Below are 57671 nucleotides of genomic sequence, written 5' to 3' on the forward strand. Positions count from 1 at the left end.
GTTGAGGATGTTGTGGTGCGACAACGTCGCACCCTTGGGAAAACCCGTCGTCCCCGACGTGTACTGGATGTTGATCGCATCATCCGCCGACAGCGTCGCCTGCACGTCCCGCAACCGCTGCGGATCCGCCGACCCCCCTTGCTCCAACAACCGGTCCCACGTCGGGTCGTCGAACAGCACGACCTGCTCCAGCCCAACGCACCGCGGCCGCACCTGCTCGATCATGGTCACGTAGTCGGAGGTCTTGAACGCCTTCGCCGACACCAGCATCCGCACGCCGGCCTGGTTGAGCACGTACTCCAACTCGTGCGCCCGGTACGCCGGGTTGATGTTGACCAGGACCGCCCCGATCCGCGCCGTCGCGTACTGCACCACGGTCCACTCAGCACGGTTCGGCGCCCAGATCCCCACCCGGTCGCCCTGGACGATCCCGGCCTCCAACAGGCCGAGCGCTGCGGTGTCCACTTCGGCGAGGAACTCGCGGTAGGTCCAGCGGCGGCCGGTGGTGACCTCCACGAGCGCGTCTCGGTCCGGGTGCTGCTCGGCCGCGCGCTGCAGGTTCTCCCCGATCGTGTCGCCCAGCAGCGGCACGTCAGAGGTACCGGACGTGTAAGAGATCTCGACCGCAGGCACGGAGTCCTCCCGACAAGTGGCGTGTGCTTCGTGACCGCACACAGTAGGGACCTGCGGGCGCCCCTCGTCACCCCCGGATTGGGGTAGAACTCGTCCGGGTCACGGCAGCAGCCATGCCGACCGCGCCCGCACGACCGCTTCGTGCCGGGTGTGCGCACCGAGCCTGCGCATGGCGGCGCGCAGGTAGGCCTTGACGGTTTCCGGTGCGAGGGAGAGCCTTTCAGCCACCTCGGCGTTGGTGCAACCGAGCGCGACCTGGGCGAGCACGTCGATCTCGCGGCGCGACAACCGGACCTGCGGCGGCGGTTCGGTCTCCCCCGCTCGCAAGTCGGCGAGCCGTTGGGCGACGTCGTACATCCGGGACTGCAGCGCGGAGTCCTCCACCGTACCCGCGATCGCGCACAGCTCGGAGTGCACCGACCTCAGCTCTTCCAAGTTGGCGACGTCGGCGACCTCCGGCCGGCGGGTGGCCGCGATGGTCTCCGCCATCGCCATCCGCCTGTCGACCTCGTCCCGCACGGCCAGTTCGTTCGCGAGCCGCCGTCCGGCCGTGAACAGCGCATCCCGCGCGCGGTCGCCGACCGCCACGCGCTGGCGGATCGCGCCGTAGAGCACGGCCCGGCACGTGCCGCGCACGCGAACCGGAACGGCGAGCACCGCCGACAGCCGCTCCGCCTTCACCGGGCCGTCGTAGTCGTGGGTGATGTGCCGCGCGGCGCCGTAGTCCGCCACCCCGACCGGCCTGCCGACGGCCAGCACCTGTCCGCCGAGTCCTTTGCCCTCGTGCACTTCCAGGTTGTGGATGCGGGTGGTCTGCGTGCCGAAGCACTCGGTGAGCCGGACGCTGCCGCTGTCGACCTCCCCGCCGAAGGCGACCGGGAAGTCCAGGTCCGTGGACACCGAGCGCAGTTCGGCGCGCAGCGCGTCGCGGTCGTCCGGGCGCAGGCGGCTTCCGCCACCTGCCCGGCCGTCGGGTCTCCGCTTCGCGGCTCCGTCGCCGCCTCCGCTGCCGGCCATAGTGTCCGTCCTCCATTGGCTGATCGACGCGCTCCGGTCCACGTCGAAGACACCAGCCACGCGCACGTGGCATCGAGTTGCAGCACTATACCCGCCATTCGGCCGCTGAACCGATCCTCCGCGTGCGCGACATTCCCGATCACCCCTGTTCGGGGGCGGCTGTTCGGGTGATTCTCGATCACCCTTCGTGATCGCTGCGCGGAGGGCGTCCCGATGACCACCGGAGATCCGGTTCGTCCTCCTCCGCGCGGTTCACCCCGGCCCGGACACCCCATCTCGGGGGTATTGGAAGCGGAATGCGGTCCTGCAACATGTCTCGCCAACCGATCCACACCGGCGAGACCCCTCCCGAACTGACCCGCCGTCGAAAGGTTGAGCCCATGCGCTCTCGTCGCACGGAAAACCCGCCGGAGACCGGCGCCACCGCGCCCACCAGACGCCGATTCCTCGGTTACCTGCTGGCAGCACCCACCCTGGTCGCCGCCGCCGAACTCGGCGGTGGGTCCCTGCTCGGCCCGGAGGCGGCCGCTGCCGGTGAAACCGGGGCGGGCATCCCTCCGACGCCGCAGGTCGCCGACCACGTCGACCTCACCGACGGCCTCGTCTACGCCGCGCGGCCCACGGCGAACCTCATCGCCATCGAGCTCCACGAGGACGGTTCGGCCTCGTTCGCGCTCAACCGCACGGAGGTCGGCCAGGGCTTGACCACGGCGATCGCCATGCTCATCGCCGAGGAGCTCGACCTGCCGCTGGAGAAGGTGCACGTGACCCTCGCCGACGCCCGCCCGGAGCTGGTGTTCAACCAGCTCACCGGCGGTTCGGCCTCGATCAGCGCGCTGTACTGGCCGGTGCGCACCGCGGCGGCGATCGCCAAGGGCCGGCTGCTGGAGGCCGCCGGTCACGTGCTCGGTGAGCAGGTCGACCTGCTCACCGCCAAGGCGGGCACCATCACCTCGGCCGCGGGCAACGCCATCCCGTACGGCGACCTCGTGCACAAGGCCGCCACCGACACGACCACGAAGGTCGAGGTGGACCTCAAGCCGGAGTCCGAGTTCACGGTCGTGGGCAAGCCGACCCGGCGCATCGACGCGCTCGAGGCCGTGACCGGCCGCAAGAAGTTCACCACCGACCTGGACGTGCCCGACGCCAAGCCGACGATGGTCTGCCGGCCACCGACGATCAACGGCACCGTGCGCGGGGTCAACAACCTCGACCAGGTGCGCACCATGCCCGGCATCACCGACGTCGTGCCGATCAGCAGCGGTGTCGCGGTGCGCGGGGAGACCTTCGGCCAGTGCATCGACGCGGTCAACGCGCTCGACGTCTCGTGGGGCCCGGGCCCGGTGGACGACGAGTCGGACGCGACGGTCGAGGAGAAGCTCAAGGCCGCCACGCCGCCGCCGGTGATCCCGCCGACCCCGGCGACGAAGACGCTGGAACGGCAGTACACCTTCGCCTTCGTCAACGGCAGCGCGCTCGGCGTCAACTCGGCGATCGCCGACGTCCGGTCGGACCGGGCCGAGATCTGGTCCACCGTCAAGGTCCCGATCGTCGCCCAGGCCGCCATCGCCTCCGAACTGGGCCTGCCGCAATCGCAGGTCACCATCCACGTCGTCCCCGGTGGCGGGTCGTTCGGCCGGTGCCTGTTCCACGACGCCGCGTCCGAGGCCGCCGAGATCTCCAAGAAGCTCGGCAAGCCGGTCAAGCTGATGTGGCACCGCGCCGACGACTGCCGGCAAGGCCGCGTGCACCCGATGTCGGTCGGCACGATCCGCGCGTCGTTCCACGACGACGTGGTCAGCATCGAGCAGCACCACGCGAGCGTGCGCACCGACTTCAGCCACGGCTTCGGCGAGGCGCTGTCCTCGACGGCGACGCGGCTGCCGCTGGCCGGGTACTCGGTCTCCGAGGTCATCTTCACGCTCACCACGCCGTCGCTGTACAACTTCGGCGTCACCAAGACGCTGCTGACCGAGACGCACCAGTCCCCCTCGAACAACCAGAAGCGCGGCGGGTTCAACACCGGCAGCACGCGCAACGTGTACTCACCGGACGTGGCGACCGCGCGGGAGTTGTTCGTCGACGAGCTCGCCGAGACGATGGGCATGGACCCGTACAACTTCCGGCGCAAGTACGTCAAGAACGAGCAGCTGCTCAAGGTGCTGGACAAGGCCGCGGAAGTGGGAGGCTGGGGCCAGCCCACGCCGGACGGGATCGGGCACGGCATCGCGCTGCACCACGAGTACAAGAACACGATGGCCTGCTTCGTCGAGATCGACTGCCGGCCGGAGACGGTCAACCGCCCGGTCCGCGACGGGGTCACGGGTCCGCGGGTGACGCGGGGTGTGCTGGTGGCGATCCCCGGGCACGTCGTGGTCAACCCGCTCGGGCTCGAGGCGATGATGCAGGGCGGGTTCATCGACGGCTTCGCCCAGGCCCTCACCGCCAGCGTGCACCTCGACCAGGGCAAGATCGCCGAAGCCAGCTGGGACAACTTCTTCTACTGCCGCCAGTGGAACCTGCCGTTCGAGTTCACGCCGGTGATCCTGCCGGCCGAGGAGAGCGAAATGCCCTCCGGTGGTGGGGAGATGGGCGTCGCGCCCGCCTTCGCGGCCACGGCCTGCGCCTACCGCGCGGCGACCGGCAGGACCCCGACGCGCTTCCCCATCAACCACGACGACCCGCTCGCCTTCGAGCCGTACCCGCACGTCCCGCCGCTGCCGCCGTCGCCGACCAACGGCCTGGACTACGCCTACTAGGACCCGGCCGCGCAAGCGGCACAGCCGCTGTCCCCGGTGCGGAGAGCCGACGCGGCTCCCACGGCGCCGCTGCCCGCACCGCTCAGCACAGCAACGACGGAACAGTTCTTCAGAGGAGCGAGGATGCCTGAGCACACCTTCAAGCTCAACGGCGAGCAGATCACCGTGGACGTCGAGGACGACGTCCGGCTGCTGTGGGTCATCCGCGACCTGCTCGGCGTGACCGGCCCGAAGTACGGCTGCGGGATCAACGTCTGCAAGGCCTGCACCTGCCACATCAACGGCAAGGCGTTCAACCCGTGCTCCGTGCAGGTCAAGGACGTCGGAGAGACCGACGAGATCACCACCATCGAAGGTCTGGCGGGCACCGTCGGCGAGGAGCTGCACCCGATGCAGGAGGCCTGGCTCGACAACGACGTCGTCCAGTGCGGCTACTGCCAGCCAGGTCAGATCATGGCCGCGGTCGCCAAGGTCAAGCAGGCGCAGGCCAAGGGGCGCGAGATCACCGACGCCGACATCGAGGAGATCCGCAACATCTGCCGCTGCGGCACCTACTTCCGGATCCGCGAAGCCATCAAGGACGGCGCCACCCGGATGTGACCGAGCAGCACACGCTCGCGCGAGGAGGCGGTCCAGGGCCGGCTGACCGTCCCCTCGCGCGAGGGCGTTCCTGCAAGCAGGAGCGGTGTTCCTCGCGCGGGACGTCCTCCGTCGGGGGGAGGGCGTCCCGCCCGGCACGTCGTGCGCGACGCGAAGCGTGGCGGGCGGTGCTGCGTCAGTCCTGTTCGGACACCGGTTCCAGGCGCACGATCACGCCCTTGGACGTCGGCGTACCGCTGACGTCGGCGACGCTGTCCAGCGGGACCAGCACGTTGGTCTCCGGGTAGTAGGCGGCCGCCGAACCCCGCGCCGCGGGGTAGGACACGACCCGGAAACCCGGGGCGCGGCGCTCCACTCCGTCGTGCCAGACGCTGACGATGTCCACCAGCGCGCGGTCGGTGAGCCCGAGCGCGTCGACGTCGTCGGGGTTGACCAGCACCACACGGCGGGCGTTGTGGATGCCGCGGTAGCGGTCGTCCATCGCGTACGGGATGGTGTTCCACTGGTCGTGGGACCGCAACGACTGCAGCACGAGGTAGCCCTCGGGCGCTTCCAACCACTCGAACTCGTTGGCGCTGAACAACGCCTTGCCGCTCGGAGTGCGGAACTCGCCGCTGTTGACGGGGTTGGGCAGCCGGAACCCGGCGGGATCGGCCACACGCTGGATGAAGTCCTCGAAGTCCGGAACCACGCGCGAGATCCGGTCGCGGATCGAGTCGTAGTCCGCCTCGAACTCCTCCCACGGGATGTCGGGCTCGTTCCCCAGCACCCGGCGAGCCAGGCGGGAGAGGATCGCGACCTCGCTGAGCAACGACTCCGAGGCCGGTTCGAGGCGGCCGTAGGAGGCGTGCACCATGCTCATCGAGTCCTCGACGGTGACGAACTGCTCCACACCGCCCTGCACGTCCCGGTCGCTGCGCCCCAGGGTGGGGAGGATCAGCGCGGTTTCACCGCAGACGGTGTGCGACCGGTTGAGCTTGGTCGAGATGTGCGCGGTCATCCGGCACTGCCGCATCGCCTTCTCGGTGACCTCGCTGTCCGGGGTCGCGCGCACGAAGTTGCCCGCCACGCCGAGGAAGAACCGCGCACGACCGTCCAGCATGGCGCGGATCGAGTCCACCGAGTCCCAGCCGTGCTCGCTCGGCGGCGTGAAACCGAACTCGCGCTCCAGCGCGTCCAAGAAGGACTGCGGCACCCGTTCCCAGATCCCCATCGTGCGGTCGCCCTGCACGTTGCTGTGCCCGCGCACCGGGCACACGCCGGCACCCGGCTTGCCGATGTTGCCGCGCAACATCAGGAAGTTGATGACCTCGCGGATGGTGGCGACCCCGTGCTTGTGCTGGGTCAGCCCCATCGCCCAGCAGGCGATGACGCTGCCGCTGGACAGAACCCGGTCGCGGACCTGCTCGACCTCGGCGCGCGTCAGCCCGGTCGCGGCCTGCACCTGGTCCCAGGACAACTCGCGGGCCTGCCGGGCGAACTCCTCGAACCCGGTCGTGCGGGTGCGGATGAACTCGTGGTCGAGGACGGTGCCGGGGGCGGCGTCCTCAGCTTCGAGCAGCAGCAGGTTCAGCGCCTTGAACAGCGCGAGGTCACCGCCAGGACGGATCTGCAGGAACTGGTCGGCGATCTCGGTCCCGCGACCGAGGACGCCGCGCAGCTTCTGCGGGTTCTTGAACCGCATTAACCCGGCCTCGGGCAGCGGGTTGACGGCCACCACCTGGCCGCCGTTGCGCTTCGTCCGCTCCAGCGCGGTGAGCATCCGCGGGTGGTTGGTGCCCGGGTTCTGGCCGATGACGAAGACCAGGTCGGACTGGTGCAGGTCGTCGAGGCTGACGCTGCCCTTGCCGGTGCCCAGCGTCTGCTGCATGGCCGATCCGCTGGACTCGTGGCACATGTTGCTGCAGTCGGGCAGGTTGTTGGTGCCGAAAGCGCGCGCGAACAGCTGCAGCAGGAACGCGGCCTCGTTGCTGAGCCGGCCGGAGGTGTAGAACAGCGCCTCGTTCGGCGAGTCGAGTTCCCGCAGGTGCTCGGCGAGCAGGTCGAAGGCATCGTCCCAGCTGATCGGCTCGTAGAAGTCGGAGTCGGGGCGCTTGACCACGGGTTCGGTCAGGCGGCCCTGCTGGTTGAGCCAGTGGTCGGACTTCTGGTCCAGTTCGGACACCGAGTACCGCTCGAAGAACTCCCGCGTGATGCGCTTCGAGGTCGCCTCGTCGTTGACGTGCTTGGCGCCGTTCTCGCAGTACTCGTTCATCGGCCGGTGCTCCGGTTCCGCGTCCGGCCACGCGCAACCCGGGCAGTCGATGCCCTTGTCCTGGTTGAGGTTGAGCAGCGTCAGCGCTGTCCGCCGCGGCGAGGTCTGGCCGAGCGAGTAGCTCAACGCGTGCGCGACGGCGGGCGCCCCGGTGGCCCACGTCTTCGGCGGAGTGACCTCCAGGTCGTCGCTCGGGTCCTGCATCCCACTCATGTTGTGGCCGTTCACCTGTCCTCGCTCCACGCGCCGACGCGCCGCCCGGTCCTGGCTGCGCCAGCCTTGGCCGCACACGGAGCGAAGTCAAAGAACTCGCGCCTATGGGTTGATAAACGCCGTTTTCCACGGCGCACCACCGTCCTCTTCGGAGCCCGCAGCAGCAGCTCACGCCCTCCCGGGCGAGGACCAGCACCACCTCGGACCGGAACCACCTGTGCCGAGGATCACGCGGACTCGTTCACCCCGGTGGCGTCGATCAAGGGCGCCGGGATCGGGATCGCGTCGACGGCAGGCTCGTGACCTCGAACCGCACCGAGTCCCGGACAAGGCGGGAATCGGCCGAGCCCGGCGGCGAAGGGGTTCACCGACGCGCGAGACGTCGGTGTCGAGCCGAGGCGTCGCCCCACGTGGCGCCGCGTGGTGCCGCGTGGCGCCGAGGGTGGGCGTCCTCCTCGGACGTGGCTCGCTCGGCCCGTGCCTGCAGCTCGGCACTCCCGGTCCGTGGTCGCCCAGTCCGACCCACCACCGGCGGTCACCTGAAGGCCCCTCCTCCAATTGCGCACTTCGCGCAGATCTGATTGCGCGCAATGCGCACTTTCTGTAGCTTGTCCCCACGTAGAGGTGCGCGAAACGCGCAGATCGAGAGGTTGACGCCGTGAACAGTCCCTCCACCACCCCCGTGATCGCCGTGACGATGGGCGACGGCGCCGGAGTCGGCCCGGAAGTCATCGTCGGGGCGCTCCTCGACGAAGCCACCACCCGCCGCTGCCGCCCCGTGGTCATCGGCGACGCGGCTCGACTGCGGAAGGCCGCCGACGTGCTCGACGTGCACGCCGACGTGGTGGCCGTCGACTCCGTCGACGACGCGGTCACCGCCGAGGGGCGGATCAACGTGATCGACCTCGGACTGCTGCCCGCCGACCTGCCGTGGGGGACGGTGTCCCCGGTCGCCGGTGATGCCGCCTACCAGTACGTCCGGGTGGCCAGCGAGCTGGCGACCTCCGGCGCTGCCCAGGCCATCTGCACCGCGCCGCTGAACAAGGAGGCGCTGCACGCCGCGGGGCACGTCTTCCCCGGTCACACCGAACTGCTCGCGCACCTCACCGGCACCGAGGAGGTGTCGATGATGCTGGCCGCGCCGACGATGAAGGTCATCCACGTGACCACCCACATCGGGCTGGTCGACGCCGTCGCCAAGATCGAGCCCGGCCTCGTCGAGCGCACCGTGCGCCGGGGTGACCGGACGCTGCGCGACTCCGGGGTGCAGTCCCCGCGCATCGGCGTCTGCGGCATCAACCCGCACGCCGGGGAGAACGGTCTGTTCGGCCACGGCGAGGAGGACGAGAAGATCGTCCCGGCCCTGGAGGTCCTGCGCGCCGACGGCATCGACGCCCAGGGGCCACTGCCCGCCGACACCGCGTTCTTCCTGGCCACGCGCGGCGAGTACGACCTGATCGTCGCGATGTACCACGACCAGGGCCACGGTCCGGTGAAGGTCCTCGGCATCGAGACGGGCGTCAACATCACCGTCGGCCTGCCCGTCATCCGCACCTCGGTCGACCACGGCACGGCCTTCGACATCGCCGGCACCGGCAAGGCCAGCGCCGACAGCATGGTCGAAGCCCTCCGCCAAGCCGCCCACCTCTGCGGCTGACACGGCCTCGGAGGTTGGTGACCCCTCCGGGACCGGGTCTCGTGCGCGAGGAGTGTGCCGGCGGCGAACGGCTCGCCCCGGCACCGCGCAGCGGTCAACCTCGGACGATCGGCCTCAGGACCTGGTCTGGACAAGGGCGTGCGAGCCCTGGGTGCGCCAGGCCTCGCCACCCTCGTCCAGCGACGATACGGTGTCGGCGGACAGGCCCACGACGGCTTCGGACTTGAGCACCCGCAGCGCGGCCAGCGGACTCGGGAAGTGCGACACGGCGTCGGCGAACGGCCTGGTCGGCTCCCAGTGGCGGTCGCCGACGAGTCGCCGGTAGTTGAGGTCACCCTTGAAGATCGTGACCGCTGCGGAGGAGAACTCGGCGCGCAGGTCGTCCGGCATGTCGCTGAACTCCCTCGGCGCGCAGAAGAAGGGGTGCGCGCGCACGGCGATCCGGCCGTCGCGCAAGGCGTCCTGGACGCGGTGCCCGATCGCGCTCGCTTCCCCGGCCGACCCGACGAGCTGGTGCAGGACCTCGATCACGTCGTTCGGAATGGCGTCGGAGACGTAGTACGGGTTCGGCTTGACGTGCAGGACCACCGCCTCGGCACGACCGGTGGTGAGGAGCCGGTCGATGAGCACCAGGTCGGCGGACAACTCACCCGCGGCGTTGTCGGCGACGAGGTGGACCTGCCCGGCCTGGCCGAACAGCGACCAGAACTCCTCGGCCGAGCCGCTGACCAGGCCTGACGTGGTGCCGCTGGCATCGGTGGACAGCTGGAACGCCAGGTCGGCCTGGTTGCCCCACACCGCGGCCTGCACGACGGCGGTGTCCCGGTCGGCGTCGGCGAGCTGCGGAAGCGAATCCAGGGCAGCCAGCGTCTCGGCAGTGCCGTCGCTGCCCAGCTCGGCCCGCTTCATCGGCGCGAAGGGGTCGACGCCCCGCCACGGTCCCGGGGCGAAGTACCCGGTCGCGCCCAGCAACTTCCGGAAGAAGTAGCTCTCCGCCCACAGGAACGACATCTCCGCCCACGGCCGCCCGAGCTGTCCCTCGGTCCACGCCGCCCACACGTCGTGGTCCGGGGCGTCGTCGTCCAGCGGCTCGACGACTCCGCGCGTCGACTCCTCCAGCAGTGCCGTGAGCGCCTCGCGCACGTCGGGTCCGAACGGGTGCGCCGCGCACAGCCGCTCGATCATCACCGGGTGGCGTTCGTGGAAGACCCTCCACCCGAACGACCCCGGTTCCCCGATCCCGATGAACGGCGCGTCCACGATCCCCTCCTCCAGCTCAGACCAGGTGCGACCGGACCGATTCGATCACGCCACCCCACCCGTCGCACCGCCGGGAGGCCCGGCTCCCCACCGTCCACAACTCCGCACGCACGGCCAGCACCGCCACGACGCCCACCACGCCTCCTGGTCCACGGCTGCGGACCCGCCGTGGCACGGGGTCCGGGGAACCGCGGCGATCCGCCACCAGCACCCGCCTCAGCCCGCTCTTCCTCGCCCGGGGGAGCCCACCTGATCGGGACGCGGGACACCGGGGTTGAGCAGACCGGATCAGCGCAGTGTTCCGGGGCGGAGCTGAAGGGGGTGGAAGGGAGCGTGGGTTGGGCTTCGGTGGGTCTTCCAGGGGGTGATGCGTTCGTCGCGTTCGTGGCTCCGGGCGGGCGCCTGTGCCGGGAAGGGATCAGCAGGTGTCGTCGCCCCCGGTGGCACGGTCGGGCTCGGTGTCGGTGCCGGGGTCGTCCTCGGTGCCGAGCGGGAGGTCGACCTCCGTGCGGAGGTAGGCCTCGATGCGGTAGTCGACCTGGATGTCCTCGTAGGTCTCGGTCTCCCGGACGGGCTTGGGGAGGTTGGTGCGCTCACTCCCGGAGGTGGACCGGTCGTCGGTGTCCCCGGGGAACTCGACGCGCGTCTCGGGCGCCTCGAAGAAGGTGATCTCGTCGGCGCGCACCCTGCTGGTGAACTCCACGTCCGGGTTCTCGCGGTCTCCGCCTGTCATCGCCGCCTGTCCTTCCGGACCGGGCGGGAGGAGGGCTCCCGGCTCGCGCGCCTCTTCCTGCGCTCGGGGTCGGCGGGGCGTCGCTTCCGCGGACGTTCCCGCTCGCCCTGGTCGTCACCGCCCTCGTCGTCACCGCTCTCGCCGCTGACGGTGTCGCTCGCGGTCTTGCCGGCCTGCTCCGCGGTGTCGCCCACGTCTTCGACGGCGTTCCCGGCGCTGGATCCCACCTCTCCAGCTGCCTCGCCGGCTCCCCCACCGACGCTCTTCGCCGAGCTCCCGGCGTCCTCCACCGCCTTGCCGGCACTCTCCCCGGCGTCCTCCACCGCCTTGCCGGCACTCTCCCCGGCGCCCTCCACCGCCTTGCCGGCACTCTCCCCGGCGCCCTCCACCGCCTTGCCGGCACTCTCCCCGGCGCCCTCCACCGCCTTGCCGGCACCTTCACCGACGCTCTTCGTCGCGCTTCCGGCGCCCTTCGCGGCACTGCCGGCGCCTTCACCGACGTTCTCGGCAGCGCTGCCGGCGCCGGAGCCGACGTCTTCCACCGCCGAACCCGCGCCCTCGCCGACGCTCTCCGCGGCACTGCCGGCGCCCGAGCCGACGTCTTCCACCGCCGAACCGGCGCCTTCACCGACGTTCTCCACGGCACTGCCCGCGCCCTCGCCGACGTCCTTGACCGCCGAGCCCGCGCCCTCGCCGACGTCCTCCACCGCCGAACCAGCGCCCTCACCGACGCTCTCCACCGCTCTGCCGGCACCTGAACCGACGTCCTTCACGGCCGACCGAGCGCCCTCACCGACGTCCTCCACCGCGCTGCCCGCGCCCTCGCCGACGTCCTTGACCGCCGAGCCCGCGCCCTCGCCGACGTCCTCCACGGCCCGGCCCAAGCTCTTGGTCAGGTTCTCCAGGATCTGCGGGTTGCGATCGATGGTCGTCAGGACCCGGTCGAGCACGCTCGCGACGTTGTCGAGGCGGACCTGCAGGTGGGCCTGTGCCTCCACGCCCTTGATCTGGAGCGCGACGCGGCCCAGCTCGGCGTCGACACCGACGTTGAGCTTGAGCAGGTCGAGGACCTCCGCTTGCAGGGACACCCGGGCACGCAGGTTCTCCACCTCGAGGCTGATCTCGTCGACCTTGACGACCGGTATGTCCAGGTAGACGTCCGGGTCCTGGCGCCGGTCGGGTCGACCGTCCCCGGAAGACACCCGTTCTCCCTCGAGACCGGATTCCACCAGCTCGCCGTCCTGCTGCTCCGCCATGCGCTCCCCCTCCAGGTCAATACCCCAGAGTCCGTGGCGGCGCGGACGTCGAGTAGAGGAATTCGGCCCTGCCGGTTCGCGGTCGTCCAGCTCACGCTGCGTGAGTGGAGCCCATCGACAGGAGGTCGGGATGAAACAGGGACCTCAGATCGCGACCGCGGTGGTGATCGGTTACGCCCTCGGTCGCAGCCGCCGGAAGAGGCTGGCGCTCGTGGTCGGCGGATATGTGCTCGGACGGCGCATGGGAGATCCCAAGGACCTGCTCGGGAAGGTCTCGCCGTCCGGAGCACTGGGCAAGCGTCTGGTCGACGCGGCCAAGTCGGCGGCCATCTCCGCCGCCAGCAGCAAGATCGAATCGCTCGGTGACGACATCTCCAAGCGGGCGGCGCAGATCCGCACCCCGGAACTGGGTTCCCAGGACGAGTCCTCCCAGCAAGAGCAGGAGCAGGAGTCGTCTTCCGAGGAGCAGGAGTCGTCTTCCGAGGAGCAGGGGTCGTCCGAGGAGACGGGGTCCTCCTCCGAGGAGAAGGGCGAGCGCACGCGTGCGCCCCGCAAACCCTCGGCCCCGCGCGCGGCCTCCACCGCGCGGAGCGCAGCGTCCTCATCGCGGAAGAAGACCAGCTCCGGCAGGTCGGGTGGGAACGATGGCTGACGGCGACCGCGACCAGCCCCTGCGCGAGGAACTGCCGCTCGACCAGCTCAAGGACGCGGGGCAGGAACTCCTCGAAGCGATCGTCGCCCGCGCGGTCGGGTCGATGACGGGCAAGATCACCGGCCTCGCCGACCGGCTCACCGACGTCGCCGACAACGGCGGCAGCGGGCTGACCGCGGCGCTGACCGGCGCCAAGAGCCTCGCCGAAGGCAAGTCACCGATGAAGTCCGCGCTCAGCGCCGGGACGTCTCTGGTGAAGGACAAGGTCAAGAACGCCCTGGGGGGCGGCGGTGGATCAGGAGGAGGAGGCGGCGGCGGCGTGAAGGTGGTCAACATCATCGAGGAGTTCGACGTCGGTCTTCCGCTCAGCGTCGCCTACAACCAGTGGACGACGTTCGAGGACTTCCCCTCCTTCACCAGGAAGGTCGAGAAGGTCGAACAGGAATCCGACGAGAAGCTCAACTGGCGGGCCCAGATCTTCCTCTCGCACCGCGACTGGGAGTCGACCATCACCGAGCAGGTCCCGGACGAGCGGATCGTGTGGAAGTCGACCGGGGCGAAGGGTTACGTCGACGGAGCCGTGACCTTCCACGAGCTCGCTCCCACGATGACCCGCGTCCTGCTGGTCCTCGAGTACTACCCGAAGGGGTTCTTCGAGAAGACCGCGAACCTGTGGCGCGCGCAGGGACGCCGGGTGCGGTCCGACTTCAAGCACATCAAGCGGCACATGATGACCCGCACGATCCTCGAGCAGGAAGAGGTCGAGGGCTGGCGGGGCGAGATCCGCGACAGCGAGGTCGTCAAGAGCCACGAGGACGCGCTCGAAGAGGAGCAACGAGGGAAGGAGGAAGGACGCGGGGAGGACGAGCGCGGAGACGAACGGCGGGACGACGACGAGGGCTACCACGAAGAGGACGAGGAGGACGAGTACGAAGAAGACGAAGACGAAGACGATGACTACGACGACGAAGAGGACGACTACGACGAGGAGGACGAAGACGAGGAAGAGGAAGAGGAAGAGGAAGAGGAAGAGGAAGAGGAAGAGCCTCCACCCGCGCGGTCGTCGCGTTCCTCCCGCCCCGCCCGCTCCTCTCGCGCCAGGTGATCGGCGTCTCCTCGATCCGCCGCGCGGCTGTGCCAACATCGTTGACGCCCAGCTTGCGCACCACGAGAAGACGAGCGTGGGAACCGAGCACCCTCCGCCACGACGTCATCGACGGCGTACTCGTCGTCACGCTCCACCGCCCCGACCAGCTCAACGCCTTCAGCCCACCATGGCCGACGAGCTGGAGGAGACGTTCGTCCAGGTCAACGAGGACGACTCGGTTCGCGCGGTGGTCGTGACCGGAGCGGGCCGCGCGTTCTGCGCGGGGAGGGACCTCAGCAGTGAGGGCAACGTCTTCGGGCTCGACGAGTACAGTCCGCGACGCTCGCCGACGTGCAGGACCTCTCCGCCCCTGAGCTGCGCCGGATCCGCGACACCGGCGGCCGGGTCACGCTGGCTGTCCACGACTGCCGCAAGCCCGTCATCGCGGCGATCAACGGTGCCGCCGTGGGCATCGGTGCGACGATGACGCTGGCCATGGACGCCCGGTTGCTGTCGACCCGGGCCCGGTTCGGCCTGGCCTTCGGCCGGCTCGGCATCGTCCCCGAGGCTGGCTCGACCTGGTTCCTGCTCCGGATCGTCGGCATGTCCAAAGCGCTCGACCTCGTCTACCGGGCTGATGTCCTCGACGCCTCGGCCACCGCGGAGGCCGACCTCGCCGACGCGGTCCACGCACCGGACGACCTGCTGGACTCGGCGCTGAAGCTCACCGACGCCTGGACCAAGGGGAAGTCGCCGGTCGCGACGGCCCTCACGCGGCAGATGATGCGCCGCAACAGCGCCCTCGAGCACCCGCGCGACGCTCACCGGATCGACTCGCCGGCGATGTTCTACACCAGCACCGGGGACGACGCGGAAGGCGTCGCGGCCTTCACCGAGAAGCGCGATCCGAAGTTCCGCGGGCGGGCCTCCGAGCTCCCCGAGTTCTACGACGAGTGGCTCAGCCGCTGATCGAGCTCGTCGCGCAGCGGCGCCGGGCTCGCATCAACCCGGTGCTGCCGCTCTCGTCACCGGGACGGCGTGGTGTCGCTCGGGAAGAGCAACCTGCCGCCCGAGCGGCGCAATTCGATTGCCTGGTGATCGGGGTCGCCTTAGCGTGGTCTGGACATCAAACCTGGGGGATGTTCGATGACACGCCAACCTGGGCGACGACTGCCCGCACTGGTCCTCGCGGCAGGCCTCGGCCTGTGCGCGCCCGTTGCGGCCTTGGCCGAGCCGGCCGCCGCGGATTCGAAACCGGTGCTGCTGGTCCACGGCTACAACGCAGGCTCCGACGCGAACTGCAGCGATCTGTGGGGTGCGGCGCGCGCGGAGTTCGACGGGCGTTCCACGCGGACGATCGGATACTACGAAGGTGACACCGAGTGCACCGAGTACGTCGCCGGCCGCGGGAACAACACCACCGACACACCGATCCAGGACATCGCGAAGGAGTTCGCGAACCACATCCACTCCGAGTACACGAGCAAGGGCCAGTCGGTCGACATCGTGGCCCACTCGATGGGCGGCCTGGTCACCCGCGTCGCGGTGCTCGGAACCCGCGAAGGCTGGGCCGGTTTCCCACCGAGCGTCGAGGTCGACGACGTGGTCACGCTCGGCACCCCGCAGGGCGGCATCACCAAGGACCCCTGCTCCGACCAGTCCGAGTGCTCCTACCAGTGGTGGCAGATGACGCGGGAGCAGGACGGCGGTTCCGGTTTCACCAGCAAGCTGCACGAGTCGAAGAAGGGTGCCGCCGACCGCGGTTTCGACGACCCGTGGGCGAAGGGCATCGACTGGAGCCTCGTCGGGTCCGAAGAGGACACCACGGTGGACTACGACCGCGCGATCGACAAGGGCTACTGGGCGCACCAGAAGTACGGTTTCGACGAGGACCTCAACAACAACGGCGATCCCGACTGCACGAGCCCCGAGGAGATCGACCACCAGGCCATCCGGTTGGTCCGCGACGGAGACTTCTGCCTCCGGTACTGGCACCACGGGGACAACGGCGGCCCGTACACCACGGGCAAGGGCTGGGCCCCGCTGGAGATCGCCCGCAACGCGATCAACCACAAGGGCGACAACCTCCCCCGCTGACCGAGACGGGCACGGCCCGCGCGGGACAGCCCAACCCGCGCGGGAGCCCGGCCCCAGGTGGGACGCCTCAGGTCGCACGGGAGCCCCGGCCGGCCGGACAGGACATCTCAGCCGAGCGGTGCGAGCGCTTCAACCGAGCGAGGCGCTTCACTCGCCCGGCAGCCTCGGCCCCTGTCCCAGAATCCCACCCGACTCGACCTCGCCCCTGGCGGACCAGGACCGATGGACCCACGCACCCCCGAACGACGACCTTGGCCTCGTCGGGGCGTTCGAACCTCGCGCGAAGTTCCGACACCACCCCACCCGATCTCGACCGCCGCACGACGCACGCCGCACCGAACGTGGCGGTACCTAGCGTTTGCCGCTGATCAAGGCGAGGGGTCTCGATCCCGCACGACCCGTCCGCGATAGCGCCGGGGAGCCACACCTCGCGCGACGTGCGACTCCACCTCACCCGGCCCCAACCGAACGACGCACGCTGCACCGAGCGTTGCCGCTGATCAGACAGCGAGGCGCGATGAACCTCGCACGGCCCGTTCGCGCGAGCTGGGAGTCGACATCCGCGCGAAGTTCGAACCCACCCCACACGACCCGAACCGAAGGACGCACGCCGCGCCGAGCGCGTGATCGCTGATCAGACCGGAAGGCGCTGAGAACTTCGCGCGGCCCGTTCCCGGACGCTGCCTCGAAAGTCGGGCGAGGTCCGACGCCCCGGCGTGTCGTGGTGGCACGCCGGGGCGGGTGGGTTCAGGCGTTGAGGTCCGTGTCCCGGGGTTCGCGGACCGCTGTGACGGCGAGGAAGGAGATGGTGCTGAGCACCATCACGTACGCCCCGACCGAGAAGGCGCTGCCGGTGGCCTGGGTGAGGGCTGTGGCGATGGTCGGCGCGAACGCCCCGCCGAGGATGGCGCCGAAGGCGTACCCGATCGAGACGCCGGAGTAGCGCACCCTGGCCGAGAACATCTCGGCGTACAGCGCCGACATCGGACCGTAGGACAAGCCGATGCCGAACGACAGCACGATGATGGCCACCGCGAACAGCACACCGCTGCCGGTTTCCATCATGAAGAACATCGGCATCATCCAGGCGAACACGGCCGCGTAGCCGATCTGGAACGTGCGCACTCGCCCGATCCGGTCGGACAGGCCACCCGAGTAGACGGTGAACACCAGCCAGCCGACGGCGCCCACGATCGTCGCCGCCAGCACGGTCGGCCGCGACAAGCCGAGGGTCTTGCCGTAGCTGAGGAAGTAGGCGATCACCAGGTAACCGGCGGCGTTGTTGGCGATGAAGATCAGTGCGGCGAGCACGACGTTGCGGCTGTTGGTGCGGAACAGCTCGGTCAGCGGTGCCGAGGAGTACGCGCGGCGCTCGAGCAGCTCCTGGAAGACGGGGCTCTCCTCGACCAGGCGGCGCACCAGGTAGCCGAAGACGATGAGCACCACCGACAGCAGGAACGGGATCCGCCATCCCCACGCGTTGAACTGCTCCTCGGTCGTCGACGAGCTGATCGCCCACAGCACACCGGTGGCCAGGATCAACCCGAGCGGCACACCGGTCTGCGGGTAGGACCCGAAGTAGCCGCGCCGGCCGAGCGGAGCGTGTTCGACGGCCATCAGCGCCGCGCCACCCCACTCGCCACCGGCGGAGAAGCCCTGCACGATGCGCAGCACGATCAGCAGGAGCGGTGCGGCGACGCCGATCTGGGCGTAGGTCGGCAGCAAGCCGATGAGCGCCGTGGCCGAACCCATCATGATCAGCGTCATGACCAGCATCGCCTTGCGCCCGAGCCGGTCGCCGAACCGCCCGGCGATCACGGCCCCCAGCGGCCGGAACAGGAAGCTGATCCCGATCGTGGCCAGCGACAACAGGCTGGCCACGCCGGGTGCGTCCTGGCTCAGAGGCGCGAAGAAGTGCGGGGCGAACACCAGGCTCGCGGCCTGCGCGTAGATGAAGAAGTCGTACCACTCGATGGTCGTCCCGACGAGCGTGCTGGCGAGCAGCCGCTTCTCGTCACGGGTGCGCGCGGCGCGCGGCGGTGAGTCCGACATGGCTGAACCTCGTTGTTCTGTCGATGGGTCGAATGACTGTTTAGTCGGGAGGACGCGCCAGGTCGAGTGCTGGGAGCGCGCAGTTGTCATCGATCCCGCTGCGGACCACGGCTCCGAAGCGGTCCGCGCCCGGGAAACCGCAGGTAGCAGACTGGGTCGCCTTCCACTGACAACCGACGCGGAGGGCGGCCGCAGCGGCAGCACGCGGCCGGTGCCGCAGTGGCAGGAACCCACCCGCGGAGCCGGTACTGCTCCCTCGCGGTCCGGATGCCCGTTCTTGACCAGGGGTGGCCCGCGCCGTAGCTTGCCTAGCAAGCGCTTGGTTCACACGAGGCGGTGGTGTCGGTGGCGGTACCCGAGGCGGCTCCCGCTGCGGCGGCGGTGGACCGGCGTCAGGTGCGCAAGGTGGCCTTGTCCGGGCTGCTGGGCACCGTCATCGAGTACTACGACTTCCTGCTGTACTCGACCATGGCCGCGCTGGTGTTCGGCACGCTGTACTTCCCCGGCTCGAACCCCGCGGTGTCGACCATCGCCGCGTTCGGGACGCTGGCCGCCGGCTACGTGGCGCGGCCGCTCGGCGGCTTGCTGTTCGGGCACTTCGGCGACCGGCTCGGCCGCAAGTCCGCGCTGATCACGAGCATGGTGCTGATGGGCGTGGCCAGCGTGCTCATCGGCGTGCTGCCCACCTACTCCTCGATCGGCCTGACCGCGCCGGTGCTGCTGGTGCTGCTGCGCTGCGTGCAGGGCATCGCCGTCGGTGGCGAGTACGGCGGTGCGGCGCTGATGGTCATCGAGCACGCCGACCCACGCCGACGCGGCAGCTGGGCCGGGATCATGCAGGCCGGGTCGCCGCTCGGGTCGTTGCTGTCGAACGGGGCGGTGGCGCTCGTGACGCTGCTGCCGCGCGAGGACTTCGTCTCGTGGGGCTGGCGGATCCCGTTCCTGGCCAGCGCGGTGCTGCTCGTCGTCGGGCTTTACGTGCGGTTGAGCGTGGTGGAGAGTCCCCTGTTCCGGCAGGCGCTGGAGAGGTCCGGCGAGCGGGAGCAGGTGCCGCTGCTGCGGGTGCTGCAGCGGCCGCGCGCGGTGGTGCTGGCGTGCGCGGCCGGGATCGGGCCGTTCGCGATGACGGCGCTGATCGGCTCGCACAGCGTCGCCTACGCCAAGGGGCTCGGCTACGAGCTGCCGGACATCATGCGGGCGCACCTGCTGATCAGCCTCACCGGCTTGATCGGCATCCCGATCTTCTCGGCGTTGTCGGACCGCATCGGGCGGCGGCGGGTGCTGCTGATCGGCGCCACGGGCGCCGTGCTGTTCGCGTTCCCGATGTACGCGCTGCTCGACCTGCGCACGGTGCCGTCGATGATCACCGCGCTGGTGATCGCGCAGGTCTTCCAGAACTTGATGTACGCGCCGCTGGCACCGATGCTCTCGGAGATGTTCGGCACCCGCGTCCGCTACACCGGTGTGTCGTTGGGCTACCAGATGGCGAGTCTTCTCGGCGCGGGCTTCACCCCGATGATCGCGGCAACGCTGGTGGCCGGCTCGGGCGGGTCCAGCCTGCCCCTGAGCTGCATCATCGTGGGCGCCGTCGCCGTGTCGACCGTCTCGGTGCTGTTGATCTCCGAGACCCGCGGCCGGGACCTGGCCGAGTCATGAGGACCTTCGCCGAGGTCGTGCACGCGCGCGCTCGCGACGAGCGGGTGGGCTTGCGCTTCGGCGACCGGGCGTGGACCTGGGCGGAGGTGGTCGCCGAAGGGGCGCGGCGAGCGGGACTGCTGCGCCGGCGCGGTGTGCGGCACGTGGGTGTGCTGCTGGAGAACGTCCCGGACTACGTGTTCTGGCTCGTGGCCGCCGCGCTGGAGGGCGCGGTGCTGGTGGGTGTGAACCCGACGCGGCGCGGCGAGGGTCTCGCGCGCGACATCCGGCACACCGACTGCGACCTGGTGGTCACCGAGGACCGGTGGGCAGGGCTCCTCGACGGCCTCGACCACGGCGCGGCGGTGCTCAACGTCGATGCCGACGAGCTCGACCTGCCCGACGAGGAGCTTCCCGCACGGCTGCCGGAAACCGAGCGGACGTTGTTGCTGCTGTTCAGCTCCGGCTCGACCGGTGCCCCGAAGGCGGTGATCTGCTCGCAGGGGCGTCTGGGCTCGCTCGCCGCATCGCTGGCCGAACGCACCGAACTCACCCGCGATTCGGTGTCGTACCTGTGCATGCCGCTGTTCCACGGCAACTCGGTGATGATGAACCTCGCGCCCGCGATGCACGTCGGGTCGACGGTGTGCCTGGCCCGCACGTTCTCGGCCTCGGGTTTCGCCCGCGACGTCCACCGCTACGGCGCGACGTTCGTGAACTACGTGGGCCGGACGCTGTCCTACGTGCTGGCGCAGCCTGAAGGCCCGGCCGATCACCGCAGCACTCTCCGCCTCGCCGTTGGGACCGAGGCGTCGCAAGCGGACGCGGAGCGGTTCGCCGAGCGGTTCGGCTGCCGGGTGTCCGAGGGCTACGGGATGAGCGAAGGCGTCCTGCGGATCAACCGGACAGCGGAGAGCCCACCGGATTCCCTGGGACTGCCCCTCGGCGGTGTGGACGTCCGCGTGCTGCGCGAGGACACCGGCAGCGAGTGCCCTCCGGCGGAGTTCGACGAGCACGGCCGCCTCCTCAACGCCGAGGAAGCCGTCGGTCAGATCGTCGCCCTCGGCCAGGCCCACGCGTTCGAGGGCTACTACAACAACCCCGGGGCGTGGGCGGAACGCGTTCGGGGCGAGGACTTCTGGACCGGCGACCTCGCCTACCGCGACACCGACGGCTTCTTCTACTTCGCCGGCCGCACCGCCGACTGGCTCCGGGTCGACGGCGAGAACTTCGCCGCGGCCTCGCTGGAGCGCATCCTCGACCGCTGGGACCCGGTCGAGGCGGCCGCGGTCTACCCGGTCCCCGACCCGCGCACCGGCGACCAGGTGATGGCCGCCCTCCAACTGCGCGCCGACTTCGACCCCGAGGGTTTCGCGCGGTTCCTGACCGCCCAGCGCGACCTGGGCACCAAGTGGCTGCCCCGCTTCGTCCGGATCACCGCCGAGATGCCCACCACGGCCAGCGGCAAGACGGCCAAGGCCGCCCTCCGCCGCGCGGCCTGGCGCACCGAGGACGCGGTGTACTTCCGCACCGGCAGGGAGATCGACTACCGCCTCCTCACCCCCGAGGACCGGGAGCACTGGGAGCGGTCCTTCGAACGCCACGGCCGCACGTCGTTGCTCCCGGGCTAGGACCTGGTGAGAGATCCGCTGTGCCCGGCGGTGCCAGTGACAGCGCCTGCACGGCGTCGCGGCCCCCGCGCCGCGTGACGTACGTGCACCGCTTCAGCGGCCCGTACCACGTCTCACCTCCATGACCCGCCAGGCCGGCACGATGTCGCTGCCCTGAGACCGCCAGGCCGGTATCGCGGCCGAGGTGCGACTGGCCCGGACCGCTTCGTCGACCGGCGAGCTCCCTCCGCCGGCGGGCGCCGTTCCCGCAGATCGTGAGTAGCTCCCGACGAGCGCTTCCGCGGCTTTCCAAGCTGTGGAGACAACCCGGCAACGACGCCGGTAACCCGAGCCCCGAACCGGGATGATCGGGAACCCGGCATCCACCTGAGCCGGAGCTGCCGACCCGTGTGGTCGGCGCACGCTCAACGCGCAGCGGGATCAGTTGCGGCCGTCCGACTCTCGCGCCGCTGTTCAGAAGTGGGGAGCACTCCTGAGGCGGTTCCACGGGCTTCGCCACGCGCGCGACTGGGAGCCCTCCACAGCTTCGCGCGTGGCGCGGTGGCCGGACGCCATGCACCACCGCCCAGCACGAGCACGCCCATTCGCAGGGAACGTGCTCGCCCGGCCCGGTGCGCGGTCCCAGAACCGGTGAGCCGCTCCTCCTTCCGACACGGTCGTGGGCGGACGCAGCTCAACAGTCCGACGTAAGACCCTCGCCTCGGTGGGACGACGTGGGTATCGGCCGGCGCTGCTGAGAGCAGATCCGCTGCCGGCAGCATGGGACCCCACGGACCGGGATTCGGCGACATGGTTGTCGCATGGCCACTGACGAGAAGCAGCCGATGTTCGACCACCGGCTTCGCGAGAAGTTCTTCAGCCAGCGGGTCCTGGTGCTCGACGGTCTGCTGGACGACGACAACGGGACCGTGCTGGTCACGCAGATGCTGTCGCTCGCCCACGCGTACCCGGGCAAGGACATCGCGCTGTGGATCCACTCCCCCGGCGGTTCGGTGCCGTCGATGCTGGCGCTCCGCGACGTGATGCGGCTGGTGCCCTGCGACGTGTCCACGCTCGCGCTGGGGCTCGCGTGCAGCGCGGGCCAGTTCCTGCTGTCAGCGGGCACTCCCGGCAAGCGCTTCGCGCTGCCACACGCGCGGATCTTGATGCACCAGGGTTCCTCGGGCATCAGCGGCTCGGCCGTCGAGGTGGAGGTGCAGGCCGACGACCTGCGCTACACGCGGGACACCGTGCTCGGCTTGATCGCCGAGGACACCGGGCAGCCGGTCGAGCGGGTCTTCGCCGACTCGCTGCACGACCGGTGGTTCAGCAGCGAACAGGCCCGCGAGTACGGGTTCGTCGACCACGTCGTGGACGACCTCGGCCAGGTGATGCCCTCGCGCACCCCAGCGGGCCTCAACGCGGGAACGGGGGTCCGGGCATGAGCAGCTACACGATCCCCAACGTCATCACCCGCAGCAGCAACGGCGAGCGGATCATGGACGTCTACTCGCACCTGCTCGCCGAGCGCATCGTCTACCTCGGCACCCCGATCGACTCGGGCGTCGCCAACGCGCTGATCGCCCAACTGCTGCACCTGGAGGCCGACGACCCGGACCAGCCGATCAACCTCTACATCAACTCCGAGGGAGGGGACCCGTCGGCCATGCTGGCGCTCTACGACACCATCCGCTACGTCAAGGCCCCGGTCGCCACGACCTGCGTGGGCCAAGCCGTCGCGGCCAGCGCGGTGCTGCTCGCGGCAGGGGCGCCAGGTCGCCGCAACGTGCTGCCGCACACGCGGGTCGTGCTGCACCAGCCGGCCGCGCAGGGCCGGGGCACGATCCCGGACCTGATCTTGCAGGCGGACGAGGTCGTGCGGGTCCGCACCCAGCTGGAGGAGATCCTCTCCCAGCACACCGGCCAGGACGTGACCACGTTGCGGCACGACACCGACCGCGACAGGGTCTTCAACGCACCAGGCGCGGTCGACTACGGACTAGCCGACCAGGTCCTCGACCAGCGCAGTTGAGCCTCCGCATCGGAAGCGCTCTTCGTGGCGGTGCCAGCAGCAGGGACCTAGGCCGGCTCCGTGGACTCCGCACACCGCTCCTCGCGACATGTCGCTACGCGGTCTCACCTCGTTGCAGCGCACTCACCACACACACCTGCGGCGGCGCGTGTCGAATCCCGTTCGAACTTCGCGCGAAGTTCACCCTCCGGCGCTCTCCAACGGGTCGCGGAGTTCTCTGCGCCTCGCCCTGATCAGCGGAAACGTACGGTGCGGCGTGCGTCCTTCGGCCGTGGTCGGGTAGGGGGTGTCGAACTTCGCGCGAAGTTCCACCCGCGGCCCTGGCCTCGAACTTCGCGCGAAGTTCGAAGCCCGAAGTCCACGTCGGATGTCGCGCGAGAGGTGAAGAGCGCGCCTGCGCGCGCGGCGTTGGGGCGCGGAACAGCGCGCCACCGCACTCCCCGCCAGCTCCTCGGGTAGGGCGAGGCAGGCGGGACTCGTGGCGGTACAGCCTGGCCTGCCAGGGCACCCTGGCACCAAGGAGCAGTTTGGCTCGCTAGGGCCGGGATCAACCGGGGCCGGCGAGATCACGCGGGACCGACGAGACCACGCGGGACCGACGAGACCACGAGAGACCGACGAGACCACGAGAGACCGGCAGGACCACGAGAGACCGGCAGGACCACGCGGGACCGGCGAGGTCGCCGGACGGTCCGCGGGTCGGTGCTAGGCGGCCAGGAGGACGGGACCCGCCGACAGCGTGAGGGGCCCGGCCGAAGGCGTCGTGGGTCCTGCGAACAGCGTGGCCGAACCTGCGGAGCGCGTGAGGGGTCCGCTGCGCCGGACGTCGCCGGCGATGCTGATGAGCAGGTCGGACAGCTCGACCTCGAGGGCGCCGGTGATCGCGGCGATCATCTCGCTCGACGGCTCCTTGCGACCTCGTTCGACCTCCGAGAGGTACTGCGGCGACACGCCGGCGCGTTCGGCGACGTCGACGAGCCGGTCCCCGCGGTCCTCCCTGATCGCGCGCAGGGTGCGGCCGAGCTCCTCGCGCCACAGCGGCTCCGGCCCGCGCTCCTGCTGGAAGTCGACAACCTCCGCCATGCGCTCATCCTGGCACCCCGCGCGAGCGCGGGCGCCCGGTTCTGCTGACGGCGGAACGGATCAGTCCCGCACGAGCCGGCGGGTGTACCCGGCGGAGAGGAGGCGCTGGTAGGCCGCCACGACCTCGTCCGGAACCGGCTGGGGGTTCGCGAAGCCGCGCTCGGCGTAGACCGTGATCCGCTGGGTGTCACCGACGAGCATGTCGATGACGCGGTGGGCGTCGCCGATCGCGCGGACGTAGTCGTCCAACGGGAGGCGCTGGGAGCTGCAGATGACCTCGGCCTCCGGCCAGACCTTGCGCGCCGTGGCGAAGGCGCGGCGTTGCTGGTACGGCTTCGACACCAGCAGCAGGGACTTGATGTCCCGGCTCGCCAGGACGTCGCGGGTGTACTCGATGTTCTCGGAGGTGTTCGTCGCGTTCGGCTCGACCAGGATCGCCTCGTCCGGGACACCGCGCTCCAGCGCGTGCTCGCGGTAGTGCACGGCTTCGCCTCGCGGGAAGCGCTCGGTGGTGGTCGGCGCGTTGGCGCCGGTGAACACGATCAGCGGGAACCAGCCGTCGCCGTAGAGCTCGACGACGTGGTCGGCGACGCCGAGGTCGTGGCTGCCCAGGCCCACCCCGACATCACATCGCCGCAGCTCATGGCGCAGGTCGTGGTAATCCCACAGCAGCTGGACGTCGGCGCGGTGCTCTTCCGGGACGACGCTCTCCATCTTCCCCAAGCTACCGGGCCTCGCCGAGGCGGACCGGCCTCGCCTCTTCAGTGCGGCACGCACCACCGCAGCCCGAACACCTGCACGACGCCGACGATCTCGGCCCTGGGCTGCGAGACCACATCAGGCCGCAGCGTCTTCGAGCTCCGTCGGTTCGGCGATGACGTCGACCATGGCGCCGTTGCGGGTGACCGTGATCTGCAGCGGCTTGCCGATGGCTTCGGCGAACATCAGCCGTTGCAGGCCCTGGGCGTTGCGCACCGGCTGGCCCGCAGCGGTCAGCACGAGGTCCCCGCGGTGCAGGCCAGCGCGGTCGGCAGGGCTGCGGCGCACGACGTCGACCACCCGCAGTCCGGTGCGCTGGTCCAACCGTGCCACCAAGTCCTCCGGGAGCGGCGCGGGCGTGGTGACCAGGCCGAGGTAGGCGCGGCGCACCCGACCGGAGAGCAGCAGCGAGCGGATGATCCGCCGCGTGGTCGAGTTGATCGGGATCGCCAGTCCCACACCGATGCCGGCCACGGCGGTGTTGATGCCGACGACGACCCCGTGCGCGTCGGCGAGCGCTCCGCCGGAGTTGCCGGGGTTGAGCGCGGCGTCGGTCTGGATGACGTCCTCGATCATGCGCGTGGCACGCCCGCCACCCGCCGGCATCGACCGCCCGAGACCGCTGATGACCCCCGCGGTCACCGACCCGGCCAAGCCGAGCGGGTTGCCCACGGCGACCACGAGCTGACCGACGACCAGCGCGTCGCTGTCGCCCAGTTCCACCGGCCTCGGCACCTGGCCGGACACGCGCACCACCGCCAGGTCGGACAGCGGATCGGAACCGACCACGGACAGCTCACCGCTGGTGCCGTCGGCGAAGTCGGCGGTCCCGTCGCGGGCACCGCCGAGCACGTGCGCGTTGGTCAACAGGTAGCCGTCGTCGTCGAACACCACCGCCGAACCCTTCGCCTCACCCCACTCCCCGCGGGTGCGCAGGCTCGCCACGCTCGGTGTCAGCGCAGCGGCCACCGAACTGACGGTGCGCGAGTAGGCATCCATCGCGCCGGACGGCTCCGGAACCCCAGCCATCACGACCTCCCCGCCTCAAGCCACTACCCACCGGAACGCAACACCCCCACCCGGACATTCCCGACACGCCGGCGGGCCACCACGACTCGCCCCGGCTCGACACCGTGGTCAACCCGTACGGATCCGACACACGCCACCACCCGCACCTGCATTGCCTTTCTGATGAGAAACGGGGTTACCGAGGTGATCAGCCCCCAGACCCCAGCTCCCCCGGATCACCTCGGTGATCAGAGCCCGGCTCGTCGGGGGATCCGCGACCCCCAGAGCCCCAGCTCTCCCCGCACTGATCGGGAAATCCGATCACCGGGGTGATCTGCCAACCCAGGACCCCAAGCACCCCCCCGCGACCCGGAACCCCGCAGATCAGGGACCCGACCACCAGGGACATCCGCCAGTTCAGGACTCCAGCTCCCCCGCAGCCGGATCACTTCGGTGATCAGGGACCCGATTGTCGGCGTGATCCGAGTCCCGTCGGGCGTGGAGCTCCCGTGGTGAGTCGTGCTCCGGTTGTGGGGTGCTGGGGATCGTGCCCGGCCTGGGCTGGGGCGGGCGTGGGATGCGCGGTGAGTCAGGTGAGGAGCTCGTGGCGGGCTTTCCCCGCCATGTCGGCTGCGTGGTGGAGGCCGCTTTCGGTGAATCGCCTGTGCAGCACGCCGAGCTCCTCGTCAACCTTGGCCGGGGCGGCGCCGCCGCGGGCTCGGCTCTTGACGAGCCCGAGCCGGGCCAGGGCCTCACCTCGGGGTTCGGAGATGTGGGCGAACTCGTCGACCGTGGCCCGGTAGACCTGCTCGGCTTCGGCGTAGCGGCCCGCGCGGTAGAGGACGTTGCCGCGCATCTTGTGGTTGTAGGCCAGCGCGGCTTCCAGGCGCATCTCGCGGCAGGTCTCCTCGGCGTCGCTGAGCAGCTCCAGGGCCCGCTCGACGTCGCCGCGGAGCGAGGTGAGGTCGGCGATGCCGCGCAGCGCCCAGGCCCGGCCGCGCTGGTCATCACCCTCGGTGGCGATCCGGCAGGCCTCGGTGAACATCGCCAGCGCGGTGTCGTGGTCGCCGTTGTGCCGGTGGATCTGCGCGATCCCCTCCAGGGCCCAGACGACGTGCCGAGGTTGCCCGTCGGCACGCGCCTCGGCGAGCAGCTGCTCGTGGAGCCGCAGGGTCCCGGTGAAATCGCCCTGCACGCGGCCGGTTTCGGCGAGCCCGGCGAGGGCGTAGCCGCGCGCCACGCGGTCGGTGCCGAGCTCCGCGGTCGCCGCTGCGCGGCTGAGCAGGCGGTGCGCGAGGGGGTACCTGCCGCGTTGCCGGGCCAGGGTCCCACCGCTCCACAACGCCCACGCCATCGCGGTGGGGTCGGTCGCCTCTCGGGCGGTGCGGTAGCTGGCCCGCCACGCCCGCTCCGCACGCTCGACCCGGCCCAGCCGCCGGCACGCCTCGGCGATCGCGAGTTGCGCCCCCGCTCGCTCGACGGCCGTGGTCGCCGCGGCGTCGTGCCGCTCGGCCTCGTCCAGCACCTCGTCCAGCGACGCGTTCACCGACAACGCGGCGAGCCCACCCCGGTACTCGGCTGCCTTGGCGCGCATGGAACTCCCTCCAGTAGGCGGACCTCCCCGAACCCCCAGGCCGGGTGATCATTTCCACAGTCGAACCTAGGTCCGCCGCAGCCGCGGAACCTCAGGTCTCATCCCGGAGATGCGCAGCGGGAACCCTGAGGGCATCCCGTAAGACCAAAGTCGTACGACCCCTGGAGTGGAGTCCGCACGAGTCGAATCGCGCGACCGCAGCTCCTCGGCGGTGCACACGCCCCCAGTCCGAGCCGACACGGCATGCGCTCGACCGGAGCGACCCGCGCCCGTCGAACGTCCAGCACGAGGAGCTGTGCTCACCAGCCTTCCGCACATCATCCGGCGTGGAGGTCCCGCTTCTGCTGGGGAAGTCCGGTGAGGCCTGCACCCACCCGGGACACCGCGACGGCCGACGGGCACAAAACGGTACGCGAGGGGGAGTTCCCATGGGGACTCCCCCTCTGGAATCCGGACGACCCGTCCTCGACGACGTCTCCGCGAATCGCGAGTTGGGGAGGAGCGTTGACTGCAGCGCAGCACGAGGGGGTGGGAGCGAACCGCCGGAGGAGGTAGCCACCACCCCGTCGCGCGCCGAACCACGCGCGCCGGTCAGGCGAAGCGGGCGAGAACGGCGGCGGTGAGGGCGGAGCGTTCGAGCATCCCGGTGGTGGTGGCGTGTTCGCTGCGCGCGTGGGCGCCTGCACCGACCGCGCCGAGTCCGTCGAGGACGGGGATCCCGGCCGCCTGAACGAAGTTGCCATCGCTGGCGCCGCCCACGGCGGTCTCGCGCAGGTCGAGGTCGAGCGGGAGGGCGCACTCGCGTGCCAGTTCGTACAGTTCCGCGACGCACGGCGTGCGCTCGAAGACCGGCCGGTTCCAGTCTCCGGTGACGGTGATCTGCGTGTCGGGGTTGACCGGCCGGAGGTCGTGCAGGGCCGCGTCGATGCGCTCGGCTTCGGCGCTGGTGGCGACCCGGACGTCGAGGTCCGCGACCGCGCTGCCGGCCGTGACGTTGGCGCGCGTGCCCCCGCTGACGACGCCGACGTTCACCGAGGTCCCGGCGTCGAGGTCGGTGAGCGCCTGGCAGCGCAGCACCTGGTGGGCCAGTTCCACCACGGCGCTCGCACCTGCTGTGGGGTCGAGGCCCGCGTGCGCTTCTTCGCCGGTGATCGTCACCGTGAACAGCCCGACGCCCTTGCGCGCCGTCTTCACGGCACCGTCCGCGCTGGCCTCGAAGACGAGCGCTGCGCGGCACTTCTGCGCCTCGGTGACGATGGCGTCCGAGGAGCCGAGGCTTCCGGTCTCCTCATCACCGTTGAGCAGCAACGTGATCGGCGGCCGGGCCACCCCCAGGGCGTCCAGGGCACGCAGCGCCCAGACCGCTTGCACCAGACCGGCTTTCATGTCGAACACGCCGGGGCCGCTCATGCGGTCCCCGTCGACCTGGAAGGGCCATCCGGCCAGCGTGCCGGTCGACCAGACGGTGTCGTAGTGCGCCAACAGCAACAGCGGTTCCGCGCCGCTGCCCGGGTACCGCCGGATCACGACGTTCCCGGCGTCCTCGCGCTCGAGCCTGGTGTGCTCGGCGGGTTCCCCGAGGCGGGCGTCGAGCCAGCCGCACACCCACCGCAGGCACTCGTCGAGCGCGGCGAGGTCGTCGCTGGAGCTCTCGTGGTTCACGTACTCCGCGAGGTCGGCGACCATCTCCTCGCGGTGCCGGGACAGCCACTCGTGGGCGGCGCGGGCGCTCACACCAGGCTCCCGGCGATGCGGTCGAGCTCGTCGAGCCGCGTCTCGGACATCGAGGCGGGGTCGGCTTCGAGCTCGCGCAGCCCCGTCATCACCGCCCTGAGCACCGGCGTGGCGATGCCGTGGCGTTCGGCTTCGGTGAGGACGGTGGCGTAGTGCGTGGTCACCTCGACCTCGCGGCGGCGGACGGCCAGGTCGCGCCAGATCCCGCTGCGGTTCTTCGGCTGCGTCCGCAGCCAGGTGGTGAGTTCCTCGACCGCGCGGGAGCGCTCCAGCTGGTCGGCGTCCCGCGCGAACGCGTCGGGCTGGAAGGCGTCGAAGGCTTCCAGCCGGACGCCGAGCGCGTGCGCGACGTCGAAGACCTCCTGGGCCACCGCGTGCATCGCCGGACGGTGCCGGTCGATGAGGTCGGCCATCGCCTCGTCGGCGAGCGCGGTCGCGGCGAGCATCGCCCCGAACCCCGCCTTGGCCCACAGGAATCCCTCGACGTTGTCGCTGGTCTGCGCCGGGCCCCACGCCTGCAGGTCGGCGACGAGCGTGCGCACCCGCTCGGAGACCGGCCGTCCACCGGGTTCCCCGATCACCAGCGCGCCGGGGCCGCCGTCGGCGATGACGCCGGGTTCGGTGCGGTCGGCGAAGATGTTGACGAACGCGGCGACGGTGCGTTCCCACCCGAGGTGGTCGGCCAGCACCGGTTCGTTGAAGCCGTTCTGCACCGACACCACCCAGCCGTCGGCGGACAGCCGCGGCGCGAGCCAGCGCGCGGCCGACTCGGTGGCCTGGGCCTTGACGGCCAGCAGCACGCGGTCGAGCGGACCGGTGACGTCCTCCGGGGCCGCGGCCGTCACCGGCAGCGCCGTGCGGTCACCGGCCCGGTCGAGGACCAGGCCGTGGCGGTTGATCCCGGCCACGTGGTCGACGTCGGCGTCGATCACGGTGACCGCGTGCCCGGCGCGTGCCAGGTGGTGGGCGAGGGTGCCACCGATCGCTCCCCCACCGACGACGGCGTACGAACTCATGCTCCCCGTCCTTCCCGGACAGCGTTGGGCCACAGCCGTGGCAGGTGAAACGCGCCGGCGCTGGAACCGCCGTCGACGCGGAGGACTTCGCCGGTGATCCAGGAGGCGTTCTCGCTGGCCAGCCAGCGCACGGCGCGCGCGATGTCGGCCGGCGCGCCGGGTCTGCCGAGCGGGTTGACCGACACCGCTGCGGCGTAGTCGTCGGCGACCGGGTTGCAGTCGCTGTCCACCGCCACGAAGCCCGGGCTGACCGCGTTGACGCGGATGCCTCGTTCGCCGAGTTCCAGCGCCGCTGCGCGGGTCGCCATCTCCAGGGCCGCCTTGGAGCTCGCGTAGGGCCCGCCGCCGGGGCGTGCGCGCAGGGCGGCTCCGGAGGAGATGTTGATGATCGCGCCGGACCGGCCCTGGCGCGCGAAGGCGGCGGTGGTCAGCGCGGGGGCGCGCACGTTGAGGTCGAAGACCCGGTCCCAGATCTCGGCGTCGACGTCGGCCATGTCCACCGAGGGGTAGATCCCGGCGGCGTTGACCAGCACGTCCAGCGGACCCGCCTGTTGCACGACCGAGGTGCACGCCGCCGCGGAAGTCAGGTCGGCGACGACCCGCTCGCCCTCGACGGGCGTCTCGGCCAGTTTCGCGCCGTCGACGTCGACGAGCGTGAGGGCGACCTCCTCGTTGTCGGCGAACTCCGCGGCGATGGCGCGGCCGAGGCCGCTGGCCGCGCCGGTCACCAGCACGTGCCGGCTCACGCGAACTCCTCGTCCTTGGTCTCGGGCATCGTCAGGTACACGGCCAGCGAGATCAGCGCCGATCCGGAGACGTAGAGCCACAGCAGGTCGCTGTGCCCGATGTCGTTGAGCCAGGTCGTGATGTAGGGCGCGGTGCCGCCGAAGAGGGCCACGGCCAGCGCGTAGGGCAGGGCGATGCCGGTCGCGCGCACCTCGGGCGGGAACTGCTCGGCCATGATCACCGCGCAGTTCGCGGAGTAGCCGAGGACCAGCACCATCCCGGTCAGCTGCACCAGGAACAGGCTCCAGAAGTTGCCGCTGAGCAGGTTCAGCAGGGGCCACGCCAGCAGCACGAACCCGCCCGCGAAGACGCCCAGCGTCGTCTTGCGGCCCACGCGGTCGGAGAGGATCCCGACGAACGGCAGCGCGATCACGAACACGACCAGGCACAGCGTTTGCGACAGCAGCGCCTGCGACAGCGGGATGCCGGTGGTCAGGTTGGCGTAGGTGGGCAGGTAGTTGACCCAGATGTAGTAGGTCAGCGTGCCGGCGATGGTGATGCCCGCGACGCGCAGCGCGGCGCCGGGGTGCTCGACGAGCATCGCCCGGAGCGGGTTGGTCTTGGTCTGGCCGCCGACCCGGGCGTGGGTGAACGACTCGGTGTCCTCCACCGACACCCGCAGCCACAGGCCCACGAGGCCGAGCAGGCCGCCGAGGACGAACGCGAGTCGCCAGCCCCACGAGTGCAGGGCGGCGTCGGAGAGCGCCGAAGTGGTGATCGTGCCGAGCAACGAGGCGATCAGCACGCCTCCGCCGACCGAGACCTGCTGCCACGACCCGGCGAACGCCCGCCTGCCCGCGGCGGCGGATTCGACGAGGAAGGCCGAGGAGGATCCGAACTCGCCGCCAGCGGAGAAGCCTTGCACCAGCCGCGCCACCAGCAGCAACACGGGTGCCAGGAGACCGATCATCCCGTAGGTCGGGGTCAGCGCGATGGCGAACGACGCACCGGCCATGAGCCCGACGGTCAGCGTGAGCCCCTTCTTGCGCCCGTGGCGGTCGGCGTAGCCGCCGAGCACGGCGGCGCCGATCGGGCGCATCACGAAGCCCACGGCGAAGACCGCCAGCGTGGACAGCAGTGCCGCGGTGTCATCGCCCGGCGGGAAGAACTCCTGCGAGATGATCTTGGCGAAGATCGAGTAGAGCGCCCAGTCCACCCACTCGACGGTGTTGCCGATCGTGCCCGCCACGATCGCCTTGCGCTGCTTCGGGGTCAGCTTCCCGCTGCTGATCGCCACGTGCGTGGTCATGAGGACGCTCCTGCGGTGTCGAGCCGGGTCGCCTCGGCGCGCGCGGCGACGGCGAGGTCGGCGTGGGTGGCGAACCACACGTCGCGGTGCGCCCGGATGTGGGCGAGCAGTTCCCGGAGGACGACCAGCCGCGAGCGGTGGCCGATGACGTGCGGGTGCAGGGTCAGCTGGAAGACCCCGCCGTCGCGGTAGGCGGCGTCGAACTCGTCGATCCAGATCTCCAGCACGTCGCGCGGCCGCGTGTAGGGCCGCACCGAGCCGTAGCGGTCCATGGTGAAGTACGGGGCGTCGTCGCGGATCCAGTCGACGGGGATCTCCACCAGACCGGTGGGCGTGCCCTCGGCGACGATCTCGTAGGGCTCGTCGTCGGCCATCAGCGAGGAGTCGTAGTCGAAGCCCAGCTGCCGGATCGTGTCCAACGTGGAGTCCGAGAAGTCCCAGGAGGGCGTGCGGATCCCGGTCGGCACGGACCCGGTGATCTCGGCGAGGGTGTCGCGCGCCCAGGAGATCAGGGTGCGCTCGTCCTGCTCGGCGAGCAGCGTGTTCCGCTCGTGGATCCATCCGTGCACGCCGATCTCGTGCGGCTCGCTCGCGTACTCCTTCGCCTCCTCGGGGTGCAGCAGGGCGGAGACGGCGGGCATGAAGAACGTCGCGGGAACGTGGTGCTCGGCGAGCAGGTCGAGCACCCGGCCGGCCCCGACGCGCGCGCCGTACTCGCCCTGCGCGAGCCGCCCGGGGCTGGTCTCACCGTCGCGCAGCGGGATCGTCTCGTGGTCCGGGTCGAAGGAGATCGCGACCGCGGCTCGTGCGCCGCCCGGCCACCGCGAGGGCACGAGACGCCGGCCGGCGCGGACCGACTCGACGTGCTCGCGCCAGGTCGCCTCCGGCCACTGCCACGGCTGCGGGGGTTCGGCTGCCGTCATGTGCCCTCCGTGCGGTTCCAGCTGAAGCGGTCCACCCGGGTCCACGCGCGCTTGAGCGTGGCCAGGTGCAAGGTGACGTCCGAGGCGGTGAGCCCGGGCAGCGTGCCGATGACCTCGGTGGTGTGGCCGAAGAGGTCGGCCTTGGCGGGCAGCACCATCTGGCCGACGAGGTTGAACCGGCCGGTCGCGGCGGCCAGGAACTTGGTCCCGGGGTGCGCGGCCAGGCGGCGACCGGCTTCGTCGAGGTGGCCGGGGTGGATGGACAGCCACAGCATGAACTCGACGCCGTAACCGAGCAGTGCCGGCTCGACGAGGGTGCGGAACTGCAGGCCGCCGCGCGAGACCATGCGGTCCACCGCGCGGGCGACGCTGGACTCGCTGACGCCGAGCTTGCGGGCGATCGCGCTCACCGGCAGCCTGCCGTCGACCGCGAGCTCTTCGGCCACGGCGGTTTCGAGCTCACCCGGCGCCTTCGGCGGCGCGCCCCAGTCGGGCCGGTCGTAGGGCGGCGCGTGCGAGGGCCGCAGCTCGGCCGCGGCTTCGGGCGGGAGCAGCCCGGTGTCCCAGCCCGGCGCGGAGGCGAAGGTGCGGATCACCGCCACGCTCTCGGTGCCGGTGATCAGCTCGGCGCCGGGCAGGTCGGTGAACAGCAGCCGCAGCAGCTCGTCGTTGTCGTGCGCGACGAAGTCGACGATGAGGTCGGCGGTGCCGGTGACCACCGCGAGGAACCGCGCTTCCGGGCGGGCCGCCAGCTGCTCGGCGAGCTCCCAGCCCCTGCCCGGGGTCGCCTGGATCCGCACCAGCATCGACGATCCCGCGGCGGTCCGGTCCAGGTCGATGACTCCGACGACGTGCACCAGCCCGCGCTCGTGCAGCGCGGTGAAGCGCCGTTGCACGGTGGTTTCGCTGACCTCCGCCCAGCGGGAGACCACGCTCCACGGCGCGCGCCCGTTGAGCTGGAGCGCCGCGATGATGCGGCGGTCCACCTCGTCCACGGCGTCCACGCCCGGCCCCGCTGTCATGGCGCAGGACGCTAACCAGCAGAACAGATCGGGTCAACGCTGGAATCCTGCAAAACAGACGGCCCATGTGGTGGTTCCGACCGCCAGCTTCCGCTCGGAGCGGGAATTCACCACGGTACTCAGGGCTCGGGTGGCGTGCCGGATCCCGTCACGAAAATCGTCAAACCAACCGCGCACCGGTGCGCATCCGGCGGCGCAGGTCCCAGAGGAAGTAGTTGAAGGGGAAGCGCCGGAGCGGCGGCGGGAGGCGCAGCGCCACCGCGCCGACGGCCCGGGTGAGCCGGTCGAAGCGGCGCTGGTCCCGGTAGGTCCAGGACAGCCCCATCTGCTCCCGGAAGGTCAGGGGCAGGAAACCGGTGGTGATGAACTTGTTGAGCGGGGCGAAGGGCACGCGCAGGGCTGCGGGCAGGAAGCGCAGTTCGGCGATGTCGAGCAGGTGCCTGCGCACGGGTTCGTCGATGCGGACCTCGGCGAGGTTCTTCTCCCAGTACTCGTCGAACTCCGCTCGGGTCGAGGGCCACATCTCGGGTGTGACCTGCAAGGTCGTGCCGAGCGGCGCGGAGGCGGCGTAGATGGCCTCGCGCCGGTCGGCCGGGAGGGGACGGCCCGACATCGCCACGAACGAGTCCTCGTAGCCCTTGTACAAGCACGCCGCCACCCACAGCTGCAGCTCCGGGTCGAAAGCGTTGTACTTCACCGGGCTCGACTCTCCGGAGCGGACCTGGGCGTGCGACCGGTTCACCGCTCGCCGGTAGGCGCGCTTCTCCTCGTCGGTGCCCAGCGTCGCCACCGAGAGGTAGGTGAAGGTCGTGCGGCTGCGCTTGTAGGGGCGCTTGAGCAGGTTTCCGCTGTCCACTGTGCTCTCCAGGACGCCGTGACCGACGCCCGGGCGCCCCAGTTGCATGATGACGTTCGCCGCGCCGGCCATCAAGCCAGCGCCGACGATGACGTCTCCGAACTCCTCCGCCGGTGTCATGGCGCCTCCCTGTCGCAACCGAGCGCTGTCCTGACCCCAGACAAGATCTTGCCTCTTGTTGACTTCTTGTCAACAGATGTTCTTCGGGGCATTTTGATGTATACACCGCTGTTCGGTCGTCTCCGCTGACTTCGCGAACAATCGGGCGACGTCTGTTGACATACGGGCAACAGCCGTTCAGCGTGTTTCGACGCAGTAGGTGCGCCATGGTTCGCAACGGAGGGAACAGGCCGTGACCACAGCCGAGCAGGTACGCCAGGCCGTCGAGGGACTGACCATCCCCGGACTGCTGCGCCGCAACGCGCAGGAGTTCCCCGACCACCCCGCCCTCACCAGCGGGATCGGCGCGAACGCCACCACGTGGACCTGGTCCCGGCTGCGCACCGAGGTCGCCGCGTTGACCACCGGCCTCAGCGCGCTGGGCCTGAAGCGGGGCGACCGGATGCTCATCGCGATGTCCAGGCGGCCGGAGCACTGGGTCGCCGACCTGGCCGCGATCCACATCGGCGCGCTGCCCTGCACCACCTACGACACGCTGAGCACCGAGCAGATCCGCTTCGTCGCCCAGCACAGCAAGGCCACCGTCCTGGTCCTGGAAGGCGAGCAGCAGCTGCAGAAGTGGCGCCCGGTGCTCGGCGAACTGCCCCACCTGCGGGCCGTGGTGACGGTGGAACCGGACGTGCGGCCGGACCCGAGCTTCGTCGCCTACTCCGACTTGCGCGGCGAAACCGACCACGTGGACGCGGGTTTCGAGAAGCTCGTGGACCAGGCCGAACCGGACTCACCGCTCACCGTCGTCTACACCTCGGGCACCACGGGCGACCCCAAAGGCGTGGTGCTCACCCACCGCAACGTCATCCACGAGTCGCTGATGCAGGACCACCTGGTCAGCGTCCCCGAGCACCCGCGCTCGGTGGCCTACCTGCCGCTGGCCCACATCGCCGAGCGCGTGCTGGGCATCTACATGCCCACCTGCAACGCCGGTCACGTCACCCTCTGCGAGGACCAGGCGCAGCTGCTGCCGACGCTGGCCGCGGTGCGCCCGAACGGCTTCTTCGGCGTTCCCCGGGTGTGGGAGAAGCTCGCCACCGGACTGCAGGCCAAGCTCACCACGCTGCCCACCGAGCAGGCCGAGTCCATCGAGAAGGCGCGCGAGGTCGCGTTGGAGGTGTTCCGGCTGCGCTCGGCCGGTGAGGACGTGCCGGCCGACCTGGCCCGCCGGTACCAGCAGGTCGACGACGTGGCGCTGCGCCCGATCCGCTGGGCCGTCGGGCTCGACGACTGCCGGCGCGCGTTCAGCGGGGCCGCCCCCATCCCGACCGCGGTGCTGGAATTCCTCGCCAGCTTGGGACTTCCGGTCTACGAGGTGTGGGGCCTGAGCGAGACGACCGGCGCCGCAACGGTGAGCACCCCCGAGGTGTTCGCGCTCGGCTCGGTCGGGCAGCCGGGGCCGGGGGTGGAGGTCCGCGTCGCCGAGGACGGGGAGCTGGTGACGCGCGGTCCGGTGGTCTTCGCCGGGTACCTGCAGGAGGACGGCACGATCAGCCCGGCCACCGACGCCGACGGATGGCTGCCCACCGGTGACATCGGCACGGTCGACGACCGCGGGATCGTGCGGATCACCGACCGGAAAAAGGAGATCATCATCACCGCGGGCGGCAAGAACATCGCACCGACCAAGATCGAGTCGTTGTTGCGGGCGCACCCGCTGGTGGGCCAGGCGGTCGCGATCGGCGACGAACGCCGGTACGTGACCGCCCTGCTGGTGCTCGACGAGGAAGCCGCACCGGCGTGGGCCAAGTCGCACGGCATCGACACCACCGACCTCGACGAGCTCGCCGCGCACCCGGAGGTCCACGCCGCCCTCGAGGAGTCCGTGGCGCAGGCCAACGGGCATCTGGCCCGGGTGGAGCAGGTCAAGACCTTCCGGGTGCTGGCCGGCCCGTGGACCGCCGAGTCCGGAGAGCTGACACCGAAGCTGAGTCTGCGGCGCAAGGTCGTCGCCGAGCGCTACGCGGCCATCATCGAGGGGATGTACGCGTGAGGTATTGGCACTCCGCCAACACCGCCCGCACCGAGCGCTACCAGCACTGCTGGCCGTGTCAACATGACGGGTGCGGTATCTTGTTGACGTCAAGACGGCCACAGATGAGGAGTCGGCATGAACGCCCAGCGCCCGGTCCAGCGGCGACGGATGGAGCCCGACGCGCGGCGCGCCGAGATCCTGGCGGTCGCCCGCAGGCTGTTCGGCGAGGGCAGCTTCTCCACCGTGTCCACATCGGACATCGCGGCGGAAGCCGGTGTGGCGAGGGCGTTGATCAACCACTACTTCGGCAGCAAGCGCGAACTCTACTTGGAGGTCGTGCGGCAGATGCTGGTCATCCCGCCCTCGGTCTCCGAGCGGCTGCCCCCGACGACGGTCGAGGAACGGCTGTCGATCTGCGTGGACCGCTGGCTCGACGTCGTGGAGCGCAACCGGGACATGTGGTTGTCGGCGATCGGGTCGGAATCCATCGGCGACGACGAGGTCGAGCGGATCATGCTGGAAGCCGACGAGATCGCCACCGACCGGGTCCTGGAAGCGGCGATGATGAGCGACGTGACGGTCGGCCGGGAGAAGCTGCGGGGCATGGTCCGCGCGCACAGCGCGATGCTCAAGGCCGCCTCCCGCGAGTGGCTGGTGCGCGGCAGCCTCAGCCGCAGCGACCTGCACGTGATGCTCACCCGCACTGCGCTGCACCTGGTGAACACCGTCTTCCCCGCCGTGCGCGACGACTGACCCGGCACCGGCTCCCCGCCACTGCCTTCCCCGACCGGCTGCGGGCGGATCGAGGGAGCAGCGGATGAGCCGATCCCCCGGTCCCGTCGTCGACGCCCTGCTGCAAGCCGGACTGCTGCTGGACTTCGGTGCCCGGACGCTCGCGGCGACCACTCGCGTGCTGGCCCGGGCGCGGCTGGCCTGGCGGGAGTGCTTGCACCAGGTGCACTTCCTGGCCGCGGTGACCACGCTGCCCGCGCTGCTGGTGACCATCCCGCTGGGCGTGGTGGTCGCGCTCAACGTCGGGTCGCTGGCCAGCCAGATCGGCGCGGAGGGCTACGGCGGAGCCGTGGTGGCCTTCGTGGTGGTCGGCCAGGCCGCTCCCCTGGTCTGCGCGCTGATGATCGCCGGCATCGGCGGCTCGGCGATGTGCGCCGACCTGGGGGCGCGCACCATCCGCGAGGAGATCGACGCGCTCGAGGTGATGGGCGTGCACGCGGTCGAGCGGCTGGTCTGGTGGTGCCCCGGGTGATCGCGGCCGTGGTATCCACGGTGCTGCTGGCCTGCATCGTGATGCTGGTCGGCATCGGCACCACCTACCTCTTCCAGGTCCTGGTCCTGGGCGCCTCGCCGGGGATGTTCCTGCAGACGCTGGTGCAGTACTCGCGGGTGCCCGACTTCGTGATGGCGCTGGTCAAAGCCGCGGCGTTCGCCGTGCTCACCGCGCTGGTGGCGTGCTTCAAAGGGCTGACCGCCAAGGGCGGACCCGGTGGTGTGGCCAACGCGGTGAACGAGGCCGTGGTGATCTGCTTCGTGTGCGTGTTCATCGCCAACACCGAGCTGACCCGGATCCTGGACAACAGCGCCGAACTGCTGCGCACGAGCCGCGAGAGCGTGCCGCAGCTGCGGCGAGCGCTGGACAACGGGCGGACCTTCGTCGGTCCGAACGGCGAGCAGGGCGACCGGCTGCGCGTGCTCGCGGCGAACCTGCGGTCGCTGACCGACCAGGCGCGCGCCGACGAACCGCAGGTCAGATCACTGCTGGCCACCGCACCCGAGACCACGCGGCAGGTCGCGCGGCTGATGGCCGACAACGAGCCGTCGGTGGCCGCGCTGCTCGGCAACCTCGTCACCACCGGCCAGATCGTCAGCGTCCGCGGACCCGCGATGCAGCACGCCCTGGTGACGCTCCCCGGCACGTTCGGCGGCCTGGGGCGCATCGTGCACGGCGACACCGCCGACTTCGACCTGGTCCTCAGCCAGGGCCCGGCGTGCGTCACGGCCGTCGAGCGGCGCTCGCCGACCGACACCGAAGCCCGCGAGCCCTCGCTGGACCAGCACTGCCCCGGCGACGAGCAGCGGAGGGGCCAGCGGGGCGCGGCCAACGCACCACGCCCGATGGGCACCTACGACACCGCCACCGGTGACACCGGCGCCGGCTTCAGCCTCGGCAGCTCCGGCGGGCAGCGCGACGTGCTCGGCTCCCGTTCCTGGTACTCGATCCCGTTGCAAGGAGTCCGATGATGACCGACACCGAGTCCACCACCGGCGCCGGACCCGACAGCCCGGGACTGCTGCGGCGCGGCGCGACGTCCCTGCGGCGTCCCCGGGTCCTCGTCGTCGCGGTGGTCGCCGTGGTGCTGCTGGGCGCGTTGACCTCCACCGGCCTGCGGCTGCGCGAGCACGTCGCGGACGAGTCGGCCCGCGCGTCCGCGCTGGAGGCCGCCACGCGCTACGCGACGGACCTGTCGACCTACGACCACCGCCACCTGGACGCCCACTTCGCGGCGGTCACGGCCCACGCGCACGGCCAGTTCGCCCAGCAGTACAAGCAGGTCAGCGCGAGCCTCACGGAGCTGATCCGGCAGAACGAGGCCCTCTCGCAGGGCACGGTCCTCACCTCGGCCGCGGTCGAGGCCGATCAGGACCGCGCGGTCATCGCGCTGTTCGTCGACCAGGAGGTCACCAACAAGAACACCCCGCAACCGCGCCTCGACCGGAACCGGATGCGGATGACCCTGGTCCGCCAGGACGACCGCTGGCTCATCGACGGGATCGAACTCCTCTGACGCGAGGATTCCCAGGCCGGGGGTCCCACTGGCGCCTCTCCGGGGTGGAAGCGCCTCGCGGCGGTCGAGATCCTCACCGGGGAGCGGTGTTTCCGGTTGGTTGGTCCCGCTTCCTCGGCGCGGAAGAGGAGTCGCACGTGGAACCCGTGCTGGAGGCGGGCTTCCACGCGTCCTGCGCGACGTTGCCGGGTAGCACCGCGCCTGGAGGCCGGGTGGGGGGAGGTTCCCGCTGGAACCTCCCCCCACCCGGAGTCAGAGACCGTAGGTCTTGCCGATGATGTCGCGCTGGATCTCGCTGGTGCCGCCGTAGACCGTGGAGACCACGGTGGAGCGCAGCATCGACTCCATGCCGTACTCGGTGGCGTAGCCGTAGCCGCCGAGCATCTGCATGCCCTCCAGGGACACGTGCTTGGCGAGCTCGGTGCTCTTGAGCTTGACCATCGACGCCTCGCGGGCGAAGACCTTGCCTGGCTCGCGGTCGATGGCCGCGGCGACGCTGTAGAGCAGCAGCTGCGCGCACTCGATCTCGGTGGCCATGTCGGCGATGCGGTGCTTGAGCGCCTGGAACGACCCGATCGGCTTGCCGAACTGCTCGCGCTGCTTGACGTACTCCACGGTGTCGTCGAAGGCGCGGCGTGCGACGCCGACCATGTTGGCGCCCAGGATCATCCGCTCCAGGTTCAGCCCGGCCATCAGCTGCGTCCACGCCTCGCCGACCGTGCCGACCACCGCGGAGTCGGGCAGGAAGCAGTCGGTGAAGTACAGGTCGTTGACCTCGCGGCCGCCCATCGTCTCGATGCCGCTGATCTGCAGCCCGTCGACGTCGGTGGGCACCGTGAACTGGGTCAGCCCGCGGTGCTTGGAGTCCTCCTGGGAGGTGCGCGCGATCAGCAGGACGTGGTCGGCGATGTGGGCGTTGGAGCACCAGGTCTTCTGCCCGTTGATCACCCAGCCGCCGTCGACCTTCTCCGCCCGGCAGGTCAGCGCGCCCAGGTCGGAGCCGGCCCCCGGCTCGGACATCGAGATGGCCTCGACCCGTCCGCGGGCGACGCCTTCGAGCACCGCGCGCTTCTGCTCCTCCGAAGCGAACTTCTCGTAGCCGGCGGCGGAGATGATCGTGGTCGCGAAGCCGCTCATCGGCACCCGGCCGTAGGCTGTCTCCTCCAGGAACAGGCACAGCTCGGTCATGCCCTGCCCCGCCCCGCCGTACTCCTCGGGCAGGTAGATGCCGAGCCAGCCGAGCTCGGCCATCTTCGCGTAGAGCTCCTGGTTGTGCGGCTCGGCGCCGTTGGCGGTGAGCTTGTCCCGCTGCTCCTTGGTGCCGCACTCGCGGCGGCAGAACTCGCCGACGGCGTCGACCAGGTCGCTCTGCTCATCGGTCAGGACTCTTGGCATGGCGTGTGCCCTCCACGGACTGTGCGCGCGAAACGGTTCTCGCGGAGTGTGGCGACACTGTTGTCAGTCTGTCAACAAGTCACGCCGGTGCCACCCGGTCGTTCACTCGATTCCCGCTCTCGCAAGCTATTACGGACTGTTGACCCGTGCACAACAAGCCATTACGTTCGAGCCGTCGACCGCAGTTGGGGAGGTAGCTGGAGATGCGGCGTTTCGACCGCCTGAAGACGATCCTCGCGATGGACCCCGAGAAGGACTGCGACGAGGTCTACCGACTGCTCTCCCAGTACGAGTTCCCCTGGGACTTCACCCGCTCGCTCGAGCTCGCGCTGTTCCGCACCTACGCGGTCCCGACGATCGGACGGCTGCTTGACCGCACCGGCGAGTTCACCCGCTGCACGCAGAAGCGGTACGACGACACCGTCCTGGTGCTCTACGAGATCCTCATCCCCGGGTCGGAGCGCTCCCGGGAGCGGGCGCTGGACCACCTCAACCAGCTCCACTGGCGCTACCGGATCAGCAACGAGGACTACCTCTACACGCTCGCGACCTTCGTGGTCATGCCGGTGCGCTGGATCAACGAGTTCGGCTGGCGCGAGCTGCACCCCCGGGAGATCCGCGCGTTGACGGCGGTGTGGCGCCGGATGGGCGAGGGCATGCGCATCGAGGGGATGCCGGAAACCTACGAGGGTTTCGAGCGCCTGCTCGACGACTACGAGCGCGAGCGGTTCGCCTTCGACGAGGGCAGCCGGCGCGTCGCGGACTCGACCATGCGCCTGTTCGGCTCCTGGTTCCCGCGCCCGCTATCAGCGCCGGTCAGCGACGCCACGCGGCTGCTGATGGACCCGCACCTGCTCGAGGCCCTGGAACTCCCCCGCCCGCCCGAAGTCGCCCGCCGCGCGGTGCGCCTGGCGCTGAAGGCACGGGGCGGGCTCCTCCGCCTCGGACCGCCGCGTGCCGACTCGAAACCGGTCACACCCCGCCCGCGCAGCTACCCGCGCGGCTACCAGCTGGACGAGCTCGGACCAGACTCGTTTCACCGCAACCCCACTCGGCGCGACGCGCCACCGCCGGTGCGTTGCCCGGTACCAGGCTGAGGAAGCGGCGAGCGCTCACGCGAGCAGCTCACGGACGACCGTCGGCAGGTCGTCGGCGGTGACGTCGGCGGGGTCGAAGGTCGGGTTGTAGCGCCCTTCGAGGCGGCTGACCCAGCCGGTCCGCAGGCCCGCTCGCGCGGCTCCGTGGCAGTCCCACGCGTGGGCGGCGACGAGCGCGACCTGGCTCGCCTCGAGCCCGAGCCGGTCCACGGCGTAGCGGTAGGCGCCCGGAGCGGGCTTCCAGATGCCCACGTCGGCGCAGGACAAGACCGCTTCGACGTGCTCGGACAGGCCGTTGTGGGCGAAGAACCCGCTGATCGTCTCCGCCGAGCCGGTGGTCAGCCCGACCACGCGCACACCCGCGGCGCGCAGCTCCTCCAGCGCGGGGCGCACGTCGTCGTGCGCCGGGAAGCGGTCCCACCCGGCGAGCACGTGGTCGACCGTCGCCTGGTCGACCTCCGCAGCGGTGACGTCGCGCAACGCGGCAGCGGCGATCTCGTCGAACTCGCGGTAACCGCCCGCGGCGGCGAGCGCCACCCCGTCCCGCACCGCCCGCGCGAACCACGGGTCGAACAGCTCCGCGGGGAGTCCACGCTCGGCCAGGCGGCCGGGGACCTCCTCCAGCGACATCAGGGTTTCCACGACGTCGAACGCGACGGCTTCGAGCTTCGGCACGGCTCCTCCAGCGGCAGAACGGTCGTTCTAGGTAGAACGACCGTTACACTAGCCGCGTGACGCTGAGACCAGCAACTCCAGCGCGGCAGCGCCTGCTCGCGGCGGCGGACGAGCTGTTCTACGCGCGCGGCATCAACGCCACCGGCATCGACGCGATCGTCGCGCGCGCCGGGGTGGCGCTCGCGACCTGCTACAAGCACTTCGGCAGCAAGGACGACCTGGTCGCCGCCTACCTCGCCGAGCGCGACGAGCAGTGGCGAGCCGAGTGGGAGACAGCCATCGCCGCTGCTGAGGAACCGCTGCTGGCCCTGTTCGACGCCCTCGAGCGCTGGTGGAACGGCTCGGGGCGGCGTCGCGGGTGCGCGCACGTGGCCGCCTCGGTGGAGCTCGCCGACCGCGACCACCCCGCGCTCGCCGTGGTCGCCGAGCACAAGCGGCACCTGCTGCGCCGGCTCACCGACCTCGCCGCGGAGACAGGCCACCCGGAGCCGGCCGAAGTCGCGTCAGATCTCCTCGTGATCTACGAGGGGACGTTGAGCGCGCTGCTGCTCGACGTCACCCCCGACCCGTTCGCCCAGGCCCGGCGACTGACCCGAGCGCGACTCCAGCGCTGAGCGGAACTACTCCTCCGGCGACAGCAGCGTGACGACGCTGGAGTCGTCGGCGGCGGCCAGTCCCGCGCGCTCGCCCATGAGGTAGAGCTGCTGGGCGGCCGCGGCCAGCGGCGTCGGAACGTGGGCCTGCTGGGCGATGTCGGTGACGATGCCCATGTCCTTGACGAAGATGTCCAGCCTGGAGCGCACTTCCGCGCCGTCGCCGTAGGCCTCGACCATCCGCGGCCCCCGGTCGGCGAGCATGAACGAGCCCGCCGCGCCCTTGCTGAGCGCGTCGATGACGGTGCTCGGGTCCAGCCCGAGCGAGCGCGCCATCGCGACCGCTTCGGCGGCGGCGGCGATGTGCACCCCGGCGAGCAGCTGGTTGATCGCCTTGAGCCCCTGCGCGTCGCCGGGAGCGCTGCCGATCTCGGTGAGGGTCGACGCGAGCGCGTCGAGGACCGGGCGGGCGTTGTTCAGGTCGTCCTCCGCGCCGCTGACGACGATGAGCAGGTCTCCCGCACCCGCGCGGGCCGGCCCGCCGCTGACCGGGGCGTCGACGAGCCTCCCGCCGACCTCGGCCAGCCGGCTCGCCGTGGCGCGTGCGGCATCGGGACCGACCGTGCTGGTCAAGATCACGACCGTGCCGGGGCGCAGCGCGGTGGCCACGCCGTCATCACCGAACAGCGCGGCGTCCACCTGCTGCTGGTCGCGGACGGCGACGAGCACGAGTTCGGCGTTCTCCGCGGCACGGGCCGGTGTCGTCGCTCCGGCGGCGCCGCTGCCGACCACCTGCGCCCTGCGGTCGGCGTCGATGTCGAAGACCGTCACCGGGAAGTCCGGCACGAGTCGCGTGGCCATGGGCAGACCCATGGCACCCAGGCCGACGACCGCGACGTGCGGGGTGTTGGACATGCTTCTCCCTCGTTCTCAGCAGGTGGTCCTCAGCGCCGCCACGACGTCCGCCAGCGCGCTCCGGTCCCCGACGTTGCCGGGGAAGACGACGTAGGGAAGACCGGCGAACTCGCCCGAAACCGCCTGCCAGAGCGAGATGATCCCGGGAAGCATCGTTCCGCGCACCACCGCGCGACGCACGTCCAGACCGTCCGTGGCGATGTCGCTGGAGGTGATCCCGCCCTTGGCGACCACGAACGCCGGCCGACGCGCCTCGACCGCCGCGCGCACGGTGTCGACCAGGCCCGCGGAGACCGCGCGCGCGATGGCCAGGCTGGCGTCCGGGGCGTCGCCGGTGACCAGCGTGCGGCTGGTGCGGACGACCACGTCGGCCCCCTCCAGGGACCGAGCCGCGGCGTCGGCGACCTCGGCGACGTGGTCGTCCCTCGTGCACGCGTCGAGCAGCTTCGTGACGTCCAGTTCCAGTTCGGTGACGCCGCCGAGCTCCCGCAGCCCGTCGAGCTGGCTGGTCGTCAGGCCGACGTGGGAGCCGACGGCGATCAGACCGTGCCCGTCCGCGGCACCCATCGCCCGCAGCGCGTTGCGGCTCAGCGGTGGCGCTCCGGCCTGACCGGCGCGCGAGCGCACGAACGCCGGGCCGACCCGGTAGAGCAGGCGCGTGCCCCGCGACTCCACCTCCAGCAGCGCGAGTGCGAGCACCCGCAGATCGTCGTCGCAGGCCGCGTCCACCACGACCGCGCGACCACCGCGCACGTCGCTGAGCAGCTCGGCGACCCGCTCCGGGCCTCCGACGCGCAGGTCGGTCAGCGTCACCGCGAGCACGTCCTCGGCCGCGACCGCGCCGCCGGACTTCTCCTCGACCCACTCCCGCAGGTCCGAGCTGCGGTAGCCGAAGGTGGCGTCCCGGGCGAACTCGGTGCGCCCGGCGGGCAGCACGCCCTCGGGTGTGCGGGCCCAGTGCACCGCATCGATGGTGAAGCGCCCCGCGCTCGGGAAGGCGGGCACGATCACGACGCCGTCGACCGGACGACCGCGTTCGGCCAGTTCCCGTGCGATCACGTCGGTTTCGCGGGGGAAGTGCCCGCGCAGGGTGGAATCGCTGCGGCTGGCCACCACGAAGTCGACCTGCTCCGCGTCGGCGGCGCGCGCCAGCGCGTCGAGCACTTCGCGGTTGCGGGCGTCGGCGTCGGCGGCTGAGAGGCTGCGGGTGTTGGTGAGCACGAAGCAGGTGCCGCCCGGGGTCAGCGCCCAGCGCAGGTCGTCGACGCCCCACGTGGTCAGCACCGGCACGTCGGCAACGGTCTGCGTGCCGGTCGGGTCGTCGTCGAGCACGACCAGGCACCCACCACCCTCCCTTCGCGCCGCGACCTCGGCGGGGTCGACCGGGCGGACGGCGGGCAGGTCGGCGAGCAGGTCCTCGACCGGGATCGGGTTCTGGGTCATCGGGCTGGTTCCTCCGGCCGTGGTCAGCTGTCGAGCACGTGGGTGCGCAGGTCTTCGGCGGTCTGGGACATGTGGTCCTCCATCGCCTTGCGGGCGACGGCGGGGTCACCGGTCTCCAGCGCCCGCAGCACTTCCGCGTGGTGGGCGAGGGCGTTCTCGCGGATCTCCGGCACCGCCGAGGTCTCCCTGCGCCCTTCCACCAGCAGCCGACCGAAGGGCTCGAACATCAACGGGAGGAACACGTTCCCGCTGGCGCGCATGACGGTGTCGTGGAAGGCGATGTCGGCCTCCACGAACCGCTCCACGTCGGCGGTCTCGACGGCCTCGCGCATGTCCCGCAGCAGCTCGCGCAGCTGCTCCAGGTCCTGCTCGGTGCGCTTGGCCGCCGCGAGCTCGACGGCTCCGACCTCGATCAACCGGCGGGCGTCGACGAGGTTCTCCGAGATCGCCGCGCTCGAACGCGGGGTCGCCGCGGCGGCGCGGATCACCGGGTCCAACGCGGTCCACTGCGCGGGCGGGTTGACGTAGGTGCCGCGACCCCGCTGGATGCGCACGATGTTGGGCACCCGCAGCTCCCGGACAGCCTCCCGCACGGTCAACCTGCTCACCGCGTGCAGCTCGGCGAGCTCGGCTTCCGGGGGTAGCGCGGTCCCGGGCGGGTAGGTGCCGTCGATGATCGAGCCGAACAGCGTCTCGGCGAGCTCGTCCGACAACGACATCCCGCGCCCCCTCCGCTACAAGACATCAGACCTCTGATGTCCGGCGCACGGTAACCTCCCGTCACCCACCCGTCAATGCGGTTCGGGACGGCGCGTCGGCGCTCCCCGGGACGCTCGAACGGCTCGCCGCGGGGCTCACCGGGCCGATGCCGCCGGGCACAAGAGGCAGCTCAGAGCGGTGCAGACCGGGCCCGGCGCGGTGACATGGCTGCTCATCGTCCGTTTGCGCGGTCAACATGATCGAGCCCACGTCGGCTTGACGGGGACTCCCCTTCGCACGAGGATTCGCGGTCGCCATCCGAATCGAACAAGGGAGTTGAGCTCGGGTGAAACTGCATCGTTCAAGTGGAGTCGCGATCGTCGCGTTGACGGTCGTCTCCGCTGCTGCGGCTGTCGTGACGAGCACAACTGCCGCCCCCACCGGCCCGGAGCCGCAGCGGTGCGCGACCGGTGAGTCCTGGGAGATGTCGACCGACAAGTTCGACCCCGCCTACACCGCGCACGCCTTCGTCGGCAACGGTTACCTGTCGCAACGAGTGCCCCCGACGGGTGCCGGATACGTGGCCACCGGCGAGAAGACCGGATTCCCGCTCGAAACTCCGCGCTACGACGGCGCTTTCGTCACCGGCCTGTACGGTGAGGGCCCGAGCGCTCAGACCGACAAGCCGCGGCACGCCATCGCGGCCATCCCCACCTGGTCGTCGCTGACCGTCCGCGCCGGCGAGCACGTGTTCACGCCGCAGACCCCGCCGGAGCAGATCTCGAACTTCCGGCAGTCGCTGAACGTCCACTGCGGCGTGCTGTCGACGAAGCTGACCTGGACGACGCCCGACGGCAAGGCCACCGACATCGCCTACGACGTCGTCGCCGACCGGACCAACCCGCACGTCGGTGCGGTGCGCGCCCGGGTGACGCCCCGCTGGTCCGGGCAGGCCGAGGTGGTCGGTGGTGTCGAGGGCGCGGGCGCCCGCCGGATGCACCCCACCGAGGGCGGCGTCGAGGGCCAGACCGCACGCGTCGGTTTCGAGACCGAAGGCGTGGGCGCGCGGGGAACCGTGGCGTCGACGCTGGTCCCGCCGGACGAGATCAGCGCCAAGCCCGAGCAGCACGTGGACGGGCTCAACGCCGAGCAGAAGGTCCGCTTCGACGCCCAGCAGGGCAAGACCTACGAGTTCGGCAAGTTCGTCGGCGTCGACACGACGGTGACCACGCCGGACCACCAGTCCACGGCCGTCAAGGCCTCGCAGGACGCCGCCGACCGCGGCTGGGACGCGCTGTTCGAAGCCCACTCCTCCGCCTGGCAGAAGCTGTGGAACAGCGACATCCGCGTGCCGGACCGCCCGGACCTGCAGAAGTCCTTGCGCTCCAGCAAGTACGCGATCCTGTCGAGCATCCGCGAGGGCCAGGACACCAGCGTCGCGCCGGCCGGACTGAGCAGTGACAACTACGCCGGGCTGAACTTCTGGGACACCGAGCTGTGGATGTACCCGAGCCTGCTGCTGCAGCACCCGGACATCGCCAAGTCGGTGGTGGCCTACCGCGAGAAGACGCTGCCGGCCGCGCGCGACAACGCGCAGCAGATCGGCCAGAAGGGCGCGTTCTACCCGTGGACCAGCGCTGACAGCGGTGACCTGCAGAAGGACTGCCACAGCTGGGACCCGCCGCACTGCTTGACGCAGAACCACCTGCAGAGCGACGTCGCGCTGTCCACCTGGCAGTACTACCTGGCCACCGGGGACCAGAAGTGGCTGCGCGAGCACGGCTGGCCCGTGCTGCGCGGAGTCGCCGAGTTCTGGGCCGGGCGCGTGACGCACAACCCCGACGGCACCGCCTCGATCCACAACGTGGCGGGCCCGGACGAGTACAGCAACGGCGTCAACGACGCGGTGTTCACCAACGCGGGTGCCGCCAAGGCGCTGCGCGACGCCACCGAAGCGGCCCGGATCCTCGGCGAACCTGCTCCCCCGGAGTGGACCGCCATCGCCGACAAGCTGCGGATGCCCTTCGACCAGGAGAAGCAGCTGTTCCGCCAGTACGACGGCTACGCGGGTCAGAAGATCAAGCAGGCCGACGCGGTGCTGCTGCAGTACCCGCTGGAGTGGCCGATGTCGCGGGAGGCCGCCAAGAACACGCTCGACTACTACGCGCCGCGCACCGACCCGGAGGGCCCGGCGATGACCGACTCGGCCCACGCCATCGACGCGGCCGCGATCGGTGAACCGGGCTGCGTGACCAACACCTACTTGAACCGGTCGATCCGGCCGTTCGAGAAGGACCCGTTCGCGCAGTTCTCCGAGGCGCGCGGCAAGACCGCTGGTGAGGGTGCGGGGGCGCCGACGTTCAACTTCCTCACCGGTGCCGGCGGTTACACCCAGGTGTTCACCCACGGGCTCACCGGCATGCGCTGGCGCGGCGACAAGGTCGTGCTGGACCCGGTGCTGCCGCCGCAGCTGGGCAAGGGCATCGAGCTGACCGGGCTGAAGTGGCAGGGCCGCACGTTCGACGTCCGCATCGGTGGCGACCAGACCACGGTGGTGCTGCGCGACGGCGAGCCGTTCACGGTCCAGAGCCCGCAGGGCGACCAGGTGGTCAGCGAGCAGCAGCCGCTGTCGCTGAAGACGCGCCGGCCCGACCTCGCTCCGACCGACAACCTGGCCCGCTGCAAGTCCGCGGAGGCCACCAGCGAGGAGCCCGGTCGCTACGCGGAAGCGGCCGTCGACGGCAACCCGGCCACGCCGTGGCTGGTCAACGGGCCGCAGGGCTCGACGACGGTCGACCTCGGCGCGGTGCGCCCGGTCGCCGAGATCACGCCGCGCTGGACCGACCTCGCCCCGACCTCGCACCGCCTCCTGACCTCGGTTGACGGCAAGACGTTCACCGAGGTCCAGGGCCGGGTCCCGCGGGGTCACCTCGCCCGCTACGTGCGGGTCGAGCTCACCGGCCCCGAAGGGCCCGACCACACAGGTGTCGCCGAACTCGAAGTCCGCTGACACCTAGCAGCAGGAGGAAGAACGCGGTGATCGCCACAGCGATCACCGCGTTCTTCCTTCGTGAGGGCCCACCACCCAACACGGCCGACCACTCGAACTTCTCGCGAAACTCGAGTCCACCGACCTCCAGTCCACATCCGCGAAAAAAGAACGCGTCTCGCTCCGACACGCCAGGGAATCCAAAGCGCTCGGCGTGTAGGTGCAGGTCACGCACGGGGTGATTCGAAATTCTCGCGAGATTTGAGCAGCTTCCCGGGCCTTTTCCGCCCTCCGACACGAGGGGTCGACCCGGGTGCTCGGGCGTGTTGTGGAGCTGGCGCTCGGGCGTGTCGGGAGACCGGCACTCGCACGTGTTGGGAGCAGGCGCTCGGTCAGGCGTGTCGGGAACGGGCGTCTGGGTGTCGGGACGCAAGCGCGTCGGGACCGTTGGCGCCGTTCGCGGATGTCAGCAGGGCGTCCCGTTCCCGTCGCCTCGCCGGGGCACTCGGCACCTCACGTCCCGGCGGGGGATCACGGCCCCTTCGCCTCGGACGGCCCGGTGTCGTCCGGGGTGTGCCGGGCGATCGCGGCGTCCACGCGTTCCGGGGTGGCGACCATGTCGCCGTTGCGGTGCGGGTGGCTGAAGTTCTCGGTGAACTCGTCGCAGAGCGTGCGCAGTTGCGACATCGCGCCCAACAGCTTCTGCAGGTGCGGCGGTGTCGGAGTGGCGATCATGGTGTTGACCCAGGTGCTGAGCCCGTCGACGCGTTCGCGGCGGCGCAGCGCGACCTTCTGCGCGAAGCGCTCGTCGACCGAGCCGTCCTCGAGGATCGTGTCGGCGACGACCTGCGCTTCGTAAGAGGCCGCATTGGCGCCCTGCCCGGTCACGGGGTCCACAGTGGAATGCGCGTCGCCCAGCGACAGCACCACGGTCCCGTCGGGCAGCACCCGGTAGTCCTCGCGCACGACCGGGCGCACGGCACCTTGGAGGATGTCGCCCGGCCGCATCAGCTGGAAGCGGGAGTCGTCGACGCGCTCGCGGACCGTCGGGTGGTGCTGCTCGAGCTTGTCCAGCGTGAGCCGGCGGTAGGCCTCGGGATCGTCGGACTGCCGCTGCTTCATCAGGACTTCCAGGTCGCCGCCCGGCACGTTCTCGAACAGCAGCGCGCTGGCCCACCCGTCGAAGGTGGTGATCGGCAGGTCCAGCAGTTCGCCGTGGCCGGGAGAGATGCTCATCGTCACCGCGCGTGGTCCGGTCTGCGCGACCCCGTCCCAGAAGCCGACCGCGAGGTAGCGCTGCGGCTCGGCGTAGGGCGAGACGTCGGGGCGTTCGCCGAAGTACTCGGCGAAGGACCGCGACCCGGCCGCCACCACGATGAGGTCGTGGTGGCGGCCGAGCTGCTCGAAGTCGGCGGGCTCGACCGCGCGCTGCTCGACGGTCCCGCCGCGTTCCTCGTACTCGGCCATCAGACGCGGCAGGTAGATGCGGTAGTCCAGGACGCGGGAGGGCCGCAGGAAGTCACCGCGGAAGACCGGCGGACCGTCCGGGACGTTGAGGTGGTGGTAGTGGACCCGGTAGCCGTACTCCTCGACCGGCCAGAAGTTCACGCCCATCGCGTCTTCGCGGGCGATGGTGGGCGCGTGGTGGGAGACGCTGTTCTGCGGTCGTCCCGACGCCACCTGGTCGGCGGTCTGGTGGGTGTACACGCGGGTGCTGACCCCGGCCTGCTGCAGCAGCAGCGCGAGGTGCAGGCCCGCGGTCCCGGCTCCGATGATTCCTACGTCAGGCATCGAGCTCTCCTCGTCGAGGCGTCCGCACTCCGATCATCGTGGCCCCTCGATCCCGCCACCGGAAGTCCCCCGCCCACCACGCCCGCGCACTCCCCCGACCGTCGAACTTCGCGCGAAATCCGACCCCCTCTGCACGAGCCGGATGTCACGCGAAGTGATGACCACTCCGGACCGACATGCAGGGCACCTAACGCGATCGGCGTGTTGGTGCTGGCCACCCAGGGGTCGATTCGAACTTCGCGCGAAATTCGGACCCCACGAGCCCGGGTCGAACTTCGCGCGAAATTTGGGCCCTGCGGGCACGGGTCGAACTCGCGCGAAGTTCGGATCGGTGCCGGCCGCCGCTCGATCCCGCTGGCGTTCCATCGCGGCCGGCGCTCCAACCCGGCCGTTGCTCCATCGCGGCCGTCGCTCGATTCCGGCGGGCGTTGCATCCGGCGGGCGTTGCATCCGGCGCCGTCGCTGTTTCCGGCCGCTGCGTCCCTGCCGCCCTGCTCCTCCCTGGCCGAGACGGTGCCGAGCCGTGGGGCGGAGCGGATGGACGGTGGGCCGACTGCGGAGGCCGAGCGAGAGCGGGAGGTGCGGCGGGTCCGGGGTGAGGGCGGCGCCGGGCGGGTCAGGGTTGGGGGGCTGTGGTTGCTGGGTGGTGCTTGGGAGTGGCGATGCCGTTGAAGAAGGCCGTGAGGTCTGCGTGGGCGTTGATCGGCAGGACGTGGGAGACGTAGTGGTCCGGGCGGACCACCACGACGGCGCCGTCCCGGCTGATCTCGCAGGCTTCGAAGACGTCGTCCGCCGGGTCCGCCGCGTAGACCTTCTCGTAGTCGACGAGCTGGTAGGGGCCGACCTTCGGCAGGTACGCGCGCGGCACCCGGCCGAGCTCGACCTCCGCGTGGGGCTGCTGGTAGACGACCTTGACGTCGAAGCAGGCGTCGACGTCCCGGTCCTGCGGGGTGTGGGCGACCACCGGTGAGTCCGGAGAACTGGTGATCCACTCCGCGAAGTCGGTGGCCGCGGACGGTTCCCCCGGGGCCGGCCGGTCGGCGAAGACGTAGATGCGCCACCGGCCGTCGGCGCGGTGGTGGTGACCGAGGTGCACCGGGTTGCCGTCGCAGACGCGGGAAACCGGGTGGGACTTGAAGCGCTTGCCGATGGGGAACCCGGCCGCGAGGTCCTGGTGCTCGGCTCCGGCGGTGATCATCGACGGCTCGTACCGGGTCATCAGCCCGGCCGGGAACTCGGCGGTCTTGACGTAGAAGTCCTCCAGCTCGGTCGGGTCGGAGAGCTTTTCCGGCTTGGCCGCCATGAGCTTCGACCAGCGCCGGTCGAAGTCGATGAGGTCCTGGGCGATGACGTGCCGCTCGGCGGAGTAGGTGTCCAGCAGCGACAGAGCGGCGCGACCGTCGAGGACGTGCCCGACCTTCCAGGCGATGTTCCACCCGTCCTGCATGGACACGTTCATGCCCTGACCGGCCTTGGCGCTGTGGGTGTGGCAGGCGTCGCCGGTGATGAACACCCGCGGGTGCCGCACACCCACCAGCTCGGCCGGCACGTCGTCGAACTTGTCGGTCAACCGGTGCCCGACCTCGTAGACGCTGCGCCAGGCCACGTGCTTCACGGTCAGCGTGTAGGGGTGCAGGATGCGGTTGGCGCGCGCCTCCACCTCGGCCTGGGTGGTCTCGCGCACCTTGCCGTGGTCCTCGTCGGAGATCTCGCCCAGGTCGACGTACATCCGGAACAGGTAGTTGCCCTCGCGCGGGATGAGCAGGATGCTCCCGCCGTCGTGGGACTGGATCGCGCACTTGGTGCGGATGTCGGGGAAGTCGGTCTCGGCCAGCACGTCCATCACGCCCCAGGCGTGGTTGGCCCGGTCGCCGACCAGTTCTCGCCCGATCGACTCCCTGACCCTGCTGCGCGCGCCGTCGCACCCGATGACGTAGCGGGCCCGCACCGTCCGCTCGAGGCCCTCGTCGACCCCGGCGGAGCGGCGCAGCCGCACGGCCACCTCGTCGGTGCCGACGTCGAGGTCGAGGAACTCCCAGCCGTAGTCGGGTTCGAGACGGCCGGGTGCGTTGCGGGCGGCTTCGGCGAAGTAGTCGAGCACCCGGGCCTGGTTGACGATCAGGTGCGGGAACTCGCTGATCCCGGTCGGGTCGTCGGGCGCCACGGCGGCGCGCACGATGTTGCCGGGCTGGTCCGGGTCGGGCTTCCAGAACGCCATCTCGGTGATCCGGTAGGCCTCTTCGGTGATCCGCCCGGCGAACCCGAACGCCTGGAAGGTCTCGACGCTGCGGGCCTGGATGCCGTCGGCCTGGCCGACTTCGAGCCGGCCGGGCCTGCGCTCGACCAGTCGGGTGGTGAGGTGCGGGAACTGCGCCAGCTGAGCAGCGGCGATCATGCCGGCCGGTCCGCTGCCCACGATGAGGACGTCGACCTCGTCCGGCAATTCCTGGGGGCGGTCGAGGCCCACGCCCGCGGCGGGTTGCACGCGGGGATCGCCGGAGACGTAGCCGTGGTGGTGGAACTGCAACGATCTCTCCTCACTTCGTCGTGAGCTCTGCCGTGGGCAGTTCTCGCCCGGACCGGCTGCGGATCACCGGTTCCGGCGAGGACCGTCCGCTCCTGCGCTCATAGCGATGTCCCGAGCTTGAAACCCTTCTCCTCGTCCCCCTGGCGCGTGTAGGAGAACCCGTCGGCGCCGACGGTGACGGCCATCTCGCTGGAATCGGTGCGCTCGACGAGCGGCTGCGGGTTGCCGTCGAGGTCCAAGACCGGGGAGGCCTCGGTGTACCAGGACGGAACGACGGGGTTGCCCCACCAGTCGCGACGCTGGTTGTCGTGGACGTCCCAGGTCACGACGGGGTTGTCCGGGTCGCCGGTGTAGTAGTCCTGGGTGTAGATCTCCACCCGGTGCCCGTCGGGGTCGCGGATGTAGAGGTAGAAGGCGTTGGACACCCCGTGCCTGCCGGGCCCGCGCTCGATGACGTCCGACATCCGCAGCGCGCCGAGCTTGTCGCAGATCGACAGGACGTTGTGCTTCTCGTGGGTGGCGAAGGCGATGTGGTGCAGCCGAGGTCCGTCGCCGCCGGTCAGGGCGGTGTCGTGCACGGTGTCCTTGCGCCGCAACCAGGCCGCGTAGGTGGTGCCCTCGGCGTCCTGGATGTCCTCGGTGACCCGGAACCCCAAGTCCTCCAGGTACTTCCGTCCCTCCGGCACGTCCGGGGTGACCTGGTTGAAGTGGTCCAGCCGCACCAGCGCGCCCGGCGTGTGGAGGTCGTAGCGCCACGCGAGCCGCTCGACGTGCTCCACCTCGTGGAAGAACTCGTACGGGAAGCCCAGCGGATCGGTCACCCGCACCGAGTCCCCGACGCCCTTCGTGAACCCGTTCCTGCGCCGTTCGGTGCGGCAGCCGCGGGCGGCGAACCACTGCTCGGCCCGGTTCACGTCCTCAGGGGTGCGCACCCGGTAGGAGAACGCCGCCGCGGCGGCCACCGGGCCCTTGCGCAGCACCAGGTTGTGGTGGATGAACTCCTCGAGCGTGCGGAGGTGGATGACCTCGTCGTCCTCCTCGGTGACCACCAGGCCGAGCACGTCGACGTAGAACTCGCGGGCCCTGGCCAGGTCGGTGACCACCAGGTCGAGGTAGGCGCAGCGGACGATGTCGGGAGGGGTGAGATCGGCGTTCATCGTTGAAGCTCCTTCACCTCCGGCGTCAGGCGCCGAACTTCGGGGTGTGGACGGGGGCCAGCGAGATGTGCATCGCCTGCTGGTCGGAGTAGAAGTCCAGCGACCGGTAGCCGCCCTCGTGGCCCAGGCCGGAGGCCTTGACGCCGCCGAAGGGGGTGCGCAGGTCGCGGACGTTGTGCGAGTTCAGCCAGACCATCCCGGCGTCGATGCGCTGCCCGACGTTGTGGGCCCGCTCCAGGTTCGAAGTCCAGACGTAGGCCGCGAGCCCGTACTTGGTGTCGTTGGCCAGCCGGACGGCTTCTTCGTCGCTGTCGAACGGAGTGATGGCCACGACCGGCCCGAAGATCTCCTCCTGGAAGATCCGCGCGGTCGGCGGGACGTCGATGAACACCGTCGGCTGCACGTAGTTCCCGGACTCCAGCCCCTCGGGCCGCTCGCCGCCCGCGGCCAGCGTGGCCTCGGTCTTGCCGAGCTCGATGTAGCGGGTGACCTTCTCGTGGTGCTCCGGGTGCACCAGCGCGCCGACCTCGGTGGCCGGGTCGTGCGGATCACCGACCCTGACGTTGTTGGCGCGTTCGACGTACCGGCGCACGAACTCGTCGTAGATGCCGCGCTCCACCAGGACGCGGCTGCCCGCGGTGCAGCGCTCGCCGTTGAGCGAGAACACGCCGAAGACCGTGGAGTCGATCGCCGCGTCGAGGTCGGCGTCGGCGAACACGACGGCCGGGCTCTTGCCACCGAGCTCCATCGACAGCGCCTTGAGCGTCGGCGCCGCGTTGGCGAAGATCTGCTGGCCGGTGGCCGATTCGCCGGTGAACGAGATCAGCTGCACGTCCTCGTGCTTGACCAGCGCGTCCCCGGCCTCCTCGCCGAACCCGTTGACGATGTTGAACACCCCGTCCGGGACTCCGGCCTCGCGGAAGATCTCCGGCCACAAGCCGGCCGAAAGCGGCGTGAACTCAGCGGGTTTCAGCACCACGGTGCACCCCGAGGCCAGCGCGGGGGCGAGCTTCCAGCTCTCCAGCATGAACGGGGTGTTCCACGGCGTGATCAACCCCGCCACGCCCTTGGGCTTGCGGTTGACGTAGTTGACCTGCTTGCCCGGGACCTTGTAGGTGTCGTCGGCCTGCGCCACGACCAGGTCCGCGAAGAAGCGGAAGTTCTCCGCCGCGCGCTTGGCCTGCCCCAACGCCTGGGTGATCGGCAAGCCGGTGTCGAAGGTCTCCAGCTCCGCCAAGCGCTCGTTGCGGGTCTCGACGATGTCGGCGATCTTGTTGAGCACCCGGGCCCGCTCGCGCGGCAACATGCCCGGCCACGGGCCGTCGTCGAAAGCCTTGCGAGCAGCCGTCACCGCGCGGTCGACGTCGGCACGCTTGCCCGAGGACGCCTCCAGGTAAGCCGTGTTCGACACCGGGTCGAGGACCTCGAAGGTGTCGCCGTCGAGGCTGTCGACGAACTCGCCGTCGATGAAGTGCTGGATCCGCTTGGGCAGATCAGCCGGCACGTGTTGCATGATCAGTTCCCTCCGGCGGTGGTGTCGGTGTCCTCGACCGGCGACAGGTGGTCCGCGCCTTCGGCCAGCAGCGCGCGGATCTTCTCCTTGCCGGCGTCGGTCGGCGTGATCAACGGCGGCCTGACGTGCTCGGAGGCGATGAGACCGCGCTGGGCCAGCACCCACTTGACCGGGGCCGGGTTGGTCTCCACGAAGATCAGGTCGACCAGCGGGTGGACGCCGTAGTGGATGTCCAGCGCCTCGTCCACCCGCCCTGCCTGGAAGGCGTCGTACATCTTCTTCGTCGCTGCGGGCGCGATGTTGGCCGTGGCGCTGATGAACCCGGTCCCGCCCAGCGCCAGCAGCGGCAGGCA

General features: G+C 70.6%; 47 protein-coding genes and 1 pseudogene (1 of these 48 running past the window's edge). 20 read left to right on the top strand and 28 right to left on the bottom strand.

Features of this window, described 5'->3' with window-relative positions; genetic code table 11:
- Together EIL87_RS19825 and EIL87_RS19830 are read right to left on the bottom strand one after the other, a co-directional pair.
- The coding region (locus EIL87_RS19825; RefSeq protein ID WP_148101523.1) for an AMP-binding protein at window positions 1–633 on the bottom strand (633 nt) is incomplete at its 3' end.
- A gap of 99 nt (window positions 634–732) precedes the next feature.
- A complete protein-coding gene (locus EIL87_RS19830; RefSeq protein ID WP_125092088.1) occupies window positions 733–1650 on the bottom strand; it encodes a LuxR C-terminal-related transcriptional regulator in 918 nt (305 codons plus the stop codon).
- A 380-nt stretch (window positions 1651–2030) separates the two neighbouring features.
- Here EIL87_RS19830 and EIL87_RS19835 point away from each other — a divergent pair, with 380 nt between their 5' ends.
- Window positions 2031–4409 (top strand): molybdopterin cofactor-binding domain-containing protein, encoded by a 2379-nt coding sequence (locus EIL87_RS19835; protein ID WP_125092089.1) that lies wholly within the window; start codon window positions 2031–2033, stop codon window positions 4407–4409.
- A 123-nt stretch (window positions 4410–4532) separates the two neighbouring features.
- Window positions 4533–5009: a (2Fe-2S)-binding protein gene (locus EIL87_RS19840; protein WP_125092090.1), complete on the top strand. Its 477-nt coding sequence runs from the start codon at window positions 4533–4535 to the stop codon at window positions 5007–5009.
- A gap of 175 nt (window positions 5010–5184) precedes the next feature.
- Here EIL87_RS19840 and EIL87_RS19845 read toward each other — a convergent pair whose 3' ends face one another.
- Entirely contained in the window at window positions 5185–7476 is a 2292-nt protein-coding gene (locus EIL87_RS19845) for an FdhF/YdeP family oxidoreductase (protein ID WP_125092091.1), read from the bottom strand.
- Between the two features lie 658 nt (window positions 7477–8134).
- Between EIL87_RS19845 and pdxA the strand changes: the two genes are divergently transcribed.
- Window positions 8135–9133, top strand: a complete 999-nt coding sequence (gene pdxA, locus EIL87_RS19850; protein ID WP_233576398.1) for a 4-hydroxythreonine-4-phosphate dehydrogenase PdxA — start codon at window positions 8135–8137, stop codon at window positions 9131–9133.
- Between the two features lie 114 nt (window positions 9134–9247).
- Here the strand turns inward: pdxA and EIL87_RS19855 are convergent, their stop codons facing one another.
- The 3 genes from EIL87_RS19855 to EIL87_RS27750 form a co-directional block, all read right to left on the bottom strand.
- Window positions 9248–10393 (bottom strand): damage-control phosphatase ARMT1 family protein, encoded by a 1146-nt coding sequence (locus tag EIL87_RS19855; RefSeq protein ID WP_199740519.1) that lies wholly within the window; start codon window positions 10391–10393, stop codon window positions 9248–9250.
- 418 nt (window positions 10394–10811) lie between these two features.
- Window positions 10812–11126, bottom strand: coding sequence for a hypothetical protein (locus tag EIL87_RS19860; RefSeq protein ID WP_199740520.1), 315 nt, complete (start codon window positions 11124–11126; stop codon window positions 10812–10814).
- Window positions 11123–12382, bottom strand: coding sequence for a hypothetical protein (locus tag EIL87_RS27750; RefSeq protein ID WP_199740521.1), 1260 nt, complete (start codon window positions 12380–12382; stop codon window positions 11123–11125). The genes EIL87_RS19860 and EIL87_RS27750 overlap by 4 nt, the downstream gene beginning before the upstream one ends.
- Before the next feature lie 130 nt (window positions 12383–12512).
- Here EIL87_RS27750 and EIL87_RS19870 point away from each other — a divergent pair, with 130 nt between their 5' ends.
- The 5 genes and pseudogenes from EIL87_RS19870 (at window position 12513) to EIL87_RS19885 (ending at window position 16218) form a co-directional block, all read left to right on the top strand.
- Window positions 12513–13034, top strand: a complete 522-nt coding sequence (locus tag EIL87_RS19870; RefSeq protein ID WP_125092092.1) for a hypothetical protein — start codon at window positions 12513–12515, stop codon at window positions 13032–13034.
- Window positions 13027–14139 (top strand): SRPBCC family protein, encoded by a 1113-nt coding sequence (locus tag EIL87_RS19875; RefSeq protein ID WP_125092093.1) that lies wholly within the window; start codon window positions 13027–13029, stop codon window positions 14137–14139. The genes EIL87_RS19870 and EIL87_RS19875 overlap by 8 nt, the downstream gene beginning before the upstream one ends.
- A gap of 76 nt (window positions 14140–14215) precedes the next feature.
- Window positions 14216–14410: pseudogene (locus EIL87_RS27970) on the top strand (enoyl-CoA hydratase-related protein); the annotation flags it as partial.
- A 62-nt stretch (window positions 14411–14472) separates the two neighbouring features.
- The gene (locus EIL87_RS19880; protein ID WP_199740522.1) at window positions 14473–15090 is read left to right on the top strand and encodes an enoyl-CoA hydratase-related protein; all 618 of its coding nucleotides are present in this window, start codon (window positions 14473–14475) and stop codon (window positions 15088–15090) included.
- Window positions 15091–15267: 177 nt separating this feature from the next.
- Window positions 15268–16218, top strand: a complete 951-nt coding sequence (locus EIL87_RS19885; RefSeq protein WP_125092094.1) for an esterase/lipase family protein — start codon at window positions 15268–15270, stop codon at window positions 16216–16218.
- Between the two features lie 747 nt (window positions 16219–16965).
- On the opposite strand, the gene EIL87_RS19890 is transcribed toward EIL87_RS19885, so the two are convergent.
- On the bottom strand, window positions 16966–18270 hold the full coding sequence (locus tag EIL87_RS19890) for an MFS transporter (RefSeq protein WP_125092095.1): 1305 nt from the start codon (window positions 18268–18270) through the stop codon (window positions 16966–16968).
- 345 nt (window positions 18271–18615) lie between these two features.
- On the opposite strand from EIL87_RS19890, the gene EIL87_RS19895 reads away from it, so the two are divergent.
- The 4 genes from EIL87_RS19895 to EIL87_RS19910 all read left to right on the top strand — a co-directional run bounded on the left by EIL87_RS19895 (window position 18616) and on the right by EIL87_RS19910 (window position 23547).
- On the top strand, window positions 18616–19926 hold the full coding sequence (locus EIL87_RS19895; RefSeq protein ID WP_233576399.1) for an MFS transporter: 1311 nt from the start codon (window positions 18616–18618) through the stop codon (window positions 19924–19926).
- Window positions 19923–21536 carry an AMP-binding protein gene (locus tag EIL87_RS19900; RefSeq protein ID WP_125092097.1) on the top strand — a complete coding sequence of 538 codons (1614 nt, stop codon included), beginning with the start codon at window positions 19923–19925 and terminating at the stop codon, window positions 21534–21536. The genes EIL87_RS19895 and EIL87_RS19900 overlap by 4 nt, the downstream gene beginning before the upstream one ends.
- A gap of 800 nt (window positions 21537–22336) precedes the next feature.
- Entirely contained in the window at window positions 22337–22960 is a 624-nt protein-coding gene (locus EIL87_RS19905; protein ID WP_125092098.1) for a ClpP family protease, read from the top strand.
- Window positions 22957–23547 (top strand): ClpP family protease, encoded by a 591-nt coding sequence (locus EIL87_RS19910; RefSeq protein WP_125092099.1) that lies wholly within the window; start codon window positions 22957–22959, stop codon window positions 23545–23547. The genes EIL87_RS19905 and EIL87_RS19910 overlap by 4 nt, the downstream gene beginning before the upstream one ends.
- A 705-nt stretch (window positions 23548–24252) precedes the next feature.
- Here EIL87_RS19910 and EIL87_RS19915 read toward each other — a convergent pair.
- The 11 genes from EIL87_RS19915 to EIL87_RS19960 all read right to left on the bottom strand — a co-directional run bounded on the left by EIL87_RS19915 (window position 24253) and on the right by EIL87_RS19960 (window position 35697).
- The gene (locus EIL87_RS19915) at window positions 24253–24630 is read right to left on the bottom strand and encodes a helix-turn-helix domain-containing protein (RefSeq protein WP_125092100.1); all 378 of its coding nucleotides are present in this window, start codon (window positions 24628–24630) and stop codon (window positions 24253–24255) included.
- A gap of 60 nt (window positions 24631–24690) precedes the next feature.
- A complete protein-coding gene (locus EIL87_RS19920; protein WP_125092101.1) occupies window positions 24691–25344 on the bottom strand; it encodes a YdcF family protein in 654 nt (217 codons plus the stop codon).
- 123 nt (window positions 25345–25467) lie between these two features.
- Window positions 25468–26418 carry a S1C family serine protease gene (locus EIL87_RS19925; RefSeq protein ID WP_125092102.1) on the bottom strand — a complete coding sequence of 317 codons (951 nt, stop codon included), beginning with the start codon at window positions 26416–26418 and terminating at the stop codon, window positions 25468–25470.
- Between the two features lie 568 nt (window positions 26419–26986).
- Window positions 26987–27991 carry a tetratricopeptide repeat protein gene (locus tag EIL87_RS19930; protein ID WP_125092103.1) on the bottom strand — a complete coding sequence of 335 codons (1005 nt, stop codon included), beginning with the start codon at window positions 27989–27991 and terminating at the stop codon, window positions 26987–26989.
- A gap of 591 nt (window positions 27992–28582) precedes the next feature.
- Window positions 28583–29725 (bottom strand): M20 family metallopeptidase, encoded by a 1143-nt coding sequence (locus tag EIL87_RS27120; RefSeq protein WP_233576400.1) that lies wholly within the window; start codon window positions 29723–29725, stop codon window positions 28583–28585.
- Complete coding sequence (locus EIL87_RS27125) at window positions 29722–30741, bottom strand: ketopantoate reductase family protein (RefSeq protein WP_199740523.1); 1020 nt, start codon at window positions 30739–30741, stop codon at window positions 29722–29724. The genes EIL87_RS27120 and EIL87_RS27125 overlap by 4 nt, the downstream gene beginning before the upstream one ends.
- Complete coding sequence (locus EIL87_RS19940; protein WP_125092104.1) at window positions 30738–31487, bottom strand: SDR family NAD(P)-dependent oxidoreductase; 750 nt, start codon at window positions 31485–31487, stop codon at window positions 30738–30740. The genes EIL87_RS27125 and EIL87_RS19940 overlap by 4 nt, the downstream gene beginning before the upstream one ends.
- A complete protein-coding gene (locus EIL87_RS19945; protein ID WP_125092105.1) occupies window positions 31484–32776 on the bottom strand; it encodes an MFS transporter in 1293 nt (430 codons plus the stop codon). Before EIL87_RS19945 ends, EIL87_RS19940 begins: the two co-directional genes overlap by 4 nt.
- Window positions 32773–33699 carry a polysaccharide deacetylase family protein gene (locus EIL87_RS19950; protein WP_125092106.1) on the bottom strand — a complete coding sequence of 309 codons (927 nt, stop codon included), beginning with the start codon at window positions 33697–33699 and terminating at the stop codon, window positions 32773–32775. The genes EIL87_RS19945 and EIL87_RS19950 overlap by 4 nt, the downstream gene beginning before the upstream one ends.
- Window positions 33696–34721: an Lrp/AsnC family transcriptional regulator gene (locus tag EIL87_RS19955; protein ID WP_125092107.1), complete on the bottom strand. Its 1026-nt coding sequence runs from the start codon at window positions 34719–34721 to the stop codon at window positions 33696–33698. The genes EIL87_RS19950 and EIL87_RS19955 overlap by 4 nt, the downstream gene beginning before the upstream one ends.
- A 160-nt stretch (window positions 34722–34881) precedes the next feature.
- Complete coding sequence (locus EIL87_RS19960) at window positions 34882–35697, bottom strand: oxygenase MpaB family protein (protein ID WP_125092108.1); 816 nt, start codon at window positions 35695–35697, stop codon at window positions 34882–34884.
- 232 nt (window positions 35698–35929) lie between these two features.
- Between EIL87_RS19960 and EIL87_RS19965 the strand changes: the two genes are divergently transcribed.
- From EIL87_RS19965 to EIL87_RS19980, 5 genes are all read left to right on the top strand, one after another.
- Window positions 35930–37741 (top strand): AMP-dependent synthetase/ligase, encoded by a 1812-nt coding sequence (locus tag EIL87_RS19965; protein WP_125092109.1) that lies wholly within the window; start codon window positions 35930–35932, stop codon window positions 37739–37741.
- 117 nt (window positions 37742–37858) lie between these two features.
- Window positions 37859–38476, top strand: coding sequence for a TetR/AcrR family transcriptional regulator (locus tag EIL87_RS19970; protein WP_199740524.1), 618 nt, complete (start codon window positions 37859–37861; stop codon window positions 38474–38476).
- A gap of 64 nt (window positions 38477–38540) precedes the next feature.
- Window positions 38541–38987, top strand: coding sequence for an MlaE family ABC transporter permease (locus EIL87_RS27755; protein WP_267898867.1), 447 nt, complete (start codon window positions 38541–38543; stop codon window positions 38985–38987).
- Window positions 38984–39979 carry an ABC transporter permease gene (locus tag EIL87_RS19975; RefSeq protein ID WP_267898868.1) on the top strand — a complete coding sequence of 332 codons (996 nt, stop codon included), beginning with the start codon at window positions 38984–38986 and terminating at the stop codon, window positions 39977–39979. Before EIL87_RS27755 ends, EIL87_RS19975 begins: the two co-directional genes overlap by 4 nt.
- On the top strand, window positions 39979–40524 hold the full coding sequence (locus tag EIL87_RS19980; RefSeq protein WP_125092110.1) for a hypothetical protein: 546 nt from the start codon (window positions 39979–39981) through the stop codon (window positions 40522–40524). The genes EIL87_RS19975 and EIL87_RS19980 overlap by 1 nt, the downstream gene beginning before the upstream one ends.
- A gap of 252 nt (window positions 40525–40776) precedes the next feature.
- Here EIL87_RS19980 and EIL87_RS19985 read toward each other — a convergent pair whose 3' ends face one another.
- A complete protein-coding gene (locus tag EIL87_RS19985) occupies window positions 40777–41919 on the bottom strand; it encodes an acyl-CoA dehydrogenase family protein (RefSeq protein WP_125092111.1) in 1143 nt (380 codons plus the stop codon).
- Window positions 41920–42122: 203 nt separating this feature from the next.
- Here EIL87_RS19985 and EIL87_RS19990 point away from each other — a divergent pair, with 203 nt between their 5' ends.
- The gene (locus tag EIL87_RS19990; protein ID WP_125092112.1) at window positions 42123–43016 is read left to right on the top strand and encodes an oxygenase MpaB family protein; all 894 of its coding nucleotides are present in this window, start codon (window positions 42123–42125) and stop codon (window positions 43014–43016) included.
- A 15-nt stretch (window positions 43017–43031) separates the two neighbouring features.
- Here the strand turns inward: EIL87_RS19990 and EIL87_RS19995 are convergent, their stop codons facing one another.
- Window positions 43032–43691 carry a haloacid dehalogenase type II gene (locus EIL87_RS19995; RefSeq protein ID WP_233576401.1) on the bottom strand — a complete coding sequence of 220 codons (660 nt, stop codon included), beginning with the start codon at window positions 43689–43691 and terminating at the stop codon, window positions 43032–43034.
- A 56-nt stretch (window positions 43692–43747) separates the two neighbouring features.
- Here EIL87_RS19995 and EIL87_RS20000 point away from each other — a divergent pair, with 56 nt between their 5' ends.
- Window positions 43748–44305 carry a TetR/AcrR family transcriptional regulator gene (locus tag EIL87_RS20000; protein ID WP_125092113.1) on the top strand — a complete coding sequence of 186 codons (558 nt, stop codon included), beginning with the start codon at window positions 43748–43750 and terminating at the stop codon, window positions 44303–44305.
- A gap of 6 nt (window positions 44306–44311) precedes the next feature.
- Here the strand turns inward: EIL87_RS20000 and EIL87_RS20005 are convergent, their stop codons facing one another.
- Genes EIL87_RS20005 through EIL87_RS20015 form a run of 3 tightly spaced genes read right to left on the bottom strand, consistent with a single transcriptional unit; the run spans window position 44312 to window position 47361 of the window.
- Window positions 44312–45199: an NAD(P)-dependent oxidoreductase gene (locus EIL87_RS20005; protein ID WP_125092114.1), complete on the bottom strand. Its 888-nt coding sequence runs from the start codon at window positions 45197–45199 to the stop codon at window positions 44312–44314.
- A 15-nt stretch (window positions 45200–45214) separates the two neighbouring features.
- Window positions 45215–46642, bottom strand: a complete 1428-nt coding sequence (locus EIL87_RS20010) for a four-carbon acid sugar kinase family protein (RefSeq protein ID WP_125092115.1) — start codon at window positions 46640–46642, stop codon at window positions 45215–45217.
- Between the two features lie 23 nt (window positions 46643–46665).
- On the bottom strand, window positions 46666–47361 hold the full coding sequence (locus EIL87_RS20015) for a FadR/GntR family transcriptional regulator (protein ID WP_125092116.1): 696 nt from the start codon (window positions 47359–47361) through the stop codon (window positions 46666–46668).
- A gap of 395 nt (window positions 47362–47756) precedes the next feature.
- Here EIL87_RS20015 and EIL87_RS20020 point away from each other — a divergent pair, with 395 nt between their 5' ends.
- On the top strand, window positions 47757–50351 hold the full coding sequence (locus tag EIL87_RS20020) for a glycosyl hydrolase family 65 protein (protein ID WP_233576402.1): 2595 nt from the start codon (window positions 47757–47759) through the stop codon (window positions 50349–50351).
- A 510-nt stretch (window positions 50352–50861) separates the two neighbouring features.
- On the opposite strand, the gene EIL87_RS20025 is transcribed toward EIL87_RS20020, so the two are convergent.
- From EIL87_RS20025 to dapA, 5 genes are all read right to left on the bottom strand, one after another.
- Window positions 50862–52121 (bottom strand): styrene monooxygenase/indole monooxygenase family protein, encoded by a 1260-nt coding sequence (locus EIL87_RS20025; RefSeq protein ID WP_125092117.1) that lies wholly within the window; start codon window positions 52119–52121, stop codon window positions 50862–50864.
- Between the two features lie 616 nt (window positions 52122–52737).
- Window positions 52738–54648: an FAD-binding monooxygenase gene (locus EIL87_RS20030; RefSeq protein WP_125092118.1), complete on the bottom strand. Its 1911-nt coding sequence runs from the start codon at window positions 54646–54648 to the stop codon at window positions 52738–52740.
- 98 nt (window positions 54649–54746) lie between these two features.
- Window positions 54747–55805: a 3,4-dihydroxyphenylacetate 2,3-dioxygenase gene (gene hpaD / locus EIL87_RS20035; RefSeq protein WP_125092119.1), complete on the bottom strand. Its 1059-nt coding sequence runs from the start codon at window positions 55803–55805 to the stop codon at window positions 54747–54749.
- A gap of 25 nt (window positions 55806–55830) precedes the next feature.
- Window positions 55831–57318 (bottom strand): 5-carboxymethyl-2-hydroxymuconate semialdehyde dehydrogenase, encoded by a 1488-nt coding sequence (hpaE, locus tag EIL87_RS20040; protein WP_125092120.1) that lies wholly within the window; start codon window positions 57316–57318, stop codon window positions 55831–55833.
- A gap of 2 nt (window positions 57319–57320) precedes the next feature.
- A protein-coding gene (gene dapA / locus EIL87_RS20045; RefSeq protein ID WP_125092121.1) for a 4-hydroxy-tetrahydrodipicolinate synthase crosses the window boundary here: on the bottom strand, window positions 57321–57671 show its 3' end. 615 nt of this gene lie beyond the right edge of the window; the window shows 351 of its 966 coding nt (coding positions 616–966); its start codon lies beyond the right edge, outside the window; its stop codon occupies window positions 57321–57323.

It is taken from the genome of Saccharopolyspora rhizosphaerae (assembly GCF_003931915.1).
In the GTDB taxonomy this organism is placed as follows: domain Bacteria; phylum Actinomycetota; class Actinomycetes; order Mycobacteriales; family Pseudonocardiaceae; genus Saccharopolyspora; species Saccharopolyspora rhizosphaerae.

Coding starts and splice junctions, on each gene's coding strand:
- EIL87_RS19830 (WP_125092088.1), bottom strand. CDS start 1,650: ATGGCCGGCAGCGGAGGCGGCGACGGAGCCGCGAAGCGGAGACCCGAC.
- EIL87_RS19835 (WP_125092089.1), top strand. CDS start 2,031: ATGCGCTCTCGTCGCACGGAAAACCCGCCGGAGACCGGCGCCACCGCG.
- EIL87_RS19840 (WP_125092090.1), top strand. CDS start 4,533: ATGCCTGAGCACACCTTCAAGCTCAACGGCGAGCAGATCACCGTGGAC.
- EIL87_RS19845 (WP_125092091.1), bottom strand. CDS start 7,476: ATGAGTGGGATGCAGGACCCGAGCGACGACCTGGAGGTCACTCCGCCG.
- EIL87_RS19860 (WP_199740520.1), bottom strand. CDS start 11,126: ATGACAGGCGGAGACCGCGAGAACCCGGACGTGGAGTTCACCAGCAGG.
- EIL87_RS27750 (WP_199740521.1), bottom strand. CDS start 12,382: ATGGCGGAGCAGCAGGACGGCGAGCTGGTGGAATCCGGTCTCGAGGGA.
- EIL87_RS19870 (WP_125092092.1), top strand. CDS start 12,513: ATGAAACAGGGACCTCAGATCGCGACCGCGGTGGTGATCGGTTACGCC.
- EIL87_RS19875 (WP_125092093.1), top strand. CDS start 13,027: ATGGCTGACGGCGACCGCGACCAGCCCCTGCGCGAGGAACTGCCGCTC.
- EIL87_RS19885 (WP_125092094.1), top strand. CDS start 15,268: ATGACACGCCAACCTGGGCGACGACTGCCCGCACTGGTCCTCGCGGCA.
- EIL87_RS19890 (WP_125092095.1), bottom strand. CDS start 18,270: ATGTCGGACTCACCGCCGCGCGCCGCGCGCACCCGTGACGAGAAGCGG.
- EIL87_RS19900 (WP_125092097.1), top strand. CDS start 19,923: ATGAGGACCTTCGCCGAGGTCGTGCACGCGCGCGCTCGCGACGAGCGG.
- EIL87_RS19905 (WP_125092098.1), top strand. CDS start 22,337: ATGGCCACTGACGAGAAGCAGCCGATGTTCGACCACCGGCTTCGCGAG.
- EIL87_RS19910 (WP_125092099.1), top strand. CDS start 22,957: ATGAGCAGCTACACGATCCCCAACGTCATCACCCGCAGCAGCAACGGC.
- EIL87_RS19915 (WP_125092100.1), bottom strand. CDS start 24,630: ATGGCGGAGGTTGTCGACTTCCAGCAGGAGCGCGGGCCGGAGCCGCTG.
- EIL87_RS19920 (WP_125092101.1), bottom strand. CDS start 25,344: ATGGAGAGCGTCGTCCCGGAAGAGCACCGCGCCGACGTCCAGCTGCTG.
- EIL87_RS19925 (WP_125092102.1), bottom strand. CDS start 26,418: ATGGCTGGGGTTCCGGAGCCGTCCGGCGCGATGGATGCCTACTCGCGC.
- EIL87_RS19930 (WP_125092103.1), bottom strand. CDS start 27,991: ATGCGCGCCAAGGCAGCCGAGTACCGGGGTGGGCTCGCCGCGTTGTCG.
- EIL87_RS27125 (WP_199740523.1), bottom strand. CDS start 30,741: ATGAGTTCGTACGCCGTCGTCGGTGGGGGAGCGATCGGTGGCACCCTC.
- EIL87_RS19945 (WP_125092105.1), bottom strand. CDS start 32,776: ATGACCACGCACGTGGCGATCAGCAGCGGGAAGCTGACCCCGAAGCAG.
- EIL87_RS19950 (WP_125092106.1), bottom strand. CDS start 33,699: ATGACGGCAGCCGAACCCCCGCAGCCGTGGCAGTGGCCGGAGGCGACC.
- EIL87_RS19955 (WP_125092107.1), bottom strand. CDS start 34,721: ATGACAGCGGGGCCGGGCGTGGACGCCGTGGACGAGGTGGACCGCCGC.
- EIL87_RS19960 (WP_125092108.1), bottom strand. CDS start 35,697: ATGACACCGGCGGAGGAGTTCGGAGACGTCATCGTCGGCGCTGGCTTG.
- EIL87_RS19970 (WP_199740524.1), top strand. CDS start 37,859: ATGAACGCCCAGCGCCCGGTCCAGCGGCGACGGATGGAGCCCGACGCG.
- EIL87_RS27755 (WP_267898867.1), top strand. CDS start 38,541: ATGAGCCGATCCCCCGGTCCCGTCGTCGACGCCCTGCTGCAAGCCGGA.
- EIL87_RS19980 (WP_125092110.1), top strand. CDS start 39,979: ATGACCGACACCGAGTCCACCACCGGCGCCGGACCCGACAGCCCGGGA.
- EIL87_RS19985 (WP_125092111.1), bottom strand. CDS start 41,919: ATGCCAAGAGTCCTGACCGATGAGCAGAGCGACCTGGTCGACGCCGTC.
- EIL87_RS19990 (WP_125092112.1), top strand. CDS start 42,123: ATGCGGCGTTTCGACCGCCTGAAGACGATCCTCGCGATGGACCCCGAG.
- EIL87_RS20005 (WP_125092114.1), bottom strand. CDS start 45,199: ATGTCCAACACCCCGCACGTCGCGGTCGTCGGCCTGGGTGCCATGGGT.
- EIL87_RS20010 (WP_125092115.1), bottom strand. CDS start 46,642: ATGACCCAGAACCCGATCCCGGTCGAGGACCTGCTCGCCGACCTGCCC.
- EIL87_RS20015 (WP_125092116.1), bottom strand. CDS start 47,361: ATGTCGTTGTCGGACGAGCTCGCCGAGACGCTGTTCGGCTCGATCATC.
- EIL87_RS20025 (WP_125092117.1), bottom strand. CDS start 52,121: ATGCCTGACGTAGGAATCATCGGAGCCGGGACCGCGGGCCTGCACCTC.
- hpaD (WP_125092119.1), bottom strand. CDS start 55,805: ATGAACGCCGATCTCACCCCTCCCGACATCGTCCGCTGCGCCTACCTC.
- hpaE (WP_125092120.1), bottom strand. CDS start 57,318: ATGCAACACGTGCCGGCTGATCTGCCCAAGCGGATCCAGCACTTCATC.